The sequence below is a fragment of the Streptomyces sp. NPDC006711 genome (genome assembly GCF_042869775.1).
Taxonomy (GTDB): domain Bacteria; phylum Actinomycetota; class Actinomycetes; order Streptomycetales; family Streptomycetaceae; genus Streptomyces.
In genome coordinates this window covers 1-56,756 of the sequence record NZ_JBIAGO010000026.1, presented here as the reverse complement: position 1 = coordinate 56,756, position 56,756 = coordinate 1, and the positions used below count along the sequence as shown (strand labels likewise).

The following is a 56,756-nucleotide window of genomic DNA, read 5'->3' as shown; positions in this document are numbered from 1 at the left end:
GGTGTCGGGCCGTCTCCGTGTCGACCTCGCCCAGTACCGCGAGCTGGAGGCGTTCGCCGCCTTCGGTTCCGACCTGGACGCGGCTTCCAAGGCCTCCCTCGAGCGCGGCAAGCGCATGGTGGAGCTCCTGAAGCAGCCGCAGTACTCGCCGTTCCCGGTCGAGGAGCAGGTCGTCTCCATCTGGGCCGGCACCACCGGCAAGATGGACGACGTGCCGGTCGAGGACATCCGCCGCTTCGAGGCCGAGCTGCTGGAGTACCTGCGCCGCGAGCGCAAGGAACTCCTCACCTCGATCGCCGAGGGCGCGAAGATGTCGGACGACACCCTTCAGTCCGTGGCCGACGCCATCGCCGGCTTCAAGCGGCAGTTCGAGACCTCGGACGGCAAGCTCCTGGGCGACGACGTGCCGGTCAGCACCAGCAAGTGACGACGACGGAAGGGACCTGACTCATGGGAGCGCAGCTCCGGGTCTACAAGCGTCGCATCCGATCCGTCACCGCGACCAAGAAGATCACCAAGGCGATGGAGATGATCGCCGCCTCGCGCATCGTCAAGGCGCAGCGCCAGGTGGCGGCCTCCACGCCGTACGCGACCGAGCTCACCCGTGCGGTGACCGCGGTGGCGACCGGTTCCACCACCAACCACCCGCTCACCACCGAGGCCGAGGCCCCGACCCGCGCCGCGGTCCTGCTCATCACGAGCGACCGCGGTCTGGCCGGCGGCTACTCCTCCAACGCCATCAAGGCCGCGGAGAGGCTGTCGGAGCGGCTGCGCGGCGAGGGCAAGGAGGTCGACACGTACATCGTCGGCCGCAAGGGTGTCGCCTACTACGGCTTCCGTGAGCGCAAGGTCTCACAGTCGTGGACCGGCTTCACCGACAGCCCGACCTACGCGGACGCCAAGCAGGTGGCCGCGCCGCTGATCGAGGCCATCCAGACGGAGACGGCCGAGGGCGGCGCGGACGAACTGCACATCGTCTTCACGGAGTTCGTGTCGATGATGACGCAGACGCCGGTCGACAACCGGATGCTGCCTTTGTCGCTGGAGAAGGCTCAGGACGAGACGAGCACGAAGGACCACATCCTTCCGCTCTTCGACTTCGAGCCGTCGGCGGAGGACGTCCTCGACGCCCTGCTGCCGCGCTACGTCGAAAGCCGCATCTACAACGCGCTGCTTCAGTCGGCCGCTTCCGAGCACGCCGCCCGCCGCCGTGCGATGAAGTCGGCCACCGACAACGCCGGAGAGCTCATCAAGAGCCTGTCCCGGCTTGCCAACGCGGCCCGCCAGGCCGAAATCACCCAGGAAATCAGCGAGATCGTCGGTGGCTCCAGTGCGCTGGCCGACGCGACCGCGGGGAGTGACAAGTAATGACGACCACTGTTGAGACGGCCGTTGCCACGGGCCGCGTCGCCCGGGTCATCGGCCCGGTCGTCGACGTGGAGTTCCCCGTCGACGCGATGCCGGAGATCTACAACGCGCTGCACGTCCAGGTGGCCGACCCGGCCGAGGACGGCAAGCTCAAGACGCTGACGCTCGAGGTCGCCCAGCACCTCGGTGACGGCATCGTCCGCGCGATCTCGATGCAGCCCACCGACGGTCTGGTCCGCCAGGCCCCGGTGATCGACACGGGCAACGGCATCACGGTGCCGGTCGGCGACTTCACCAAGGGCAAGGTGTTCAACACCCTCGGCGAGGTGCTGAACAAGCCCGAGGAGAACGCCAACATCGGCGAGCGCTGGCCGATCCACCGCAAGGCGCCCAACTTCGACCAGCTCGAGTCCAAGACCGAGATGTTCGAGACCGGCGTCAAGGTCATCGACCTTCTCACCCCGTACGTCAAGGGTGGAAAGATCGGCCTGTTCGGTGGTGCCGGTGTCGGCAAGACCGTCCTCATCCAGGAAATGATCTACCGCGTGGCCAACAACCACGACGGTGTGTCGGTGTTCGCCGGTGTCGGCGAGCGCACCCGTGAGGGCAACGACCTCATCGAGGAGATGCAGGACTCGGGCGTCATCGACAAGACCGCCCTGGTCTTCGGTCAGATGGACGAGCCGCCGGGCACGCGTCTGCGCGTCGCCCTTGCCGGTCTGACGATGGCGGAGTACTTCCGTGACGTCCAGAAGCAGGACGTCCTCTTCTTCATCGACAACATCTTCCGGTACACCCAGGCGGGTTCCGAGGTGTCGACCCTGCTCGGCCGCATGCCCTCCGCGGTGGGCTACCAGCCGAACCTGGCCGACGAGATGGGTCTCCTCCAGGAGCGCATCACCTCGACCCGCGGTCACTCGATCACCTCGATGCAGGCGATCTACGTCCCCGCGGACGACCTGACCGACCCGGCCCCGGCCACCACGTTCGCCCACCTGGACGCGACGACGGTTCTCTCCCGTCCGATCTCCGAGAAGGGCATCTACCCGGCCGTGGACCCGCTGGACTCCACGTCCCGCATCCTGGACCCGCGCTACATCGCGCAGGAGCACTACGACGCCGCCATGCGCGTCAAGACGATCCTTCAGAAGTACAAGGACCTCCAGGACATCATCGCCATCCTCGGCATCGACGAGCTCGGCGAAGAGGACAAGCTGGTCGTGCACCGCGCCCGCCGCGTGGAGCGCTTCCTGTCGCAGAACACGCACGTCGCCAAGCAGTTCACCGGCGTCGACGGTTCGGACGTCCCGCTGGAGGAGTCGATCGTCGCGTTCAACCAGATCTGCGACGGCGAGTACGACCACTTCCCCGAGCAGGCGTTCTTCATGTGCGGTGGCCTGGAAGACCTCAAGGCCAACGCCAAGGAGCTGGGCGTCTCCTGACGCTCCGGCCACGAAGAGGGGCGGGCGCGTCCCGCCCCTCTCCGTATCGCCACCCAAGAACTGACTAGAATCGACCCAACACCCGGCCGAACCGCCGGGTGGTGACCCGAGGAGCCAACCATGGCTGCTGAGCTGCACGTCGAGCTCGTCGCCGCGGACCGCAGTGTCTGGTCCGGCGAGGCCACCCTGGTCGTCGCGCGCACCACGTCCGGCGACATCGGCGTCATGCCCGGTCACCAGCCGCTCCTTGGTGTGCTGGAGTCGGGCCCGGTGATGATCCGTACGAGCGAGGGCAGCACCGTCGTCGCGGCCGTGCACGGTGGATTCATCTCCTTCGCCGACAACAAGCTGTCGCTGCTCGCGGAGATCGCCGAGCTGGCGGACGAGATCGACGTCCAGCGCGCCGAGCGTGCGCTGGAGAGCGCGCAGTCGGAGTCGGACGCCGCCGCTGAGCGGCGTGCCGACGTACGACTGCGTGCGGTGGCGGTGCGCTAGCACTCCGCCGGAGATTTCCCTCAGCCGCGGCACGGTCCGGAACTTTCCGGAGCCGGTCGCGGCTGAGGCGATGCAGGCAGATTTTTCCGTTGCTGGATTACTGGTTGAGCGAGGAGGTCGGTGTAGATGACCCTCGCTCTGCTTGTGTGTGGTCTGGTCGTCGCGCTGGTACTGGTGGGACTCTTCGTCTTCGGTCTGCGCCGGCGGCTGATCCAGCGCTCGGGCGGGACCTTCGACTGCAGTCTGCGCTGGGGCCTTCCGGAGACGCCGGACACCAGCGGCAAGGGCTGGGTGTACGGGGTGGCCCGCTACAACGGTGACCGGATCGAGTGGTTCCGTGTGTTCTCCTACGCGCCTCGGCCGCGCCGCGTGCTGGAGCGGTCCGCCATCGATGTGGTCTCGCGCCGGCTGCCCGAGGGCGAGGAGGAGCTGGCGCTCCTGTCCGACGCGATCATTCTGGGCTGCACCCATCGGGGTACGCGGCTGGAGCTCGCGATGAGCGAGGACGCGCTGACGGGCTTCCTGGCCTGGCTGGAGGCCGCCCCGCCCGGCCAGCGCGTCAACGTGGCGTAGGCCCCGGTGCCCCCTGGGGCTCCATGCGGGTCGGCACCAGACACCCCCTAGGGGCGCGGGGAACTGCGCGAGAAGCGGGCACGGTCCGCACCGAACAGCGGGTTTCGGGGGCGCGGGGAACTGTGCGAATGGCCACGCACGGTCCGCAGACGAAAGCCTGACCCGGGGCGGGGGACGGGCCCGCTTTCCGGGTCAGGCAGGGTCGGGCAGGGGCCCGGGCTACTTGAGGCCGTTGTCGATCGCCGAGATCAACTCGCCATTCGACGTGTCGCCGCTGAACTCCCAGAAGAACGCGCCGCGAAGCCCCTGGTTCTTCACGTAACTCATCTTCCCGGTGATCGTCGACGGCGTGTCATAGCTCCACCAGTTCGACCCGCAGTGGGCGTAGGCCGTGCCCGCGATCGTGCCGGTCACGGGGCAGGAGGACTTGAGGACCTTGTAGTCCTCGATGCCCTGCTCGTACGTGCCGGGCGCAGGCCCCGTCGCCGTGCCGCCGGGCGCGTCCTGCGTGACACCCGTCCAGCCGCGTCCGTAGAAGCCGATGCCCAGGTTGAGCTTGCTCGCCGGGACGCCCTTGCCCAGGTACTTCTGGATCGCCGCGTCCGTGTTGAAGCCGGCGATCGGGATGCCGTTGTAGGAGGTGAGCGGGGAGTGCGGGGCGGTGGGGCCCTTGGCGTCCCACGCGCCGAAGAAGTCGTACGTCATCACGTTGTACCAGTCGACGTAGCTTGCCGCGCCCCCGTAGTCCGCCGCGTCCATCTTGCCGCCGGTGGAGCCGTCGGCGGTGACCGCCGCCGTGACCAGGGCCGAGCCGCCGAACTTGGCGCGCAGCGCCGCCAGCAGGTTCTTCAGGGCGGCGGGTCCGCTGGTGTCGCAGGACAGGCCGCAGGCGTTGGGGTACTCCCAGTCGATGTCGATGCCGTCGAAGACGTCGGCCCAGCGCGGGTCCTTGACCAGGGAGTAGCAGGAGTCGGCGAACGCCGCCGGGTTGGCGGCCGCCGCCCCGAAGCCGCCGGACCAGGTCCAGCCGCCGAAGGACCAGAGGATCTTGATGTTCGGGTACTTCTTCTTCAGCTCGCGCAGCTGGTTGATGTTGCCCGCGACCGGCTGGTCCCAGGTGTCGGCGGTGCCGTCCACGCTGGAGGAGGCGTCGTAGGTCTTCTGGTAGTCGGCGTAGGCGTCACCGATGGCGCACTGCCCGTTGGTGACGTTGCCGAACGCGTAGTTGATGTGGGTCAGCTTGCTCGCCGAGCCGGAGGTGACGATGTTCTTCACCTGGTAGTTGCGCTGGTAGATGCCCCAGTCGGTGAAGTAGCCGAGCCGCACCTTGTCACCGCTGGGCGCGGGCCCGCCGCCACCGCCGGTGGTCGTCACCGTCACCGTCCCCGAGGCGGGCCCGGTCTGGTCGGCGGTGTCGCGCGCGGTCACGCTGTAGGTGTACGTCGTGCCCTTGGTCAGGCCGGAGTCGGCGTACGAGGTGCCGGTGACGGTCGCTATCTTCGCCGAACCCCGGTAGACGTCGTAGTTCTTGACGCCCTTGTCGTCGGTGGCCGCCGACCAGGAGAGCGAGACCCCGGTGTCCGTGACGTTGCTCGCGGCCGGGGTGCCGGGGGCGGAGGGCGGGTTGTCGCCGGTCGGCGGCGTCGAACTCCCGTCACAGGAACCGCCGTTGAGCTTGCAGCCCGAGGGGGAACCCGAGCCCGCGCCGTTGAAGCCGAAGCTCAGGCTCGCCCCGGGGGCGAGGGTGCCGTTGTAGGACTTGTTCTTGGCGGTCCAGTGCGTTCCCGAGCTGGTGACGTCCGCGTCCCAGGCCGAGGTCACGGACGTGCCCGAGGGGTAGTCCCACTCCACGGTCCAGGAACTCAGGGCCGTGGAGCCGGTGTTCTTGATGGTCCAGGAGGCGCCGAACCCGCCGCCCCAGTCCGAGGTCTTGGCGTAGGTGGCGGTCGCGGATGTGGCGGCGTGGGCGGGGGAGGCGAGGCCGACGAGGGCGGCCACGGGGAGGGCGAGTGCGGTCAGGGCCGCTGCGGCTCTTGATCTGAAGCCCGTACGGATGCGACGTGCGGTACTCAAGGCTGCTCCCGAATGGTGCGACGGTGGTGGGGGTGGAACCCTGCTCCGTCCGGTGAGCGTGCCTGGGTGCGTCAGGGATGGCATGCTCACCACAGCAGTGTGCGGCGAGCGTAGAAAGGTCTGGACCAACCGTCAAGAGGTCCAGACCTCCGACACCCGCATCCGCCTCGGCCCGGCAATTGCCGTGTCGGGACGCCCACTTGAGCCCGGCCGCGCGTCTCCGGCCTGTCCGGGCGGCCGCTGACGTGGGGCTTCACCGAAGCCTTCACCGGGGCCTCCGCCCTGCCGGGACGGGCCGCGGTCAGCGCGTAAAACAGCCGAGGCGCACTCCGCGAACCGCTACGAGCGCTCCCCGGCGCACACAGCCGAGGACCGTACGCTGACCCGGCGATGGGCGGACGAGGTGAGCGGGACCAAGTGAGGGAGCGCGGATGAGCGGGACGGATCGGGCCGGTGACGTCCTGGTCGTGGACGACGACGCCGCCGTACGCCGCTCGCTCGACCGGGGGCTTCGGCTGCACGGGTTCCGCGTGCGCACCGCCGACGGCGGCCCCGCCGCCCTCGCCGCGATCGCCCGGCGCCCGCCCGACGTCCTTGTCCTGGATGTGTCCATGCCCGGCATGAGCGGCATCGAGGTGTGCGCAGCGCTGCGGCGGGACGGGCACGACCTGCCCGTCCTGATGCTCTCGGCGCTCGACGAGACCGCCGACCGGATCGCCGGGCTCCAGGCGGGCGGCGACGACTACCTGGTCAAACCCTTCGCCTTGCAGGAACTGGTGCTGCGCCTGCGCGCCCTGCTGCGCCGGCGGCCGCCCGCCGAGCACGACGTGGTCCGTGCCTTCGGCCTCGTCATCGACCCCTCGGCCCGCACCGCGCACCGCGACGGCCGTCCCCTCGACCTCACCCGGCGCGAGTACGCGCTGCTCGACGTGCTCGCGCGCAATGCCGGGATCGTCCTGACCCGCGACCAGCTGCTCGAACGGGTCTGGGGGTACGACGTCGACGTACGCACCGACGCCGTGGACACCTTCATCAGCTATCTGCGCCGCAAACTGGAGGCGGACGGCGCGCCCCGGCTCGTGCACACCGTGCGCGGTGTCGGCTTCGTCCTGCGGGAGCGGCCGTGAAGCTCTCCACCCGTATCGCGCTCGCCGTCGGCGTCACCGTTCCGCTCCTGGTGCTGGCCTGCGGCGGGCTGCTGCTCGCCCTCGTCGCCCGCGATCTGCGCCAGGCCGAGGACAGTCATCTGCGGGCCAGGGCCGCCGCCATCGCCCCGGACGCCCGGACGCTGCTGCGGGCCGCCGCCAACGGGCAGCCGAGCGCGGAGGAGAACCGCCAACGCAGGCTGTTCAACGCCGCGTTGGACGTGGGCGTACGTCTCACCGGCCCCGACGGCACCTTCAGCGGCGGCCCCCAGCCCGGCCCGGCGGTGACGCTGCCCGCGCCCGGCAAGGGACCGGTCACCGTGCGCGGCGGCGGCCGGAGCTGGCGGGCGTACGCACTGCCCGTCAAGGGGGCCCAGGTCTCCGCCACGCTGTGGGTGTTCGCGCCGGACACCGCGAGCCGCGCCCAGATCGCCCTGGTCCGGGGGCGCGTCGTCACCACCGCGCTGCTCGCCGCCCCGCTGTCGGCGTTGCTGGCCTGGGCGATCGCGAGCGGCGCGGCCCGTCCGCTGGGGCGGCTGCGCAAGGCGGCGGCCGGACTCGACCCGCGCGCCACCTCCGTACGCCTGGCCCACCGCCCGACCCGGATCGCCGAGGTCGACGACCTGGCCGCCACCCTCCAGACCGTCCTCGCCCGCTACGACGAACAGGCCGCCCGCACCGCCGAGGCCCTGGACACCGCCCGTTCCTTCTCGGCCGCCGCGTCGCACGAACTGCGCAACCCGCTGATGAGCATGGGCACCAACCTGGACGTCCTGGCCCACCCCGGCCTCGCGGACGCCGAGCGCGCCGAGGTCGTGGACGACCTGCGCCGCGAGCACGCGCGGCTGCTCGGCATGCTGGTGGCGCTGCGCGAGCTCGGGCGCGGGGACCTGGTCGAGGCCGACGCGTTCCGGGTGCTCGACGTCGCGGAGGTCGCCGACGCCGCGGTCGCCGAGGCCCGCAGGCGCGCCCCGGACGCCGTGATCACGCTGGCGGCGGGGCCTGCGCCGGTGCACGGCTGGGAGCCGGGGATCCGCATCCTGCTCGACAATCTGCTGGGCAACGCCCTCGCGCACGGCAGGGACGCGCTCGGCCGCGCCCATATCGCGGTCGCCGTCGCGGTGGCCGGGAGCGAGGTGCTGATCACCGTCGAGGACCGGGGGCCCGGCATCGCGCCGGCCGACCGCCAGGAGGTGTTCCGCCGCTTCCACCGGGGGCCCGGCAGCACCGGATCCGGGCTCGGGCTCACCCTCGTCGCCCAGCAGGCGGCGCTGCACCGGGGCCGCGTGGAGCTGGGCGCGGGGGCCGACGGCGCCGGGACCCGGTGCACGGTACGGCTGCCCCGCGAAGACCCGGGCCGGGCCGGGGAACTCCCGGGGCGGCGGGACTGGTTGACGCTCACCGCCGAGCGGTCACAGAGTTCCCACAAAGAGCCTTCCTAGGTTGTGGGGCGTACCGGTCCCCACCTTCTGGGAGGCAACAGCCATGAACAATCCCATCTCCAACCACCGCCGGATCGCGGCGGCCGCGCTCGCCGCGGCGGCGGTGCTGACCGTGACCGCGCCCAGCGCCTTCGCGGACTCGACGCCGTCGAAGGCGGCCACCGCGCCGGCGCCCACGACGGACGGCGCCAAGGGCATCTGCAAGCGGGCGCCCAAGGCGGACCAGCGCATCGAGCGCGCCCTGAACCGGCTCGACGGGGGCGCGACCACGGTGGGCTCGGTGGCGCGCATGCAGCAGCGGGAGGACAACGCGAAGAAGGAGGGGCACACCGCGATCGCGACCCTGCTCGACCACAAACTCGCCTACCGCAAAGGGTTGGTGACGACCCTTCAGCAGCGTCAGAAGGACCTCAAGGACGTGACGGCGTGGTGCCGGGCGAACAACAACGGGACGAAGTGATGCGGGGGCGGCGGGTGCGCTTCGGCTTGGCGGCGGTGGCTCTCACCGGTGTGCTCGCCGCGGGGTGCGGGCATGGGCATCCGGCATCCGGGGCGTCGTCCTCCGGGACGGAGCGGCAGATGGAGCGGAAGGTCAGCGACGCGGAGTCCGCGGCGGCGGCGGCAGACGCGGACACCACCGCAAACCAATAACCCCGCCCCCTGGGGCTCCGCCCCAGACCCCGTCCGGCCTGAACGGCCTCGTCCTCAATCGCCGGACAGGCTGAGGTATGCCGGGTGGGCCAGCACCAGCCCCGCCCAGGGGCGCGGGGAACTGCGCGAGGAGCGCCCACGGCCCGCAGCCGACGTCCCTGGGGCTCCGCCCCAGACCCCGTCCGGCCTGAACGGCCTCGTCCTCAATCGCCGGACGGGCTGAGGTATGCCGTGCGGACCAGCACCAGCCCCGCCCAGGGGCGCGGGGAACTACGCGAAGAGCGCCCACGGCCCGCAGCCGACGCCCCTGGGGCTCCGCCCCAGACCCCGGTCGCAGCACTGCCGAGCGGTCGAGGCTGGGTGGGCCGCCTCCAAGGAAGCGGCATTCGGCCGCGAAATAGCCGACAGTCTGCTGTCGAGGCACGCCCAGTTGATCCGTCGGGCCGGCGGCTGCGCAGGAGCAGGACGCGCTACTCGTGGATGGCAAGGCCGGCGCATCGCGGCATCCAACAGTCCACCGCAACGCGCTCGGCGCCCCTCGTAGTTCCGCGCCCCGCAGGAGGCGCGGAACTCGACGCCTACCGAACCTGTCTCTCAGTCCAGTTGGGGCAGGACGTGTGTGGCCAGGCCATACTCCCGGAAGATGTCCTCCAGCGCGAGAGCCATGGCATCGATGCCTCCGTTTCGCACAATCACCAGATCACGCACTTGGAAGTAGGCCCCCGAGAGGGATTCCCCTGTGGTGGACCAACGATCCATCAATGAGGTGATCCGCTCTACCGTCATGAGCGTAGCACTCCAACGCGTCCCATCCTTCGCCGTGATGATGGCGTCGACGTCAGCAATAGATCCTGGATCCTCATCCTCTGAAATCGAGAATTCCACCTTCAGCCCGAGAGTTCCGATCTCCCTCGTGGTGTCACTTCGCAAAAATCTTCTCCAATCGGGCGATTACCTTGGGCTCGTTACCCTTGTCGGCTTTTGCGACAATTTCCACCCCACCTTCAACCATGCGGAAGAAGAGCCGTCCTCCATTCTTTCCTCGCGAATATCTTACATCCTTGGTTGTAGTGAGGACTTTGTTGTACAGACCGGGCGCATCATTCCCCTTCGACAACTCCTCAAACAGATGGTCGAAGTCCCTCTGGGCGTCCATGTTGCGACCTGCCTTCCGAGCCTCCTTAGTAAGAACAGAGTCCTTACCGATGGAGGACTTCATGCAGATCTTTACTCCCGCCCGAGCAGCCGGTGCCGCCCGAAGGGGCGCCTTCTGCGCGGAGAACGACACTGCTCCACCGATGTCCGACGCGAGGTTGAGCAGGCATTGTGCAGGGGCCGCCCCCTTGCGCAGAAGTTCGAGGAGCTTACGAAGACGGTCGAGGGTGTGCTTGGCCTGACTCACGTCTTCAAAGAACTTGGCGATCCCGGAGCTGACTTTCCATACCGCTTTCCCTACGGCAGGAGCTTTGCCTACGACTGCGACCAGGCTCACCACGTTAACGAGTGACCATAGGCAGCTTTCAACATCCCCCGCACTGAGACAACGCCGAAAGTCCGGTACGCCGATGAGGCCGAGCAGGATTTCTCCGCCGTTCTGCTTGGCCCAGTCAATGACATCCAGGGACGCAAGAGCCTTGGCTGAACGGTAATCATCGACGCAGCTCTCTCCGCATTCCGCGCGGAGTAGGGACTCATCGCTTCCTGAAAGGTCTGGTCCGCTGTCCGGTGAACTTTCTTGAGCCAGGGCGGCCTGCTCGGCCTCAAGCTCTCTGCGGTCTTCTGCCTCTGCGTTGGTCGCAGCTGTTTCTGCTTCCGAAGCTGCACCCTCCGCATTTACGGCCGCGGTCTCAGCCGATGAGGCGTCTTTCTCCGCTTCAGCGGCTGCAGTTCGCGCGCCAGTAGCATCGGACTCGGCTGCGGTTGCTGCGGATCGGGCGCTGACGGCGTCACGTTCAGCTTCCGTTGCATCGCGGTCAGCTTGCGCGGCAGCCGAGGTGGCGTCTGCCGCAGCGAAGCCTGCGTACATCGCATCTGCACCAGCGTCAGCGTTGTACTTCTGGGCGTTGGCGTCGGATTTCTTGGCTGCCTCGGCTGCTTTGGCGGCTTCTCCCGCTGAAGCACGGGCAGCCGCAGAGGAAGTCAGAGCTCGCTGCGCGTCAACGGCTGCGTCAGCCGCAGCCTGTAGCGCGATTTTGGCGTCACCGTTCGCCTTGGCGGCCAGAGTCGCCGCGTCGGCAGATGCCTTTGAAGCTTCTCTGCTCTTGGCTTCCGCCGCTGATGCCTGCTGCTCAGCGAGCGGCTTGGCCGTCTGTCCGATCAAGACCGCGAAGGCCGCCGAGGTATCTGTTTCGCGATACGAGGATCCGAGGCCCACCGCCTCGTCAGCGGCCTTTGCAACAGTGATTGATGCATCTCGAGCGCCTAGAGCAGCTTGTGAGGCCGCGGAGGCAAAGCCTGCGGTCTTCGCGGACCATGCTGCGGTTTTGGCTGCTTCGGCCTTCGCGCCTTCCGCATCAGCATGTGCCTTGGCCGCTGCGGCCTGCGCCGCCTTCGCCTGAGTATCTGCTTTGTCGGCGTTCGCCTTTGCCGCCGCCGCCGCATCGACGGCCTCGCCCGCCGCAGCGTGTGCTGTCGCAGCAGCGGAGTTCGTGGTCTGGAACGCGGACCACGCCGCTTCCGCCGCGGCGTTCGAACGGAACGCCGCTGCTTCGGAACGGGTTGCGGCCGCCCGAGCGTTCTGAGCCGCCGTGGACGCCTCGTCGGCCGCCGTGCGGGCGCGCCCCGCTGCCGCAGTGGCCTCGTTGGCCGCCGTACGTGCCTCATTGGCGGCAGCACGGGTCTCAGTCGCAGCTGCGGTGCCTTCAGCTGCCGCCGCAGCGGCCTCCAGCGCGGCAGCCCTGGCTTCACTCGACTTTCGGTTTCGCTCGGCCGCCTGCGCCCTGTCCCGTGCTTCATACGCGCGTTGCTCGGCGTCAACCGCTTCAGACGCCCTGTCATTTGCCGTGCCGGCGGCAGCTTCGGCGAAGGTGCGCTGCCGGCCTGCTGCGTCGCGTTCGGTCTGGGCTCGCTGCTCGGCTGCGGAGGCCTTCTCGTGCTGGCTTGCCGCGGTGTCTCGTTCGCGCTCTGCGTTGGCCTTCTCGCTCTCCGCGATGCCGCGTTGCTTCTTGGCCTCAGCGGCACCGCTCTTCGCTGTCTGCTCAGCGGTTTCAGCGGTCGACTGAGCCCTCTTGGCCGTCACCGCATTGGCGGCGGCGTCCTTGGCCAGTTTCTCGGCGGAGTCCGCTGCTGCCTTGGCCTGGGCGCGGGCTTCCAGCGCTGCGGCCTTTCTGAACTCGGTGTTCATGGCGTGCGACTGCGTTTGAGCCAGGGCGTAGAGGGCCTGGCTGTCGGCCATGTTGGCCTGGATGGCCTTGGAGGCGGTCAGGACCGTGGCGGCGGCTGCCTGGGCGGCGGCGTAGTCCGCTTTGGCGATCTGTACGGAGGTCTGGGCGTACATGAGGGCACGACCGCGCGGGACGTTGTTCTGGTCGGCGATCGTCCAGGCCGCCGATTGGGCGGCAGTCGCCTGGTCTGCCGCTGTCTTGGCCCGTGCTACCGCGGCGTTCGCGTCCTTGACCAGCTGGGGGGCGCGGTCTCTGATCAGTGCCAACTGACGCGCCGCATTCTTCTGGGCGGTCAGAGAGGGCTTGTTCCAGGCATCGGGGTGGTCACGAAACCACTGCTGCCAGAAGAGGATCTGGTCGGCGAGCCAGGACTGGCGTATCGCTTCGATCATCAAGTCCGCTGTGGTGCGTGCCTCCTGGGAAGCAGCCGCCTCGGCGGTGACGATGTCCTTGCGCTGGGTGGTCTGAGAGGCGTATTCGGTCTCCCATTCACCATATGCTTGCATGACAGGCCCGTTCAGAGCGCTGTAATGGTCCACGGGGTTACGACTGTCGCAGGCCGACCAAGCCATCTTGAGGTTTTCGACCTCGGTCCGGAACTCAAGCGAGTCCGGCTCGGGCGCCTTCGTGGCAAAACCGCCAAAGCGCAGGAAGGTGGCGATGTCATTGGCCGAGTTGGCTTTGCCATCGGTTATCCCGAGGCCGCTGAACGCGCTGCCACCCGCCAAGTACTTGTATTCCGTGGCCCAGTAATCACCACCCGTATCGAAGGCGTCATAGACCTTCTTGGCCTGAGCGATGGACTCCGCACCGGGGTGCGGCGAGGGATCCGTCCATACGTTGCCAGGTATCTTCTTCCACCCCTCCAGCGTGAAACCGGCGATGTCATCGCCAATCCGCGGGGCGAAGTAGGGGCGTCCGCCATCAGCGTTGGCCCCGGCGTAGGGAACGTGGTCGTCTTCGAGCTGTTTCTGTCGTCGCTGGAACTCGGCACTGTATGCGTTGGCCGCGTTGAGGTCCTTTTGAGAGGCGTCGGAGTACTCCTTACTGGGGTATACGCCGCCATCTCCACGCAGTGCGGTTTCGATGCCGGCATCGGAACCGGCCAGGGTGGCGTTGGCGAAGACTTTGCGTTCCGGTCCGCCGTAGTGGACGGCCAGTCCCAGAGAGCAGCGGTCTTGCCGGGCTCTCTCCCCCAGGCTCATGCGCAGGGGGCGGGCGAACGGGTCGGGCGGGATGCCTCCAGGTTCGTCCGCCCGCGCGGGCATGGCGCCCATTAACCCCGCCAGGACGGCGGCAGCGGTTGCCAAAGCAGTGCCGCTCATTCCTCGTGCCAGGGCGGCGCGTTTGCCGCGTCGTGATCCGAACAGGGTTCTTCGTCGCATCGGTGCACTCCTCGAAGGTGCTGGCTGAGCCAATGAGGAGAAAGCGAACGGAATCCTGGCTGTCACAGTCGGACAAGGCGCGACAGGCGGCCGCCCTGCGTTATTTGCGTCAGAACCATGGATCGGTGAGCCTTCCCCCCGAAAGCTCACCGATCTTTACACGGCTCACACCTCTACGGAAGGGTAAAGCCAACGCAATCTAAAGCCCATGCTGTCGACGTCTGAAAGGCGCCACCCCATCGCGCGGAATACGCTTGCGCCCTGACGGGGAATCGCCAAACTGCCGGATCTACGACTTATATCGCGGGGTCGACGGAGAGAGTCCCCCGCGCCGCAACACCGCTGTGCTTTTGTGGCGAAGGTTTACCGCTCTCAATGCTTCGAAGAGTGCGATCTCATCTTCAGTAAATCGCCTTGTGCATGTTCCAGCCGGAGCCGAACTTGCTCTTGGTGTGGAAGGTCCCGGTGCCGTCGGCGTCGTAGCGCCACGAGATACCCGCGGCGTCCGTACCCACGAGGTCGGCGAGGCCGTCGCCGTTCATGTCGCCGGGGGCGGCGATCTTGTTGTAGATGTTCCAGCCGCCACCGATGTCGACGCGTGCGCCGAACCCGGCCTTCGCTGCGCCGGGGTAGAGCCACAGATGGCCGGTGGCGGGTTCCCGGGCGAGCAGGTCGGGCAGCCCGTCGCCGGTGACGTCACCGGCGCCGACGAGGATGTCGAAGGCGTTCCATCCGCCGCCGATGTCGGTGCGGGATCCGATGCCGTCGGCTCCGTTGCCGGGGTAGAAGTAGAGGTGCCCGGCAGAGTCTCGGGCCAACAGGTCGCCGTTGCCGTCGTTGTTGAGGTCTCCGATGCCTGCGAAGGCGGTCATGACGTTCCATCCGGCGCCGACGTCCTTACCGCTGATCTCGAGATGGCCGTCGGCGCGTACCAGGGTCAGGGTGGACCAGCGGGAGGTGTTGTTCATCGAGGAGGCGCTGGACAGCTTGTTCAGGGCGTAGCTGGTCATGTCGCCGTCGATGAGGAGCCGGTCGGCGAGGGAGCCGTCGCCCCGGGCGAGGTAGTAGTTGAGCGTGTTGGTGGTGTCCCAGCCGATGAGTTCGTTCTTGCCGAAGAAGGGGTTGCCGCCGGAGTTCACGAGGGTGGCGCCCCGCCAGCCGGTGCCGAGCTGGACGCGGGCCCCGAGACCGCCCTTGTCGTCGCCGGGGTACATCCACAGGGTTCCCGCGACGTCGCGGGCGATCAGGTCGACGTGCCCGGTGTTGTTGTCGAGGGTGAGGATCTGGTTGTAGTCGCCCCAGCCGCCACTGATTTTGACCATGGACTTCAGGGGGGCCGAGGCGTTGCCGGTGCCGGCGTAGAAGAACAGGTCGCCGGCCGGGGTGCGGGCTACGACGTCACCCAAGCCGTCACCGTTCATGTCTCCGGCGCCCACGACTTGATCGAAGATGTTCCAGCTCCAGCCGACCTGGATCCGGTTGGCGAACGGTGCCGCCAGGTTTCCGGTGCCTGCGAAGAGGTAGAGGTCGCCGTTGGGGGTGCGGGCCATCAGGTCGTTCTTGCCGTCGCCGGTCACGTCGCCCGGCACGAAGACCTTGTTGTAGATCTGCCAGCCTTTATCTGACCAATTCGGCTTGCCGTAGTTGTTCGACGGCACCAGCTTCAACGAGCCGTCCGGCCCCAGCACCAGCAGCTCGGGGTCTCCGTCACCGTCCAGATCACCGGGTTCGATGACGTCCTTCCACGTTCCCGACGGATCCGGAAGTGTGTACCCCGGCACATAAAGCTCGGCTTCGCCCGTCTTCCACCGCGCCAGATACAGCTGATCGTCCAGGCCACGCATCAGCAGATCGCTGACGCCGTCCTTGTCGGCGTCGAACCGCGGCGTGACCGCCCCTGCCGCACGCACACCAGCTGCCGGCGAAGAGCGGGGACCAGAGGGAAGCTTTAGGCCCGGCGCTGTCCAGCGCGGCTGCACAGGCTTGGCCAGAGCCGGCCGCTTCACCTGGCCATCCGCCGCGGCTGGCGCCGCCAACGCTCCCAGCCCAAACATCGCAACCGCCGCGCCCACCGCGAACCGGCGCAAAAGCGCACCATACCTACGCATCGCGAATCCCCCCACAGGAAACGAGGCACCCGGCGACATCACCAAAACGAGACGTCCACACACCGAGCGCCAACCGCACAGACCCGTGCCGCCGCAACGCCGCACACGAACCCTTCACGGAACACCCGCGAAACATACAGGTAGTTCACAGGATCTGGGAGATCGTTTCCGGCTCGCTGGCGAGAACGTAGCGCTCGACGGGTCTACCTTCTGTTTGTCCTTGCCGTGGGTGGTGCCGCCGGGGGCGGCCTCGACGGCGTCGTAGACCTGGCCGAACGAACTCCTTGAGGCCGTCGATCCTGACGACGGTCAGTTCCGCTCTACCCGGCGTGGTGCGCTGGGCCGCAGCAGACCTTCCCGGTCACAGCACTAGGTATGCCCATGCGGGCCGGCGCCGAGTAGTCAGGGGCGCGGGGAACGGCGCGCCCAGCCCCGCACGGTCCGCAGTCGAGCTCCCTGGGGCTCCGCCCCAGACCCCGTTCGCGCCTGAAGGGCGCTCGTCCTCAATCTCCCCCAAGGCCTTAAGGGCCAGGGGGGACCCCCATGACGGGCTGAGGTGGCCGATGCGGGCCAGCACGGACCCCGCCCAGGGGCGCGGGGAACTGCGCGAGGAGCGCCCACGGTCCGCACCCGAGCTCCCTGGGGCTCCGCCCCAGACCCCGTTCGCGCCTTAAGGGCGCTCGTCCTCAAACGCCGGACGGGCTGACTATGCCCGCGCGGGCCAGCACGGACCCCGTCAGGGGCGCGGGGAACGGCGCGAACGGGCGCGCGCGGCCCGCGATCCGTGTGGACCGGATGCCATCCCGCCAGGGGGCCGGGGAGCCACCCCCCGCACCCTCAACCCGGCCGCACTCGCCCCCAAATAGCGGCGTTACCGCTCTCCCCCCGGCACCCACAACACATCCCCCACCCCCACATTGGCCACGCGGGCCAGGATGAACAGGAGGTCGGAGAGGCGGTTCAGGTAGGTGGCGGTGAGGGGGTTCATCGCCTCGCCGTGGACCTCGAACGCCGCCCACGTCGAGCGCTCCGCCCGCCGCACCACCGTGCACGCCTGGTGCAGCAGCGCCGCCCCGGGCGTGCCGCCGGGCAGGATGAAGCTCCGCAGCTTCTCCAGGTCCTCCAGGAAGCGGTCGCAGTCCGCCTCCAGCTTGTCCACGTACGACTGCTCGACCCGCAGCGGCGGGTACTCGGGGTTCTCGACGACCGGCGTCGCGAGGTCCGCCCCGACGTCGAAGAGGTCGTTCTGGACCCGGACGAGCACCTTCACGACCTCCTCGGACAGCTGCCCGAGCGCGATGGCCGTGCCGATGACGGCGTTGGCCTCATTGGCGTCGGCGTACGCCGCGATCCGCAGATCGGTCTTGGCGGTCCGGCTCATGTCGCCCAGGGCCGTCGTGCCCTGGTCGCCGGTGCGGGTGTAGATGCGCGTCAGATTGACCATGCCGCCAGCGTAGTTACGCTCCGGCCGTCCGGAAGACCCGTGTGCCCACCGTCACGGCCGCCCCCGCGAACCCCGCCGCCACCAGGGCCCCGTACAGCATGGCCGGCGTGGCGTACGCGCCGAGATAGGCCGAGCGCACCGCGTCCACCAGATAGCGCAGCGGCGTGAAATGCGAGAGCACGTTCAGCCAGGCTGGCGCGAGCGTCATGGGCAGCATCAGACCGGAGAGCAGCATCGAGGGCATGGCGATGGCGTTGACCAACGGGCCGAACCCCTGGGGCGTGGGCACCTTCATGGCCAGCGCGCACGACAGCGAGGCCAGCGCCAGGGCCAGCAGGGCCACGAAGGCGAAGCCTATGAGGATGCCGGGGAGCGGGGCCCGCAGGCCCATCGCCAGGGCGGTCAGGACGAGCAAGCCCGCCTGGAAGACGAAGAGCGCGCAGTCCCGAAGGACCCGGCCGAGCAGCAGCGCAAGACGGGACACGGGCGTGACGCGCAGGCGCTCCACGACGCCCCAGCTGTTCTCGATGATGACCCCGAAACCCGTGAACGAGGCGCCGAACAGGGCGAGTTGGAGCAGCAGGCCGGGCACGAGCACCTGCCAGGAGCTGCCCCGGGAGCCCAGCGGCATGCCGGTCAGAAGCGGGCCGAAGAAGAGCAGGTAGAGCAGCGGCATCAGGACGCCGAAGAAGATCTGGAACTTGGAGCGCAGGGTCTGGCGGGCGTACCTGCCGAAGACCAGCGCGGTGTCACGCAGCAAAGGTGAGACGGTCATGGGGGAGTCCTAGACGGCTACGGGGGCGGTTTCCTGGGGGGTGGCGCTGCGCCCGGTGATGGCGAGGAAGGCGTCCTGGAGCGAGGCGGCCGCGCTTTTCGCGTACCGGGTCTTGAGGTGGGCCGGTGTGCCCTCGGCCGCGACCACGCCCCGGTCGACGACCACCAGGCGGTCGGCGAGCGCGTCGGCCTCGTCCAGGTAGTGGGTGGTGAGGAAGACGGTGGTGCCGTGCTCGGCGCGGATCCGCCGGACCAGGTCCCACAGGTCGGCGCGGCTGCCCGGGTCGAGCCCGGTGGTCGGCTCGTCGAGGAAGAGCACCTTGGGCCGGTGCGTCAGGCCCATCGCGATGTCCAGCCGCCGGCGCTGGCCGCCGGAGAGCGTGGACGTCTTGCGTTCCAGGAGGTCTTCGAGGCCGAGCTCCGCCGCCAATTCCCGCGCGCGCAGGGCGGCTTGGGGTTTGGTGAGCCGGTAGAGGCGGCCCTGGGTGACCAGCTCCTCGCGTACCGAGACGGTGGGGTCGAGGCCGCCGGACTGGGCCACGTATCCGCACGCCGCGCGCACCGCCGACGGCTCGCGCACCAGGTCGTACCCGGCCACGGTCGCGGCGCCGCCGGTCGGCGGGAGCAGCGTGGTGAGCATGCGCAGGGTCGTGGTCTTGCCCGCGCCGTTGGGCCCGAGGAAGCCCAGGATCTCGCCCTCGCGCACCGTCAGGTCGATGCCCCGCACCGCCTCGACAGGCCCGCCCCTGCCCTGGAAGGTCCGGGCGAGCCCGGCCGTGCTGATGATTGCCATGGCTCCAGAAAAACAGAGTCTCACCAATTTTGCAATGCCTCTAAGTTTTAAGGGGGTGCAGTGGTTCGTCTACGCTGGCGGCATGGCAGAAGGGCTCAGGGAGCGGAAGAAGCGCGAGACCAGGCAGCGGATCTCGGATCTGGCCACCGGGCTCTTCATCGAGCGCGGCTTCGAGGCGGTCACCATCGCCGAGATCGCCGACGTGGCCGACGTCTCGGTGAACACCGTCTACAACTACTTCCCCGCCAAGGAAGACCTGTTCTTCGACCGGAGCCACGGCGTCGTGGACCGGCTCTCGCGCTGGGTGCGCGGTCGGGACGAGGGGGAGTCGGCCGCCGCCGCCGTCCTGCGCGAGCTGCGCGCCGAGGTGGAGTCGGTGTCGCCCCGGGTCGGCCTGATGGAGGACTACAGCCGGTTCATGGCCGTCATCCACGACTCGCCCGCGCTCAAGGCCCGGTTGTGGGCGGTGGGCCAGGAAGTCCTGGAGAACCTGGACACCACCTTGCGCCAAGAGGTCCAAGCGCGCCCGGATGAGCCGCTGCCCTCACTGGTCGCCGGGCAGATCAGCTGGGTCCACCAGACGGCGATGGCGGCCATCGGCCGCGAGATGATGGCCGGCCGCGACCCGAGGGAGGTCTCCCGCGAGGTGCTGGTCCTGATCGACGAGATGGAGGGGCTGCTCGGGGACGGTGTGCTCAACTACGCCGTACGGGGCGCCCGCTGAGACCCACCTCACGCCGACTGGTGAACCGGTGTGTGATGTCCGTCATGAAAAAAGGCGTGGGCGGCTCGAAGAGCCTCGTAAAGGGGCGGCGGCCGGGAGGCGGGCGGGCGTGACGCGTATCTCTTCGCCCTCCCAGAAGGCCGCTCGGCCGATAGCCTCCGCCAAGAAGGCTTGGGTGGAAACCTGTTGGAGGGAAGTGTCGTGGCCAGGAAGCTCGCCGTCATCGGAGCCGGACTCATGGGGTCCGGTATCGCGCAGGTCTCTGCCCGGGCGGGCTGGGACGTCGTCCTGCGCGACGTCACCGACGAAGCCCTCACCCGGGGCACCGACGGCATCAAGGCCTCGTACGACAAGTTCGTGAGCAAGGGCAAGCTGGCCGCCGAGGACGCCGAGGCCGCGCTCGCCCGCATCACCACGACCACCGATCTGGACGCCGCCGCCGACGCCGATGTCGTCGTCGAGGCCGTCTTCGAGAAGCTTGAGGTCAAGCACGAGATCTTCCGCACGCTCGACAAGATCGTGCGCCCGGAGACCGTGCTCGCCTCCAACACCTCCGCCATCCCGATCACGAAGATCGCGGCCGCCACCGAGCACCCCGAGCGGGTCGTCGGCGTCCACTTCTTCTCGCCGGTGCCGATGATGCGGCTGTGCGAGCTGGTGCGCGGCTACAAGACGAGCGACGAAACGCTCGCCGCCGCCCGGGAGTTCGCCGAGTCGGTCGGCAAGACCTGCATCGTGGTCAACCGCGACGTGGCCGGCTTCGTCACCACCCGCCTCATCTCGGCGCTCGTCGTCGAGGCGGCCAAGCTGTACGAGTCGGGCGTGGCCAGCGCCGAGGACATCGACCTCGCCTGCAAGCTGGGCTTCGGCCACGCCATGGGCCCGCTCGCCACCGCCGACCTCACCGGCGTGGACATCCTCCTGCACGCCACCAGCAACATCTACACGGAGTCCCAGGACGAGAAGTTCGCCCCGCCGGAGCTGATGCGCCGGATGGTGGACGCCGGTGACATCGGCCGCAAGAGCGGGCAGGGCTTCTACAAGCACTGAACCGCCCGGCACCCCCCGACCTCACCCCATGGGGTGAATTAGGTATCGGTTCGCTCACGGGCGGCAACTTCCCTGCCCGTGCGGCAGTCAGTTGTTGAGTCGGTTGTCGTAAAAGCCAGAGCATCTGTCAGGAGCGCATATGCACATCAGGGGCGACCACGTCGAGCTGGTCGTCGGGGGCCGCCTCGACGTCCGCAGCGCGGCGGACGCCCGTACGGCCCTGCACTCGGCGGTCGACGACGGGGCCGGTGATCTCGTGCTCGACCTCACCGAACTCGACTCGTGGGACGCCACCGGGCTCGGCGTGATCATGGGCGCGCACCGCAGGGCCGGCCGGTGCGGCCGGCGTCTCGTGCTGCGCGGCGTGCCGCCCCAGATGCAGCGCCTCCTGGTCGCCACCCGGCTGCACCGCATCCTCGCGATCGAGGGCGGCATCGTGGCGGAGGCCCTGCCCCGCGTGTAGCCGGCCGCGAGCGCGAAGGCGGCTGCACGCGGCGCGCGAGCGCTCGTACGACCCGGATGCGTCGGGCGCGGGGGCCTATCCCCTTGCCGAAGACGGGCGTTGTCATGACAGGGGTGCGGTAAACGGACTCCGCGCGCAATCCTCACGAGACCATGACGTCCTGGACGGGGCGGCACCCCGGCCGTTCGGAGATACTGTCCCACGGTCTAGGGTTCGGCTTCCCGCCGATCGACGAACCCACACGGCGGGCATCGGACCAGAAGCGACAGCGAAGAGCGAAGTGCGTAAGGGCCGGAGGGGCATTCCTTACGCACCACGCATCTGGGGGGCTTTCACCATGGACCCGACGAGCCGGGGACCGGAAGAGTTCAACCGTGCCGACGACACGGCAGGCGTTGCGGGCGCACACGCGCAACCGGGCGCCGGGCCGCAGCGCCCGCCGCGCGACAAGGAGCCCGCCTCCGCCGAGTTCACCCCGCGCGCCGCCACCCAGGCCCGCACCGTCCAGCTCGTCGCCGGCGACTTCCTGCTGACCGTCAACCCGGTCGACGGCAGCGAGATCGAGAACTGCCCGCCCGGCGCGATACCCCGGCGCGCGCCCCGCCGCGCCGCCGCCGACCGGGCCGAGCACCAAAGAGCCGCCCTGCCGCCCCTGCCGCCGGGGCTCATGAGCCCCACGCCCGCCCTGCTCGAACGGGCCCAGGAGCGCGCCAGGCTCGTACGCCTCCTCGGCCGTGGCCGCTCCGTACGGCTCACCGGGGCCGCAGGCTCAGGCCGCAGCGCCCTGCTGGACGCCGTCGCCGCCGACTGCGCCGAGCTCGCCCCCGACGGCGTCGTACGCCTCTCGGGCCACCGGCGCGGCCCCACCGAGCTGCTGCGTGAGCTGTACGCCACGGTCTTCGACGCCCCCCTGCACCGGCTCGACCGTGCCACCCTGCTCGGCCGGGTCCGTGACATCGGCGCGGTCGTGGTGCTCGACGACCTGGAGTTCGGCGGGTCCACTCTCGAAGAACTGCTCCTTGCCACCCCCGAGTGCGCCTATCTGCTCGCCGCCACGCCCGATGTGCAGGCCCCGCACACCGAGTCGGGCGTCGAGGAGGTCCCGCTCGCGGGCCTCGGCCGCAACGCCTCGCTCGAACTCCTGGAGCAGGCCGTCGACCGGCCGCTCACCGACGAGGAGGCCAACTGGGCGGGCGACCTCTGGTTCGAGTCCCAGGGCCTGCCGCTGCGCTTCGTCCAGGCCGGCGCCCTGCTGCGCCGGCGCGACCGGCTGCGCGGCGAGCCCAACTCCCGTGACCCGTACGGCTTTCCGAAGGACGAGGCCGCCGAGGCGTCGGTGTTCACGGGCGAGGGCCGCGAGGTGCCGTTGCCCTCGCTCGGCGAAGGCGCCGCCCCCGCCGCCCTGCTCGCCTCCCGGCTGAGCGAGGCCGCGCGGGCCACCCTGCGCTTCGCCGTCGCGCTCGGTGGTGAGGTGCCGCACCAGGCGCACCTGCCGGCCCTCGTCGGCGACACCCACGCGGACGCCAGCCTCGGCGAACTCCTCGACAGCGGACTCCTCTCCCCGGCCGGCTCCCGCTACCGGCTCGCGGCGGGCGTCCTGACCCAGCTGGAGAACAGCGGTTACGCCGCGGACGCGGGCGAGCTCGCCCAGAGCGCCGCCCGGCACTACACCTGGTGGACCGGGCACCCTTCGGTCGCCCCCGAACGGGCCGCCATGGAGGCGGACGCGGTGCTCGCCGCGATGAGCGCGCTCGTGCCCGGCGACGAGCCGGGCCACCCCGCCGCCGCGGTCGAACTGGCCCGCACCGCCGCGCCCGTCTTCGCCGCGGGACTGCACTGGGGCGCGTGGGAGCGGGCCCTGAGGATCGGCTCCGAGGCGGCCCGTCTGACCGGCGAGGTCGCCGAAGAGGCGTACTTCCACCACGAATTGGGCGTCCTCGCGCTCTGCAACGGCGGGCTCGACCGGGCCCGCGCCGAGCTGGAGGCATCCATCGGGCTGCGCGGCGCGCTCTCCGACAAGCGCGGCACGGTCGCGGGCCGCCGGGCCCTCGCCCTGGTCGAGGACCGCTCCGGCGAGCCGCTGCCGGGCGGGCGCGCCCTCTTCGGACAGGAGCCGCCGCCGGCCCCTCCAGAGGGGCCCCGCACGCCGCACACGGACCCGTCGTCGGCGGTGGTGACCGCCCAACTCCCCAGCCACGCGGGCCCGCCCACCACCCGCAGGGACACCCCGGTCGGCGCCGCCATGCCCAAGGCGCGCCGCGCCCTGTTCGGCGGCGCCCGGCGCAACCTCGTCGCGGCCGGCGCGGGCGCGCTGCTCGCCGCGGTGCTCGGCACGGTGGTCACCCTCGGCGCGACCTCCAACAGCGGCGGCGACGGCCAGGGCGACGACGTCAAACAGCGGCAGTCCGCGAACGAGGACGGCGGCGGCGACGCGGACACGGGCACCGAAAGCCCGAGCACCGGCGCGAAGCCCGGCGACAACAAGGGGCACGGACCGGTGAGTCCGAGCAAGCCGGGCGCCACCCCAAGGCCCGGCACCTCGGGCCGGCCCGCCCCGGATACCAGCACGACCCCGAGCCACCCGGGCGCCACGGGCCGTCCGTCCCCCGGCGCGTCGACCCCGGGCCCGGGCAAGTCCTCGACCCCCGGCAGGCCCCCCGGCACCGGCACGGGGGCGCCCACGCACCCGACGCCCCCGGACCCGACACCCAACCCGACCAAGTCCGAGCCGCCGACCACCCCCTCGCCGCCGGCCTCCTCGTCGACGCCGGGCAGCGGGGGCACCAGTCCGCCGGGGGGCTCGAACTCCGCCCCTCCCACGTCCTTGGCGCCTGCCGGATCCACGCAGCCCTCGACGTAGGCCACGCACAGCCCGCGCGCGCGTCCGTACGCGTACGCACACGAGAAGGGGCCCGCGGCACTCCGCGGGCCCCTTCCGCCGTGCTCCGAACCGGGGCCGGGCCTGGGCCGGACAGGGGTCGGACCGGGCTCAGAACAGGCGGAGCTTGTCGTCCTCGATGCCGCGCAGGGCGTTGTAGTCCAGCACCACACAGCCGATGCCGCGGTCGGTGGCGAGCACGCGGGCCTGGGGCTTGATCTCCTGGGCCGCGAAGACGCCCTGGACGGGAGCGAGGTGCGGGTCCCGGTTGAGCAGTTCCAGATACCGGGTCAGCTGCTCGACGCCGTCGATCTCGCCGCGCCGCTTGATCTCGATCGCCACCGTCCGGCCGTCGCCGTCCCGGCACAGGATGTCCACCGGGCCGATGGCCGTCGGATACTCGCGGCGGATCAGGGTGTAGCCCTCGCCGAGGGTGTCGATGCGATCGGCGAGCAGTTCCTGGAGGTGTGCTTCCACGCCGTCCTTGATCAGGCCCGGGTCGACGCCCAGTTCGTGGGCGGAATCGTGAAGGATCTCCTCCATCGTGATGATGAGCTTCTCGCCCGCCTTGTTGACGACCGTCCAGACGCCTTCGTCGTCCCCGGTCCCCTCCTTGAGGGTGCAGGGCGGAGACATCCAGTTGAGAGGCTTGTAGGCCCGGTCGTCAGCGTGGATGGACACGCTGCCGTCCGCCTTCACCAGGATGAGACGGGGGGCGGAGGGGAGGTGGGCGGTGAGCCGGCCCGCGTAGTCGACGGAGCAGCGGGCGATGACGAGACGCATGGGGCGCAACGCTACTCGACTCCCCCCGTCGAACGCGATTCGCCCAGGAGTGCACTGTTCGTTATTGGCCGGTTATGTGCCAAGTACCTGCCATCGGCCCCGTATCGCGCCTACCGTGGACGCGGGAGGTTGTCGGCCGCGCACGCTGCGTTGTCGAAAGAGACGGCCGTCATGCTCCCTTTCCCTGCCCGTAAGGCCCCGCTCCCCGGGGTCGCGAGAGGAGAAACCATGTCGCTCGACGTCTCACCGGCCCTACTCGAACAGGCCGAGCGAGGCGAGGTCGACGAAGCCGCCTTCGTCGACTGCGTCCGGACCTCCCTGCCCTACGCGTGGGAGATGATCAGCTCTCTGGTGGCCCAGCTGAAGGTCGACGGCGGAGCGTTCGCCGACAACCAGACGCCACCGCCGGACGAGCAGGCGCGCGGCCAGCTGCTGCGCGCTCTTGCGAGTGACGCCATTCGCGGTGCGCTCCAGCGGCACTTCGGTGTCCGTCTGGCGTTCCAGAACTGCCACCGTGTCGCGGTGTTCCCTCTGGACCCCTCGTCCGATGAGCGGCTTGCCCGCTTCACCTCCATCAGGGGTCAGCTGCTCAACCAGTCCCCGGAGCTTCGGGACTGCTGACGGGCTCGCCACCGCTCCGCGTCGCGGGAGGCACAACTGACGCGGGGCGGGGGCCGGTTGAGGGACCGCGCCGCTTGCCCCTGGTGTGCCTAGGCCAGCAGCGGCAGTACCTCCGAGCCGAGCCTGCGGACGTTCTCCTCGGTGGCGGCCAGGTCGCCCGAGCCCTCGACGAGGAGGGCGAAGCGGGTGATGCCCGTGCGTTCCGATGTGGCGGCCAGCCGGTCGGCGGCCAGCCGGGGGGTGCCCACCGGGTGGATGCCGCAGAGGAATTCGGTGTACGCGACCGGGTCGCGCATCGCGCGCCGGCGGCCGTCCACCGTCACATGGGCGTCAAGCCCCTGCTTCAGCCATCCCGGCATCGACTTGAGCACCGTCTCGGCGGCCCCGGCACCCCGGTCGCCGATCTGCGCGACGCCCGCCGACACATGGCCCGCCGCCGCGACCCGCTCCGGCGCGTGACCGGCCGCGAGCGCTTCCCCGCGCCACAGCGCGACCATCTCCGCCTTCTCCTCGTCGCCGCAGTGCATCCCGAGCAGCATCGGGAGCCCGCGCCGGGCGGCCAGCCGCACGCTCGTGGGGGAGGTGCAGGCCACGATCACCTCGGGGCAGGCGTCGTCGGGCCCGCCGTCCAAAATCTCGGCCGGCCGCGGCACCACCGCGACCTCCCGGAAGGCGAATCGTTCACCCTGGGCGCCGACGCGGGGCTCGCGCAACCAGCGCAGGAGCAGATCGAGCGATTCCGGAAACCCCTGCTCGTACGCGGGGAGTCCGGAGCCGAACACCTCCAGATCGACCCAGGGCCCGCCCCGCCCCACACCGAGCGAGAACCGTCCGCCGGAGGTGAGGTGCAACAGCGCGGCCTGCTCGCCGAGCGTCACCGGGTGGGACGTCGGCAGCACGCAGACCGCGGTGCCGACCCTGATCCGCCGGGTGCGCCCGAGCAGTAACGCCGCCAGCGTCACGGCGGACGGGCACACGCCGTACGGTACGAAGTGGTGCTCGGCCAGCCACACCGCGTCGAGCCCGGCCTCCTCGGCCACTTCGACGGACCGGACCGCCCGATGGAGCGTTTCTCCCTGCCCTTGGCCAGGGAACTGGGCTGCCAGTACAAAAGTGCCCACACGCATCGCCTTCTGCCTCCTTGCGGCCGACGCGGCTTCCCCCCTCTTACTGGCAAGAACGTCTGACAAGTGCCAAGGGCACGGCCAGGCGCCAACTTCTTGCGATTGTCCGCTAAAAGTCCCTCGAAAGGGTGACGGTCGCAGGTCCTCCCCGGACGGGTACCCGCACCGCGTGGGCCTAGGCTGGAGAGAAACGTCCGCCCGCCCCATGAGGTGTCCACGTGTCCCCGCGCCGCAACCGCCCCAAGGGCGGCGACAAGCCGTCCGAGTCCGAGAGCCGGGCGGCCACCGGTGACCGCTTCGGCCTCCAGGGCACCGAGTTCTGGCAGGGCGAGGAGTGGTCGGTGCGGCACGTGGCGGGCGCCAGCGCCGCCGGCAAGCGCTACCGCTGCCCGGGCTGCGACCAGGAGATCCCCTCCGGCGCGCCGCACCTGGTCGCCTGGCCCGAGTACGGGGGCGTGGACGAGCGCAGGCACTGGCACAAGGCCTGCTGGAACGCGAAGGACCGCCGCACCACGCGGGTGCAGCGGTCCAGGAACGCGCCCCGGTACTGAGAGCCGCCGGGGCCGGTGCCGAACGCGCCTATACGTCCCGCGTCTTGAGCGAGAGGTAGGCCCCGCCGAGCGCGACGGCGGTGATCCCGGTGATGATCCCCAGGGAGCCCCAGCCGCTCGGCCCCGAACTCGTGACGTAGCCGCCGTAGAAGGAGATCATCTGGCTGGGGATCGAGTAGGACATGAGGAAGTTCCGCACGTCGGTCAGCGAATCGGTGTACATGAACAGCGCCAGGACCATCGGGAGCAGCACCACCCCGATCATGATGGTGATCGACCCCGCCGAGTGCCGGATCACCGTGCCCACCGCGAGCGAGAGCAGCCCGAGCATCGCGACGTAGAGCCCGATGCCGACGGTGGCGCGCAGCCACTCATCGCCGGACGGCGTCGATCCGTACGGCACCATCGCGTTCTGGCAGACGGCCACGATCGTGGCGCCCGCCGTCACGATGGCGAACGCGATCAGGAAGAACACCACCGACTTCGCGGCCAGGATCCGCCCCCGGCTCGGGCAGGCCATGAACGTCGTACGGATCATCCCTGTGCCGTACTCCGAGGTGATCGTCAGCACGCCGAGCGTGATCACACACAGGGAGCCGAGCAGCACACCGTAGGCGCCGAGCACCAGGACCGAGGTGTCCTTGGTGTCGTGGCTCGTGGACCTGACGACGAAGCCGATGAGCAGGCCGAGGCCCAGCAGGAGCACGAGGAGGATGCCGAGCGTCCACAGGGTGGAGCGCACGGACCGGATCTTGGTCCACTCGGAGGCGAGCGCGTCGCGGAAGGTGGCGGGCCGCACGGCGATCGGGGAGGTGTACGTGCCGAGCGGTCCGCCCGGCCCCTGCGGGAGGGGCGGCTGCTGCTGGTGAGGGGTTGTCATCGGGTGTCCTCGGGCGTGGTCGGTGCGGCGTCGGCGGGGCCGGCGGGCTCCTGGGGGACCGGGGGAGCGGCCGGGAGCCCTGCGGCCTCCGGGAGCGGCGGCTGCGGCTCGGGCGCCCCGGTCGTCGGCCGCCGGGTGCCCGACGGGTCCGCGTACGGGTTCGGGCTGGGCGGCGGCGGGGCGTACCAGCCCCGCGTCGGCACCTCGGGGATCACCGGCGGCGGCGCGTACCCGGGCGGCGTCTCGGCCCGCAGGCCCGCCTTCTCGTCCGTGGTGGAGCGGTAGTCGACCGCGCTCTGCGTCAGCCGCATGTACGCCTCCTCCAGGGAGGCCTGGTGCGGCGAGAGCTCCCACAGGCGTACGTCCGCCTCGTGGGCCACCTCGCTGATGCGGGGCAGCGCGAGCCCGGCCACCCGCAGCGCGCCGTCCGGCTCGGGGAGCACCTGGCCGCCGGCCTCGGTCAGCGCGGCCGTCAGCTTCTCGCGCTGGGCGGGTTCGGCGGCGGGGGTGCGGACGCGCGCGAAGTCCGCGGAGTTGCGCGAGATGAACTCGGTGACGCTCAGGTCCGCGAGGAGCCGGCCCCGGCCGATCACGATGAGATGGTCGGCGGTCAGGGCCATCTCGCTCATGAGGTGCGAGGAGACGAACACGGTGCGGCCCTCGGCGGCGAGCCGCTTCATCAGGTTGCGCACCCACAGAATGCCCTCGGGGTCGAGGCCGTTGACCGGCTCGTCGAAGAGCAGCACCGCCGGGTCGCCGAGCAGGGCGGCGGCGATGCCCAGGCGCTGGCCCATGCCGAGCGAGAAGCCCTTCGAGCGCCGGGTGGCGACGTCCTGGAGCCCGACCACGCCGAGCACTTCGTCGACCCTGCGGGCCGGGATGCCGGAGAGCTGGGCGAGCGAGAGGAGGTGGTTGCGGGCGCTGCGGCCGCCGTGCACCGTCTTGGCGTCGAGCAGGGCGCCGACCTGGCGCGGGGCGTTGGGCAGGCGGTTGAAGGGGTGGCCCCCGATGGTGACGTGTCCCGCGCTCGGCTGGTCGAGGCCGAGGATCATGCGCATGGTCGTGGACTTCCCCGAGCCGTTGGGCCCGAGGAAGCCGGTGACCGCGCCCGGCCGCACCTCGAAGGAAAGGTTGTGCACGGCTGTCTTGGCGCCGTAGCGCTTCGTCAGGCCGACTGCCTCGATCATTCTCCAGCCCCATCGACGGTGTGGTCGTCGGGGCGGTGTCCGGCGCACGGCCGGCATGCCCCCGTATGAGTGAGGAGCTTATCCAGGCCTTGACGGTTCCGGCTCAGTCGTGATCGCCGGCCCCACGGTCACCGCGTGCCTCAGGCGTCCCGCTGCCTGAGGACCAGATAGCCCCCGGCCAGCGCCGCGATCACCCACAGCGCCATGATGCCGAGACCGGCCCAGGGCCCGTACGGCGCCGGGTCGCTGTTCATGGCGTCCGGGACCACCTGCATGATCTTCGAGCCGGCTCGGTCCGGGAAGTAGCGGGCGACGTCCTTGGCGCCCGGCACGGCGGACAGGATCTGCGAGACGAGGAAGAAGAACGGCATCAGGATGCCGAGCGAGAGCATGGAACTGCGCAGCATCGCGGCCACGCCCATCGAGAACAGCGCGATCAGCGCCATGTAGAGCCCGGCGCCGATGACCGCGCGCAGCACATGGGGCTCGCCGATCGTGGTCCTGTGCGGGCCGAGCAGCGCCTGGCCGAGGAAGAAGGTCAGGAAGCTGGTCACCAGGCCCACCACGAGTGCCAGCGCGGTGGCCACCGTGACCTTGGAGAAGAGGAAGGTGGCGCGCCGGGGTACGGCGGCGAGCGAGGAACGGATCATGCCCGAGCTGTACTCGGTGCCGACGACCAGGACGCCGAAGACGACCATCGCCAGCTGGCCGAGGATCATTCCGGAGAAGCTGATGAGCGTCGGGTCGAAGGTCAGCCGCTCGGCGGGCTTGAGGTCGTCGAACTGCGTCCGCATCAGGGCGCAGAGCGCCGCGCCGATCGCGACCGTGGCGATCAGGGCGCTGGCCAGCGTCCAGATGGTGGAGGAGACCGTACGGATCTTGGTCCACTCGGACTTGAGCACCGCGGCTACCGCTGCCATGGCTCAGACCCCCTTGCCCTGGTCGGTCGCGCCCCAGCGCGGCGTCGGCTGCCCCGCGCCCCAGTCGGGCGGCGCCACGGGCGGCCCGCCCGGTGTGGTGGCGCCGTGCGCGTGGTACTCCACGGAACCCGCCGTCATCTGCATGAACGCCTCTTCGAGCGAGGCCTGCTGGCCGGACAGTTCGTGCAGGACGAGCTGGTGGCGGGCGGCCAGTTCACCCAGTGCCTCGATCCTGCCGTTGTCGACTTCCACGGCGCCGTCGCCGGTCTGGACGAAGGCGATGCCGGCCTCGCCGAGCACGTCCAGAAGCCGTTCCCACTGCGGCGAACGCAGCCGTACGAAACTCCGCGAGTTCTGCCGGATGAAATCGGCCATCGATGTATCGGCGAGCAGTCGGCCCTGCCCGATAACGATCAAGTGATCCGCCGTGAGCGCCATTTCGCTCATCAGGTGGGACGAAACGAAGATCGTCCGTCCCTCACTCGCGAGTTGCTTCATCAGATTGCGGATCCAGTGAATTCCCTCGGGGTCCAGACCATTGACGGGTTCGTCGAACATCAGGATCTCGGGGTCGCCGAGCAGCGCGGAGGCGATTCCCAGGCGCTGGCCCATGCCGAGCGAGAACCCCTTCGCCTTCTTCTTCGCCACCGCCGTCAGACCCACCGTGTCCAGGACCTCCAAGACCCGAGACGCCGGGATCCGGTTGGACTGGGCCAGGCACAGCAGATTGTTGTAGGCGGTGCGGCCGCCGTGCATCGCCTTGGCGTCGAGCAGCGCCCCGATGTACTTCAGCGGCTCGGCCAGCTCGCGATAGTGCTTGCCGTCGATGCGTACGGTGCCGCTGGTCGGGTTGTCCAGATCGAGCAGCATGCGCATGGTCGTCGACTTGCCGGCTCCGTTGGGCCCCAGGAAGCCGGTCACCACACCCGGTCTGACCTGGAAGGAGAGCTGGTCGACCGCGACCTTGCGGCCGTAGCGCTTGGTAAGGCCCTCAAGCTCGATCATGCGGCCACGCTAGACGTCGACAAAGCCCCCCGCCACTGGAATGGCAGGGGGCTTCACGTTTTTTTCGCGGCCCACGGGGGAAGGTCCGCGAACTAGCGGGACTGCTGCGCCGGAACGCCGCGCGAGACGGGCTCGTCGTCGACCGGGGAACCGGCGGCGGCCACGGCCGCGCCGGTCAGCGTCGCCAGCATCTCGCGGACGTTGGTGAGCTGCGCGTTGATCGAGTCGCGGCGGTTGGTGAGCGCCGCGAGCTCCCGCTCGGATTCCGAACGGATGCGGTCCGCCTTGGCGTTGGCGTCGGCCACGATGTCCTCGGCCTGGCGCTGCGCCGTCTCCACCGTCTGGCGCGCCCGGCGCTCCGCGTCCGTACGCAGCTTCTCGGCCTCCAGGCGCAGCTGCTCCGCGCGGTGCTCGATCTCCGCGAGACGCTTCTCGGCCTTGGCCTGACGCGACGCCAGGTCGCGCTCGGACTGCTCGCGGCGCTTGGCCAGGTTGGTCTCGAAGTCCGCGGCGGCCTGGGCGGCCTTGGCGCGGGTCTCCTCGAAGAGAGCGTCCGCCTCCTCGCGCTTGGACTGCGCGTCCTTCTGCGCCTCGGAACGGAGCTGAGAGGCGTCACCCTTCGCCTTCTCGACGATCCGTACGCCCTCGTCCTCGGCCTTCGCCTTGCGCTCGGAGGCGAACGACTCGGCGTCGTTGCGCACCTGCTGGGCGGCGGACTCCGCCAGTTCGCGGTGCTGCTCGGCGGCCCGGCGGGCCTCCTCGCGCAGGTCCTTGGCCTCTTCCTCGGCGAGCCGCAGGATCTTTTCGACCCGCGCGCCGAGTCCCGCGTACGACGGCTCCGCGTCGTTCACCTGGGCCTGGGCGTTCTGCGTTTCGAGGTGAAGCTCCTCGATGCGCTTTTCCAGAGAAGTGATCCGTGCCAGAGCGCTGTCACGGTCGGCGACGAGCTTGGTAATGCGGTCATCCACCTGACCGCGGTCGTAACCGCGCCGCACGAGCTCGAAGCCGAAGGGGGAGGAAGTGTCGCTCATGGGGTTCCTGTCGAATGAGACCGGTGAGGTGATAAGGGAATCCTAGGGGCCCAAGCGGCGTGTCATCGAGCGGATGCCCGTTTGATCTGGAGAATGTCCAGCCTTTTGAGTGGCTAGCCCTCGGAGGACTTGCCACTCGAACGTGTTGCTCCGGCCGCCGCACCAGCCTTGACACCTGCGGAGGAACCGCCGCCCGACCCGGATTTGCCGCCCCCGGCCGGCGCCTCGAAGGATTCCAACGCCTCAAGTACGTCCTGGACACGGGAGATCTCGGCGTTGATGTCCTGCCGGCGCCGCACCAGCACGTCCAGTTCGCGCTTGCCCTCCTCCACCGTGCGGCGCGCCTCGGCCTCGGCCTCGTCGCGCAGCGCGGTCGCCTCGCGGATCAGCTCGGCCTTCTTGGTCTCGGCCTCCTTGAGCAGCGCCTCCGCCTTCTTCACCGCGGCGATACGGACCTTGCCCGCCTCGGTGTTGGCGTCCGACACCAGCGCCTTGGCCTTGGCCTCCGCCTCGGCGGCCTGCTCGGTCGCCGCCTTCACCAGCTTGTCGACGCGCTCGCCCGCCGTCCTCATCTGCTCGGCGCTCTCGCGGCGGGCCCGGTCGTGCAGCTCCTCGATCTCCGCCTCGGTGCGCGCCCGCGCCTCCTCGGTGCGCTCCCTTATGGCGGTGGCGTCCTGACGGGCACCCGCCAGCAGCTCGTCCGCGTCCGTACGGGCCTTCTCCACCAGCGTGTTGCCCTCCACGGTGGACTCCGCGACGATCCGCTCCGCCTCCTTGCGGGCCGCGCCGACCATCGTGTCGGCCTGCTCCTCGGCCTCGGTTGCGGCGCGCAGCGCCTCCTCCCGCGCCTTGTTGATGAGCTGGTCGGCCTGCTCGGCGGCGTCGGCGCGGCGCTTGGCGGCGGCCGTGCGTGCCTCGTCGAGCAGCCGGTCCGCCTCCTCGCGCGCCTCGGTACGCGTCTTCTCCGCGGCCTCGTCCGCGCGGGCACGGTTCTTCTCGGCCTCGGCCCGGATGCGCTCGGCGGCCTGCTGGGCCGAACCCACCGTCTCCGCGGCCTCCGCGCGCAGCCGCTCGGCCTCGCCGCTCGCCTCCGCGATGAGCTGGTCGGCCTGCGTGGCCGCGTCCGAGCGCCGCTTGTCGGCGGCCCGGCGTGCCTCGTCGAGCAGCCGCTCGGCCTCGGCACGGGCTTCGCTTATGGTCTGCTCCGCCTCGGCGTTGGCCGCGCCGAGCGTGGAACCGGCGTCGGCGCGCGCCTCGGTGGTGACCAACTCGGCATACGCGTTCGCCTCGTTGGTGGTGCGCTCGGCGTCCGCGTGCGCCTTGCTCGTGACGCGCTCGGCCTCCTCGCGGGCGGCCGTCGTGACCGCGTCGGCCTCGGCGATCGCGGCGGCGGTGACCCGCTCGGCCTCCTCGCGCGCCTCGGCGCGCAGCGCGTCGGCCTCGGCCTGGCCCTCCACGCGGACCTGCTGGGCCTCGCCGACCAGACGCTCCGCCTCGGCGGTGGACTCCGCGGCGAGCCGCTCCGCCTCCGCCGTCGCCTCGGTGACCAGACGGTCGGCCTGGCTCGCGGCGTCGGAGCGGATCCGGTTGGCGTCCTCGCGGGCCTCGGCCCGGGTGCGGGCCGCGTCCTGCTCGGAGGAGGCCAGCGCGTCGGAGGCCTCCGTCCGCATGCGCTGCGCGTACTCGGCGGCGTCCGAACGGGCCTTCTGCGCCTCGGCCATGGCGTCCGCGACGGTCCGCTCGGCCAGCGCCTTGGCGGCCTCGGACTCCTCCTGGGCCCGGGCCCTGACCCGGCTCGCGTCCTCGCCCGCGCGCTCGCGCTCGGCGTGCGCGTCGGCGCGGACCCGGTCCGCCTCCTCCTGCGCCTCACTCGTGGTGCGCTCGGCCGCGTGCTCGGCGGCGCTGCGCAGCCCGGCGATCTCCTGCTCGGCCTCCTCGCGGAGCCCGGCCACGGAGTCCCGTACGTCCTTGGCGGTCTGCTCGGCCGTCGATACCAGCTCGGTGGCGCGCCGGTCGGCCTCCTCGCCGAGCCGCTGCGCCTCGGCCTGCGCCTCCTCCACCCGCTTGCGGGCGGAGGCAAGCAGCTCCTCGCTCTGCTCGCGGGCCTGGGCACGCTCCGAATCGGCCTCGGCGCGCGCCGAGCCCAGCGTCTCCTCGGCCTCGCGGCGGCGCCGTACGGCCTCCTCCTGCGCTGCGGCCAGTGCCTCCGCTGCCTCGGCGCCGACCCGCTCGGCGGCGGCCGCTGCCTCGGCGCGCATCCGGTCGGCGGCCTCCTGCGCCTCGTACTTCAGGCGCTCGGCCTCCGTCGCGGCCTCGGTGCGCAGCCGCACGGCCGCGTTCTCCGCCTCCGAACGCGCGGTCGAGGCGTCGGCGGCGGCCTCGGCGCGCAGCCGCTCGGCCTCCTGCTCGGCCTGCGCCTGGAGCGTACGGATCCGCTCGGCGGCCTCCGTGCGGATGCGCTCGGTCTCCTCCGCCGCCTCGCGCCGGATCCGCTCGCCCTCGGCGCGGGCGTCGGTGAGGGCCTGCTCGGCGGCGGCGTGGCGCTGCTCGGCCTCGGCGTGCAGCCGGGCCAGTTCCTCTGCGGCCTCGGCCTGACGGGCCGCTATCGCCCGCTCGGTCTCCTCGCGCAGGCGCGCGGCGCCCTCTTCGGCGTCCGCGGTGGTCCGCTCGGCCTGCTCCTCGGCCTCCGCGCGCATCCGCTCGGCCTCGGCGCGGGTGCGCTCCAGGGTCTCCTCGGCCTGCTTGCGCAGCGTGCCGGCCCGCTCGACGGCCTCATTGCGCACCCGCTCGGACTCGTTGCCCGCCGTCGTGCGCAGCTCCTCCGCGTCCGCCTTCGCCTTGGCCAGCAGCTCCTCGGCGGTCCTGGCCGCCTCCTCGATCTGCTGGATGGCCTCGCGCCGCGCCTCGCCCCTGATGCGCTCGCCCTCGGCGACCGCATCGGCGCGCAGCTGCTCGGCCTCGCCGCGCAGCCGACGCGCCTCCTCCTGGAGCTCGACCGTCTTGGCCCGGTACTCCTTGGTGTCGTCCTTGGCCGCGCCCTTGAGCTCGTCGGCCTGCTCGGCCGCCTCGCCGCGCAGCCGCTCGGCCTCGGCCTCCGCCTCCCGGCGGATCCGCTCGGCCTCCTCGGACGCCTTGCGGGTGGTCTCACGGGCGTCCTCGGACGCCTTGGTCAGTACCTCCTCGGCCGTGCGCGCCGCCTTGGCGAGCTGGGCCGCGGTGTCCTCGGCCGCGCTCGTGCGGGCCGACTCGGCGGCCTCGGTGCGCAGCCGCTCGGCCTCCGCCTTCGCGTCCGCGAGCGCCTGCTCGGCCTCCGCCTTGAGGGTCTCGGACTCCTTGGTGGCCTCCGCGACAAGACGCGCGATCTCGGTCTTCGCGGTCCTGGTGCGCTGCTCGTTGGCGGACTCGGCGCTCGCGACCTGCTTGGCCGCGGCCTCCTTCGCCTCGCTGACCGCGCGCTCGGCCTCGGCCCGCGCCTCGCGCAGCGCGGCCTCCGCCTCCTGCATCCGCTGCTCGGCGGCGCGGCTCAACTCGGCCGCATGCTGGCGTGCCTGGTCGGCCTCCGCGGTGGTGGTCGTACGCAACTGCTCGGCGTGCGCGGTGGCTTCCTGGGCCTGGGCGGAGGCGGCGGTCAACAGCCGCTCGGCGTCCTTGCGTGCGCGCAGCAGGGTGGCCTCGGCCTCCGCACGCGCCGACTCGGCCTCGGCGCCGAGGCGTTGACGGGCCTCCTCGGCGATCCGGGTGGCTTCCGCGCGGGCGGCGGCGAGGGACTGCTCGGCCTCCGCGCGCGACTCCTCCATGAGCCGGCGGGCCTGCGCCTCGGTACGGGCGCGCAGTTGCTCGGCCCACGCCACGTTCTCGTTGACGTGCGACTCGACGGTCGCGCGGCGCTCGGCCAGCTCCTGGTCGAGGCGCTGACGGCGGTTGACGGCCTCGGCGTGCAGCTCGGCCTGGAGGCGCGCCTGGTGCTCGGCGTGCTCCTGGAGGATGCGCTGGGTCTGGGCGCGGGCGTCACGCAGTTCGCGTTCGGCGTCGGTGCGCAACTGCTCGGCCTGCATCTGGGCGTTGCGCAGCAGCTGTTCGGCCTGGTAGCCGACGTTCGCCGTGTCGTAGGCGGGACGGGTCGCGAGATTGCGGCGCGCCTCGTGGAGCTTGGCGCGCAGCACTTCGACCTGGTAGCCGAGATCCTCGGCGTGCTGAACGGCCTTCTCCCGCTCGGTCTTCAGCCGCTCCATCTCGGCCTCGAACCGCGAGAGGTGGTCGTCAGGCCGGTGGCTCTGGCTCTCCTGGCGTTCGTAGCCCCGCACTGCGCGGTCCCATCCGTCCCCTGGTCGCGAACACTGCCCCAACGAGCACCGTCCGACCGCTCACGACGGACGGGGCCCCCGGTGATGGTGTCAGATCACAGCAGGGGCGTGGGTCCCAGGCCCCGACCCGACCCCGGCCCGGAACCGCCCACTGTACCGGGCCGAGTATCCGGAGGTCCGGCCTCCATCCGTGCGGGCTCAGTGGGCGGTGGTGTCCGTGCTGTCCTGGGGGGCGGACGTGACGAGTTCGGTGAGCACGCCGTGACAGTCCTTGGGGTGCAGGAAGGTGATCTGCGAGCCCATGGATCCGGTGCGCGGCCGGTCGTACAGGACCCGTACGCCCTTGTCCCGGATGGCCTCGGAGTCGGCGGTGACGTCCCCGGTGCCGAAGGCGATGTGGTGGACGCCCTCGCCGTTCTTGGCGAGCCACTTGCCGACCGCGGAGTCCTCGCGGGTCGGTTCGAGGAGCTGGAGGTAGGAGGCGCCGCCGTCGGACGTCTCGTTGATCTTGAGCATGGCCTCGCGCACGCCCTGTTCCTCGTTGACCTCGGTGTGGAACACCTCGAAGCCGTAGGTGGCACGGTAGAACTCGACGGTCTTGTCGAGGTCGAGACAGGCGATCCCGATGTGGTCGATTCGCGTCAGCATGGGTCCAGTGCAGCGCCCCCGGGGGCGGTTACGCAACGTGCGCGCGATCACACCGGCTGCCCGGTGACGTGGGCAGTACCGCTCAGTACATTCGCAGTGCACCTCCTGCCTGGGGGTATCGCCCCCCAGACCCCCTCTCGTTCACACCTCACCTCCCTAAGGGCCGTGCCTCATGTCTGGAACGACCGGTACCACCTCAGTGATCGTCGCGGGCGCCCGTACGCCCATGGGCCGCCTCCTCGGCTCCCTCAAGTCCTTCTCCGGCGCCGACCTCGGCGGCTTCGCCATCAAGGCGGCCCTGGACCGGGCCGGCATCGGCGGCGACCAGGTGCAGTACGTGATCATGGGGCAGGTGCTCACCGCGGGCGCCGGCCAGATCCCCGCGCGCCAGGCCGCGGTCAAGGCCGGCATCCCGATGAGCGTGCCCGCCCTCACCGTCAACAAGGTGTGCCTCTCGGGTCTGGACGCGATCGCGCTGGCCGACCAGCTGATCCGCGCCGGTGAGTTCGAGATCGTGGTGGCCGGCGGCCAGGAGTCCATGACCAACGCCCCGCACGTGCTGCCGGGGTCCCGTGAGGGCTTCAAGTACGGCGCGATCGAGATGCTGGACTCGATGGCGCACGACGGTCTGACCGACCCCTTCGACCACGTTCCGATGGGTGAGGCGACCGAGCGGCACAACGTCCACCTCGGCATCGCTCGCGCCGAGCAGGACGAGGTCGGCGCCGCCTCCCACCAGCGCGCCGCGGCCGCCCAGAAGAACGGCGTCTTCGAGGCCGAGATCACCCCCATCGAGATCCCGCAGCGCAAGGGCGACCCGGTCCTGTTCGCCAAGGACGAGGGCATCCGCGCGGACACGACCGTCGCCTCGCTCGCCAAGCTGCGCCCGGCCTTCGCCAAGGACGGCACCATCACGGCAGGCACCGCCTCGCAGATCTCCGACGGCGCGGCCGCGGTGGTCGTGATGTCCAAGGCCAAGGCCGAGGAGCTGGGCCTTGAGTGGATCGCCGAGATCGGCGCGCACGGCAATGTGGCGGGCCCCGACAGCTCGCTCCACTCGCAGCCCTCGAACGCGATCAAGCACGCGGTCGCCAAGGAGGGCATCACGGTCGGGGACCTCGACCTGATCGAGATCAACGAGGCCTTCGGCGCGGTCGCCGTGCAGTCAATGAAGGACCTCGGGGTGTCCCTGGAAAAGGTGAATGTCAACGGTGGCGCGATCGCGCTCGGCCACCCGATCGGCATGTCGGGCGCCCGCCTGGTGCTGCACCTCGCCCTCGAACTGAAGCGGCGCGGCGGCGGTGTGGGCGCGGCCGCGCTGTGCGGCGGCGGCGGCCAGGGCGACGCGCTGATCGTGCGCGTCCCGGGCAAGTAGTCACGGACGAGCGGTTCCCTGATCCCTGCGGTGCGTACGCGACTGAACGGAGCGGCAATGGTGGACGTCCCCCAACTGGTGGCCCAGGCGCGAGAGGGCAGGCCCCGGGCCGTCGCCCGGCTGATCTCGCTGGTCGAGGGGGCGTCCCCGCAGCTGCGCGAGGTGATGGCGGCGCTGGCCCCGCTCGCCGGCAACGCGTACGTGGTGGGCCTGACCGGATCGCCCGGTGTCGGCAAGTCGACGTCCACCTCGGCGCTGGTGACCGCCTACCGCAGGGCGGGCAAGCGGGTCGGCGTGCTCGCGGTCGACCCCTCGTCGCCCTTCTCCGGCGGCGCCCTGCTCGGTGACCGGGTCCGGATGTCCGACCACGCGTCCGACCCCGGCGTCTACATCCGCTCGATGGCCACCCGCGGCCATCTGGGCGGGCTGGCGTGGGCCGCGCCGCAGGCGATCCGGGTCCTGGACGCGGCGGGGTGCGAGGTGATCCTCGTCGAGACGGTGGGCGTCGGGCAGTCCGAGGTCGAGATCGCCTCGCAGGCCGACACCTCGGTGGTGCTGCTCGCGCCCGGCATGGGCGACGGCATCCAGGCGGCCAAGGCCGGCATCCTGGAGATCGGCGACGTGTACGTGGTCAACAAGGCGGACCGGGACGGCGCGGACGCCACCGCGCGCGAGCTCAACCACATGCTGGGCCTCGGCGAAGCGCGCGGCCCCGGCGACTGGCGCCCGCCCATTGTCAAGACGGTGGCGGCCCGCGCCGAGGGCGTCGATGAGGTCGTGGAGGCCCTGGAGAAGCACCACGCGTGGATGGCCGAGCACGGCGTCCTCGGTGAGCGCCGCAGGGCCCGCGCCGCCCGCGAGGTCGAGACCATCGCGGTCACCGCCCTGCGCGAGCGCATCGGATCCCTCCACGGCGACCGGCGTCTTGACGCGCTCGCCCAGCGCATCGTCGACGGCGAACTCGACCCGTACGCGGCCGCCGACGAACTCGTGGCGAGCCTCACCGAGACCGCCTGACCGCCTGGCCGCCCGACCGCCTGGCCCGCTCCCGCGACAGCCCCGGGCCCGCCGTCAACCGACCTGCGGGCACCGGGAGTTGGGGCCTGACGCAACCCGGAGCCGCCGGGATCAGATCTTGCCGCGATGCCCGCGCAGGTGCTCGGCGACCGGCGTCAGTGACTCGCGTAGATCCGCGAGCGCTTCGCCGGACAGCAGGTCGATGAAGTGGCGCCGCACGGACGCCACATGGTGCGGGGCGACCTTCTCCATGGTCTCGGCGCCCTGCTCGGTCAGGACGGCGAAGAGCCCGCGCCGGTCCGACTCGCAGTTCTCGCGCCGCACCAGGCCGGCGGTCTCCATGCGGGTGATCTGGTGCGAGAGACGGCTCTTGGACTGGAGGGTGGCGGCCGCGAGGTCGCTCATCCGCATCCGCTTGTCCGCCGACTCCGAGAGGTTCACCAGGATCTCGTAGTCGTTGTTGGTCAGGCCGAACGGCTGAAGGTCCTTCTCCATCTGGTACGTCAGCATCCTGTTGACGTCCAGATAGGTGCGCCAGGCGCACTGCTCGTCGTCGCTCAGCCAGTTCGTGGCCGTCTCGGTCTCCATATGTGGATTCTACCTAAGAAGTTGAATTCTGAACCAAGTATGGGTATGTGACGCCCGGCACCCGGCATCCGGGCACACGCGTCGGCGCGACCGTCGCCGCAGGGGCTCAGGCGTTCGACGTCACACTCCGCAGACTACCGCTCACAGGCCGAAGCGACGTTGCAGGTCCCCCAGCTGGCCGGGAAGGCGCGGTCCCGCCGCGCCCGGCCCGTGCCCGCCCTGGCCGCCACCGGGCACGCCCGGCTCCGCGTCGACCTGCCCGGTCGCCTGCTCCGCCATGAGCACTTCGGTGGACTGCAACAGCACCGTACCGGCCCCCACGAACTCGAATTGGTGCTCCTCGCCCGAGGTGCCGCCGAGCCCGGTCAGTGACCGGATTCCGCCCAGGACGCCGGTCATGTACCCGTGGTCGTAGTGGTGGCAGGGCGAGGGGCAGTCCGCCCAGCCGACCAGCGCCTGCGGGTCCACCCGGATCGGCGGCTCCATGAAGACGACGGGCCCGTTGGAGGCGGCCACGAACTTGCCGGTGCCGATCAGCGTCAGGAAACCGGGCACGATCGACTGCTTGAGCGCGAGCGAGGGCTGGTAGGCCAGGAGGTTGCCGGAGCGGATGGTCAGATTGCCGTCGTCCAGGTCGTAGCTGTTCACATCGAAGGCGCGGTCGGCGAGCAGCATCTTTCCGCTGCCGTCGGCCACCACCCAGTCGGCCGCGTGCAGCGGCGAGTGGAAGCTCGTGCGCAGCAGCCGGTCGAGCCGGCCGTGGCCGATGCCGTTGAACTCGATCCGCCCGTAGTAGGCGATCATCTTGCCTTTCTGGAGGAACCACTGGCTCGACTTGAGCTCCACGCAGAACGTGTACTTGTTGACGTTGTCGTCGCTGGGCAGCGAGTACGGGTCGAAGATCCCCGGGCCGTTCACAGCTTCTCCTCCGAGGCCTGCACGTACACCGCGCCCTGGCCGGACAGTTCGAGCTGGAAGGCCTCGCCGGAGCCCCGGCCCACCATGTCGCGCCAGCCGAGCGCGGTCGAGAGCTTGTTGCGTACGTCGCCGTGGTGGGCGACGTAGGCCTGTGGGTCCACGTGCACCGGACGCTGGGGGGTGATCGGCAGCTCGATCACGCCGCCGTGGGCCATCACGGCGACGGCCCCGTGGCCCTTGAGCGTGGTGGTGAACAGGCCCTGGCCGCTCACCTGGCCGCGCACCATGCCCATGACGCCGCCCTGCGAGCCCAGGAACATCGTGCCCTGCTGGAGGGTGCCGTCGAAGGCGAGCAGCCGGTCCGCCTCGACATACAGGGTGTCGCCCTGGAGGTTGATGACCTGGATGTGGTGGCCGCCGTGGCCGAACATCACCGTGCCACTGCCCTCGACCGTCATCAGGGGCGTCGCCTCGTTGGCCACCCGGCGGCCGATCATCGACATGAGGCCGCCCTGGCCGCCCTGGATGTTGGGCGTGAAGGACACCTCGCCCTTGTACGCGAGCATCGCGCCGCGCTGGCTGTACATCTTCTGGCCGGGCAGCACCGTCGCCTCGACCATCTTGGAGTTGATCTCGCGGAACGGCATCAGACGTCACCGCCGATCGTGTTGCGCTCGCTCGGCTGCACGTACACCAGGCCCTCGCCCTCGAACCGGATCTGGAAGGCCTCGCCCGAGCCCTCGCCCATGAAGGTGCGGAAGGTCACCCCGGACTGGAAGTGCTGGCGCAGGTTCCCCTGGTGCGCGATGTAGGCGCCCGGGTCGACGCAGAGCGGGTACTGGGCGCTGACCCGCAGCACCACGGCGGGCCCGTCCGACATGATCGCGGCCTGGCCGTGGCCCTCGATCGTCGTGGTGAACAGGCCGTTGCCCTGGCTCGCGCCGCGCAGGCCGGTGAAGGTGGTGCCGGTGCGAAGGCCCGCGTCGGTGGCGAGCAGATTGCTCGCCTCGACGTAGAGCGTGTCGCCCTGGAGGCTGACGAGGTTGATCTCGCTCGCGCGGTCGGCGAAGAAGCACGTGCCGTGCCCCTTCACCTCCATCACGGTCATCTGCTCGCCGGTGAGGCGGCGGGTCACCATGCCGCGCAGACCCTCACCGCCGCCGGTCATCTTCTTGAACGCCATCTGGCCGTCATAGGCGACCATCGAGCCGTTCTTCGCCTTCACGGCGTCGCCCGTCATGTCGACGGCGAGCACCTTGCTGCCCTGGAGTCGGAACATTGCCACGGCCCCGACGTTAGCGGGCCGGGGACCCGCCCCGACAGGGGCGGAGGGGCGATGTCAGAATGAGGGATGTTTGTGCACGCGTTCACAAACGATCACCGACCGGTGACAGCCCTCCCTTGATCACTGCCGTCCGCTTCCTCTCAGCGAAGGTGCCCTTCACGTGGACCTCAAGACAGCCTCCGCCCTGCACCGCCTCCGACTGATCTCGCTCCCGGAGGCCATCTCGTTCCCGATCCTGCTGGTCTGCTCCGTGCTCAAGCGCACCACGTCCTTCGACGGGGTGATGGTGATGGGCATGGTCCACGGCATCCTGTTCACCCTGTACGTGCTCTTCTGGCTCGACGCCTGGAACCGCACCAAGTGGTCCGCCAAGACCGGCATCCTCTACTTCGTGCTCGCCGTGCTGCCCTTCGGCGGGTTCTTCGCCGAGCGCAAGATCCGGCGTGAGCTGGACGACGCGGTGATCGCCACCCGCGCCCGCAAGGAAGGCGTGGTCAACGCGTGATCGTCGCCTTCTCCGTCAGCCCGCTCGGGGTCGGCGAGGACGTGGGGGAGTACGTGGCCGAGGCGGTGCGCGTCGTGCGCGAGTCCGGCCTGCCCAACCGCACGGATGCCATGTTCACCTCCATCGAGGGTGAGTGGGACGAGGTCATGGACGTCGTCAAGCGTGCCGTCGCGGCCGTCGAGGCCCGTTCGAACCGGGTCTCGCTCGTCCTGAAGGCGGACATCCGCCCCGGCGTCACCGACGGCCTGACCTCCAAGGTCGAGACGGTGGAGCGCCACCTGTCCGCCTGAGTAGGCGACCTCGCCCCCGCACCGCGCGAGACACCCCCGCCAGACACCCCTTAGAGCCCCCGGCCGCCCCGGCCGGGGGCTCTCGTGTGTGCGCACCTGGCCTACCGGAGCGGGCCCGGGGCGGCGAAAACGCGGTCCGCCGCAGAACCCCTCACTCGGAGTACTCCAGTCGACACGCCGGGCTTTCTCCACTTTTGTGGATGTATCACCCCAGTACGGAAACCCCGCTCGACGATCAGCTGGAGGGCACGTGCGCCCCGAGGGCTACGAATACGACACCCACAGCCGACTGGCAGGACCGCTCACGGAGCCGGGCGCCAAGCCCTACCGGGTGCAGTACCGCAGCCTGCTCTCCCGGGAGCCGCACCGCATACGCGCCGTCCTGCTGATGACCCTGGCGCCGATACTCACCGGCCTGCTGCTCGTCTACCTCGTGTGGCCCAGCCACTGGGTCGAGCGCGAGGGCGGCGACCGCTGGCTCGTGGCCCTCGACATCACGATGCTCGTCTCGATCGGTCTGATCGAGCTCTTCATGGTCACCAATGTCGCCTCCGTCGCCCACGCCACCCTGGTGGCCCGCGACCCCGTCCCCGTCACGCCCGAGGAGGGCACCCGGGTCGCCTTCCTCACCACGTACGTGCCGGGCAAGGAACCCATATCCATGGTGCGGGCCACCCTGGAGGCGGCCGTCCGGCTCACCCACACCGGGCCCCTGGACATCTGGCTCCTGGACGAGGGTGACGACGAACAGGCCAAGGCGCTCTGCGCGGAACTGGGCGTACGCCACTTCACCCGCAAGGGCGTCCCCGAGTGGAACCGCGCCAAGGGCGCCCACCGGGCCCGCACCAAACACGGCAATTACAACGCCTGGCTCGCCCAGCACGGCGGCCGCTACGACTTCTTCGCCTCCGTCGACACCGACCACGCCCCGCTCCCCAACTTCCTTGAGCGGATGATGGGTTACTTCCGCGACCCCGACGTCGCCTTCGTCGTGGGGCCGCAGGTCTACGGGAACTACGACTCGCCCGTCACCAAGGCCGCCGAGTCCCAGCAGTTCCTCTTCCACGCGCTGATCCAGCGGGCCGGCAACCGCTACCAGGCGCCCATGTTCGTCGGCACCAACAACGTGGTGCGCATCTCGGCGCTGCGCCAGATCGGCGGCCTGTACGACTCGATCACCGAGGACATGGCCACCGGCTTCGAACTGCACCGGCACAAGAACCCGAGCACCGGCCACCACTGGCGCTCCGTGTACACCCCGGACGTGCTGGCCGTCGGCGAGGGCCCGGCCTCCTGGACCGACTTCTTCACCCAGCAGATGCGCTGGTCGCGCGGCACCTACGAGACGCTGGTCAAGCAGTACTGGAAGGCGCCCCTCACCATGCCGCCCGGCCGGCTGCTCTCGTACACCCTCATGCTCGTCTACTACCCCATGACGGCCATCAACTGGCTTCTCGGCATTGTCAGTTGCGTCCTCTTCCTCTGGTTCGGCGCGTCCGGGACCGAGGTCACGGCCTCCGTCTGGCTGATGCTCTACAGCGACGCCGCCGCCCTCCAGATCGGCCTGTATCTGTGGAACCGGCGGCACAACGTCTCGCCGCACGAACCCGAGGGCTCCGGCGGACTCGCCGGCATGGGCATGTCGGCGCTCTCCGCGCCCATCTACCTCAAGTCGCTCGGCTCGGCCGTGCTGCGCACGCGCGGGCGGTTCGTCGTCACCCCCAAGGGCGGCCGCGCCAGCCCCGACCGGCTGTGGACGTTCCGGATCCACCTGTTCTGGGCGGGGGTCCTCGCCGCGTCCCTGATCGCCTCCGTCCACTACCGCCACACGCACGCCGCCATGCGCACCTGGGCCGTGCTCGCCCTGTGCATCGCGCTCGCGCCGGCCGCGATCTGGGCCTGGACGGCACGGCGCGAGCGAGCGGGGACCCGCGCGGCCGAGCCGGCCCCGCGACAGCAGCCCGGCGGCGAGAGCGAACCCGCCGTCGCCACGACGACCGGAGGGAACTGAGTCATGGCCTACCGGCCTTCGAAACGGATGAAGAAGACCCTGTTCGGCGGTGGCGCCGTCGTAATCCTGGCGGGTCTCAACGCGCCCGCCGCGCTGTCCTTCGCCACCGACCAGTACCACGCGTACCAGATCTCCCGACCCGGGTACATGCGGAAGTACGGCGCCTGGCACGACGCCGAGATCCCCAAGGAGTACCGCACCAACGCCATTCACGCGGCCCTCCTGCACACCGGCAAGGTGCTGATCATCGCGGGCTCCGGCAACAAGCAGGACCACTTCGACGCGGGCACCTTCGACACCGTGCTGTGGAACCCGAAGGACAACACCTTCAAGAAGATCCACACCCCCGAGGACTTCTTCTGCGGCGGCCACGCCCAGCTCCCGGACGGCAAGCTCTTGGTGGCCGGCGGCACCGCGCGCTACGAAGTCCTCGACGGCCAGGTGAAGCGGGCCGGCGGCGGCATGCGGGTCAAGAACGAGGACCCGAACAAGACCGTCACCCTCAAGAAGGGCACGAAGTTCCGCTCGCCCGCAGGCGTCGAGTACGTGTCGAAATTCGACGTCACGGTGCCCCGCGCCAAGCGCGAGTTCGAGGTCTCGTACTACGCGAGCGGGCAGATGAAGCCCTGGAAGACGAAGACCACCGCCGCCGAGGCGCGGGTCTTCGTGGAGGCGGTCGCCGAGGGCCCCCGGTCGGTCGCCACCGACCGCGCCCAGTACGAGGTCGAGGGCCTGACGGGCAAGGACGCCGACAACGTGTACGGGCTCGCCGAGAAGATCACCCTGGACAAGCAGGACTACCAGGGGATCAGAGCGGCCTACGAGTTCGACCCGAAGGCCGAGAAGTACGTGCCCGTCACCCCGATGCAGGAGGCCCGCTGGTACCCGACGCTCACCACGCTCAAGGACGGCCGGGTGCTCGCCGTCTCCGGGCTCGACGACGTGGGCGTCATCCTCGCGGGCAACAACGAGATCTACGACCCGAAGACCAAGAAGTGGTCCCCCGGCCCCTTCCGCTACTTCCCGACCTACCCCTCGCTCTTCCTGACCAAGGGCGGCAAGCTCTTCTACTCGGGCGCCAACTCCGGGTACGGGCCGGCCAACAAGGGCCGCGAGCCGGGTCTGTGGGACGTCGAGAAGAACACCTTCACCAAGATCGGAGGCCTGGACGCGGCCGACCAGCTGGAGACCGCGAGCTCCCTGCTGCTGCCGCCCGCGCAGGACCAGCGGTTCATGCTGCTCGGCGGCGGCGGCATCGGCGAGTCCAAGAAGGCCACCCCGCGCACCGCCGTGGTGGACCTGAACCAGGACAACCCCGTCTTCAAGTCGGGCCCTGAACTCCCGCAGGGAACACGGTACTTGAACAGCGTCCTGATGCCGGACGACTCCGTCTTCACCACCGGCGGCTCCTCCGACTACCGGGGCAGGGGCGGCTCCAACATCTTCCGCGCCCAGTTCTACGACCCCAAGGCGAACGCCTTCCGCGAGGCCGCGGACCCCACCATCGGCCGCAACTACCACTCCGAGGCGCTGCTGCTCCCGGACGGCCGGGTCGCCACCTTCGGCTCCGACTCGCTCTTCGGTGACAAGAACAACACCAAGCTCGGCAAGTTCGAGCAGCGCATGGAGATCTACACCCCGCCCTACCTCTACCGCGACAAGAACAAGCGTCCCGCGCTCGGCGACGGCCCCGAGTCGGTGGCGGCGGGCGGCAGGGCCACCTACCGCACCGACCACCCCGAACGCGTGGTCAAGGCCCGCCTGATGCGGCCGAGCGCGGTGACCCACACCACGGACGTGGAGCAGCGCTCGATCGAACTGGGCCTGACCAAGGACAAGGGCACGGTCACCGTGACCGTCCCCGAGGACCGGGCGCTGGTGCCGCCCGGCTGGTACATGGTCTTCGTGACCGACCAGGAGGGCACGCCGTCCGAGGCGAAGTGGCTCCGCGTGGACTGATGTCGTCCACGGGTTGTGGCCCGGCCTCAGAAGCGGGCGCGTTTGGCGAGCCCGAGTGCGTACTCCGGCCACCAGGTCCCGGCGGACGGGCCCCCGCGGCAGGGCCCGTCCGAGTCGCCCGGCCGTTTGATCCACAGATACGCGTCCACGAGCGGGTCACCCGTGCTGAGGGTCGGGGGAGCGCCGAGGGAGCGGCCGGGCGGGTTGCACCAGGCCTGGTCGCGGCCGTCGGACAGGGGTCCCTCGCCATTGCGGCTGGTGTCCATGACGAAGTGCTTGCCGCCGAGCTCCTGGGAGACCTTCGCCCCGTACGCCCGTACCGCCGCGTCGGTCTGGAAGTTGGAGACGTTCAGGGCGAAGCCGTCCGCCTTGTCGACGCCGGCCCGCCGCAGCGGCTCGACCAGGCTGGTGGGGTCGGGGATCCAGGACGGGTTCCCCGCGTCCAGATAGACCTTGGTGCGCGGGAGCTTCTTGAACGTCTCGATCGCCTCGTCCAGGAGCTGGTAGCGCTCGGCGTGGTGGTCGGGCGTGGTGCATCCGTCCACCATGTGGGCGATGGCGTCGGGTTCGAGGACGATCACGGCCGGGGCGTCCCCGACCGCCTCGGTGAACCGTTCGGTCCAGGCGCGGTAGCCCTCGGCGCCCTCCGCGCCGCCCGCCGAGTACTTGCCGCAGTCGCGGTGCGGGATGTCGTACGCCACGAAGAGCGCGGTCCGCTTCTCCTTGGCGGCCCCGGCGACGGCCTTGCGGATGCGCGGCACAGGGTCGTCCCCGGCGGGCCAGGTGGCGACCGGCCGCTCGGCGATCCGCCGCAGGGCTTGGGCGTCGGCGGTACGGCCCTGCCCCTGCCAGAGCTTGATCTGCCGCGCGGCGTCACTCTCGGGGTCCACCCAGAAGGGGGAACCGGGTGCGGGGGCGGGCGCGGCGTGCGAGCGGACGCGGGCCGGCGGGGCCTCGCCGGGTGCGGCACCGGACGAGCACCCGGTGAGGGCGGTGAGCAGCACGGCGGCGAGCGGGGCGACGGTCTTGAGGACGGCGGTGTGCGGGACGCGGTACCGGGACATCCGGCCACCTCGGGGTCGTGAGGGGAGGGCACGGGACCGGGCAATCCTGACATATGGGGCACTTGGGGCGAGGGAGCGCCATGCCGGGCGCCCGGGTACCGAACTCCGAGACGGAGCTGACCGGCATGTGACCAGTGGGTAAGGTCGACGCGTGCCCAAGCCGCTCAGCCTCCCCTTCGATCCCATCGCCCGCGCCGACGAACTCTGGCAGCAGCGCTGGGGCCCCGTGCCCTCGATGGGGGCGATCACCTCGATCATGCGGGCGCACCAGATCCTGCTCGCCGAGGTCGACGCGGTGGTGAAGCCGTACGGGCTGACCTTCGCGCGGTACGAGGCGCTGGTGCTGCTGACCTTCTCCAAGGAGGGGGAGCTGCCGATGTCCAAGATCGGCGAGCGGCTGATGGTGCACCCGACGTCGGTCACGAACACGGTGGACCGCCTGGTGCGATCGGGTCTGGTCGACAAGCGCCCCAATCCCAACGACGGCCGGGGCACGTTGGCGTCCATCACGGACAAGGGGCGCGAGGTGGTCGAGTCGGCCACGCGCGATCTGATGGCGATGGAGTTCGGGCTCGGCGTCTACGACGCGGAGGAGTGCGCGGAAATCTTCGCGATGCTGCGTCCCCTGCGGGTAGCAGCCAACGACTTCGAAGACTGACCCGCTCCCGGCCCGCGCCGGATGGCCAGGCATACCCACGCGGGCCAGCCCCGACCCCGTCGAGGGGCGCGGGGAACTGCGCGGCCAGCCACCCACGGCCCGCAGCCGGGACTCCTGGGGCTCCGCCCCAAACCCCGTTCGCGCCTGAAGGGCGCTCGTCCTCAATCTCCCCCAAGGCCTTAAGGGCCAGGGGGGACCCCCATGACGGGCTGAGGTATGCCGGGTGGGCCAGCACGAGTCCTGCCAGGGGCGCGGGGAACTGCGCGCCCAGCCACGCACGGTCCGCAGCCGGGTCCCCTGGGGCTCCGCCCTTGGGCGGTGCACCTGTAGCCGAGCCCGGTTCGGCCGGGACCAGGCCGAGTCGACGACCGCGACGTACGCGGGCGCGATGAGGCCGTTCCTGGCCTGGGGCGCCCGGTCGGGTCTCGACTGGCGGGAGTGTGCCGGTCGCGTCCAGCAGGTCTCGGCGCTCCGTCGACCTCGGGGGCCGGCACACCGAGCTGCGACCGCGGCGCCATGGACGCCCAGCCAGACGTTCATGATCGGCACGCGTCGTGGTACTTGTGCAGCCGGGGGGCGCGTATGGCAGGCAGCCCGACCAGGGTGTACTCAAAGGCGCGATGGTGGGGCGTCAGCGGGCGCCAGGGGGGCGGCGTCAGGGGGTAGTCGTCGCGCAGGACGCCGTCCGGCAGCACTCCCGTCGCGGGCATCGGTGAGGTCTCACCCGGATGGGCGAGGTACGCCCAGACCCCGCTGTCCAGCGGCACCACGGCCGCGTCATCGCCGGGTGGGCGCCAGGGTGTGCCGGTGAGGGGGTGGCGAGGGACGAGGAGGACGTCGGGACGGGGCCGGGGCGTGCGGATGCCCGGGCCGGCAAGACCCACGCTACGGGCATCCGGCCCGGCCGGCAGGTACCGGCCGACGGCGTGGCTGAGCAGTTCGGTGACGGGGCCGACGGGGAGGGTCACGGGGTGGTCCTCGGTGGCCACCACGAGGTGGGCCAGCGCGACCCCGACCGCCGCCTCCCAGCGGCGGCTCCACGACCCGTCGGGTTCGACGGGTGGGACACGGTGCTCGGCACGCTCCAGGTCGCCCCAGTCGGGAGGCGGCCCGGTGGGGAGCCCCGAGGGGCGGCGTACGACCGCGTCGGGCTCCAGCCATACCGACTGCCACAGTCCGCAGTCGTCCATGCGGGTCGCCACGGCCCGCCCGCACCCCTCGCAGGCCAGGTTGGGGCCGGCCCGGCCGTCCACACCCTGGCAGTAGCCCTCGCACTTGTCGGGTATCAGGGCCATGGACCGGGAGTCGCCGGGTGCGATGACGATCCTGTTCCGCGCGCCGAAGGAGACGGAGTACACCGGCGCGTACACGCCCTGCCGGGCAGCCGCGTCCTCTCCAACCTCCTCCCACAACCGCCACGGCGGTCCAGTGGGCCGAGGGTCGACGGCGTACGTCGCGGGCTCCATCAGCGGGGGATGAAGTTCCTCCCAGCCCCCGTGATGGGTGTGGACCGGGAGGGCCACTCGGGACACCGGCGCCGTCAGCTCCGTGCCGCACTCGGCACACGCGAACACGTCCAAACAAACTCCCCCTCGCCCCGATTCCCAGGGAATTGTGCCTCGCTTACGGTGAGCGGCCCAGGGGATTTTTCGGGGTAGAGCCGGCGGGTCCGCATCCGGCCCCCTGGGGCTCCCCCCCCAGCAGGGCGCCGACCGCCGGACGGGCCGGCCACGCCCATGCGGGCCAGTGCGGCGTGCTCAGGAGCGCGAGGAACTACGCGCCCAGCCATGCACGGCCCGCAGCCGGGCCCCCTGGGGCTCCGCCCCAGACCCCGTTCGGCCTGAACGGCCTCGTCCTGAATCGCCGGACAGGCTGAGGTATGCCGATGCGGGCCAGCACGAACCCTGCCAGGGGCGCGGGGAACTGCGCGGCCAGCCACGCACGGTCGGCAGCCGGGGTCCTTGGGGCTCCGCCCCGGCAGGGCGCCGGCCGCCGGACGGGCCGGCCATGCCGCGCGGGACCAGTGCAGCGTGCTCAGGGGCGCGGGGAACTGCGCGACCAGCCACCCACGGCCCGCACTCGGGGTCCCGGGGCTCCGCCCCGCAAGGTGTCCGAACGCCGGATGAGCCAAATATGCCCACGCAGGCCCGCACCGACTCCGCCAGGGGCGCGGGGAACTGCGCGACCGGCCAGGGTCGGGCGGGCCCGCGTCGAGGGGGTGACCGGCATGGCTCGCCGCAGGCGACCCGCGCGAAGATCGCCCCCCATGTCCGGTTACGCTCGACCGCATGAAAAAGAGCGTGCTGACCCGCTACCGCGTGATGGCGTACGTCACCGGCGTGCTGCTGGTCCTGCTGACCCTGGGCGTGATCGCCAAGTACATCCTCGACATGAACGGCGCCGCCGACTTCACGAAGATCATCGGCATCGCCCACGGCTGGCTGTACGTGATCTACCTCGTCTTCGCCTTCGACCTGGGCTCCAAGGCGAAGTGGCCGGTCGGCAAGCAGCTGTGGGTGCTGATCGCCGGCACGATCCCGACCGCCGCCTTCTTCGTGGAGCGCAAGGTCTCCAAGGAACTGGAGCCCAAGGTCGCGGACGCCGTCCCCGCCGGCGCCCGCGCCTGACGCCAAGGCCGGACGCGAAGCCGTCGTGGCAGCGATACCATCGTGGGTTCACATCGCACACCCATCGCCAGCTCAGCGAACGCGCTGATCACAAACGGGTGCTCCTATCAGGGGCACCCGTTCGGCATGGGGCTCTGTCTCACCTTGATCCGCCCGTGTGCCGCTTTTGGTTCGAGGTGTGGACCAGGCGTGGACCGCTGTGCACCTTCCATGGCAAGAGGAAGGGAATCGGGTAAACGATCAGTTGGGGCACGAGACCTCCTCCGGGGCGTCTTCCCAGGTGTGCTGCATGGCGTGGTCGGCGAACAGACAGCAGCCCTCACCGTCAGGACCCGAGGCGGCGACTGCGCAGTCCGGCAGTACGACAAGTTCCGCCTTCTCTGAACCGTGCCAGCGGAGCCACAGCGCGGTTCCGTACGCGGCGGCGTCGGTGAGGAGACCGAAGTGCTCACCCTCGCCGTGCGCGGACAGCTGGCACTGCACGGCCCTGTCGATGTACGGGGCGGCCGACTTCTCCCGCGCTTCCCGTGCCAGGTCGAGGGGCACCCCGCGCCAGTGCACGCACCGCATCACGACACCATCCGGAAGGACGCGACGGCGTTCCGGGCCTGCTGCGGGCACCGGGGGCAGACGCACGGCGGGTAGCGGCCCGGGTTCTCCGGGGCCACCGGGTTCTCGCCGACGCGTACCTCCGTGAGAGGCCCCCACGTCTGGCCGGAGTCGCGGGAGACCCGCAACGTCATCCGTACGTCGTTCTGTCCGTTCGCCATGGCCAGGAGCATCCCGATTCGCGGGACCGGTGAGAAAGGCCAAGCGGATTACCCAACTTGGGTAACCTCACCCTCAGTTGACCAAGCGCAGCGATCCGTAGTCCTCATGCCGGAGCGTGCCCGATGCCCGAGCCATCTCGCTCGAAGGAACTCCCGGTCAGCCTGCTCACGGACCCATTGATGATCGAGGCATGCCAGGTCAGAGACTTCGGCCGCATCTTTCAGCTGGTCAAGGCGCGAGCAGGCATCCATCCGTCGATGGTCGCGCGTCGCTGCGACCTGACCCCGAGCCGCGTGGGCGAGGTGATCGCCGGACGGCGGCAACTGCTGCACATGGACGTGATCGAACGGATCTCTGACGGGCTGCGCATCCCTGGACACATGCTCGGACTGGCCCGGCGCTCCTGGGAGACACCGCCCAGCCTGACGGTCGGGCCCCGCGCACCGGCCGAGGTGCCGACCTCAGCCGTCGAACCACTGGCCGCCGGACTACCGGGAGCGGACGTCGACAGCATCCTCGCCCTGGCGGCTGAGCGGGATCTCAGCGCCTCGACCCTGGACGCGCTGCATTCGTCGATCGCGGACTACTGGTGCCGGGATGACGAACATGGTGGCGAGACCTTACGGCCGGCGGTCGTCGGTCAGCTCCGCTACGTCGTCGATCTCCTCAAGGGACAGCGCCCCGCACCCATGCGGAACGGTCTGCACAGCATCGCGGCCGAACTGGCCAGGCTCACCGGGTGGACGTACTTCGACGCTCGCCAGTACCGCCAGGCACGCGCCTATTTCACCGAATCCCTCGGTCTGGCCAAGGCCGTCGACGACCGCCAGTTCATGGCCAACGTCCTCGCCTGCATGAGTCTCCAGGCCACCTATCAGGTCTAGGGGGTGTCTGGTGGACCATGGCCGGGGGCGCGGCGTCCGGCACGGCACCTCGCGGCGTTGCCGAATCGCCCCGATAGCTCCGCTATCGAGACGCTCCGGCGCCTTGCGATGCACCGCACCAGACGCCGCGCCCTGACCGACCCTGATCCACCAGACACCCCCTAGCCCGGCGACGCTCTCGCACTCGTCACGGCGGCCCAGGACCAGGCCCGAACGGCCGCGGGGACGACACCACGCGTGCTGGCCATGCTCGCGATGCGCGAAGCCTTTGCCCACGCCACCCTCGGCAACCACGGCGCGACCCACACCGCGATCTCGGAAGCGCACGACCACTTCGGACGGATCAGCACCGGTGATCGTGACCCGGCCTGGGTCGCCTACTTTGATGAGCCGAAGCTGATTGTGGACACCGGTATCGCGCACGGCCGCCTGGGTGAAGCCGCCCTCGCCGAACCCCTGATTGCGGACGCTCTGCGCCGAGAACACCAGACGAATCACCGAGGCCGCGCCTTCCACGCTTTCTGGCTCGCCCGCACCCAGCTCCAACGCGGCAAACTCGACGAGGCGTGCCACGCGGCCATGGACGCCCTGGCCCCGGCGGCAGCCGTCAGCTCGCAACGAGTCGCCGGCCACCTCCGGGAGTTCTACGAGCAGTTGGATCCCTTTCGCCGGGAACCGGCCGCGGTGGCGTTCGAGTCCCGGCTCCGGGAAGTGCTGCCCCATTCCCGGCAGGTCAGCGAAATGCCTCGTCCATGAGCACGTAGAGCAGCCCGACGAGGGAGCCACTGCTGACGATCTCGCGCCGGTCGATCATGCCCCGCACGTCTGCCAGCGGGATCCATTCGATCCGGTCCGACTCGTTCTTCTCGGTTGGCGGTCCCTCATACGTCGCCCCGTCGGCCCGGAAGATGTGGTGCTGGGAGTCGGTGATGCCGTTGGCCGGCTCGGCGTAGATCAGGGGCTTGATCGGGCCGGGGCGCCAACCGGTCTCCTCCAGCACCTCACGGGCTGCTGCTTCCGCCGGGCTCTCGCCCGCCTCGACCAACCCCATGGGCAGCTCCCACGCCCAGGCGTCCGTGATGAACCGGTGTCGCCACATCATCAGGACCTCGCGCCGCTCGTTGACGACGGCGGCCACGGCCAGGTGGCGGAGCTTGACGACGTGGTGCTCCCAGCGGTTTCCGTCCGGAGTCTCGACATCGGTGAGCCACAGGTTCACCCAGCTGTTCTCGTAGATCGGACGTTCCCCGTGGATCTTCCACTGCATCGCTGCGGCCCCTCTCGATCGGCCTCCAGCATCGCAGAGCAGTGGATGGGCGGGGCCAACTGGTTTCGCGCTTTCATGGAGCGGTTGTCCGACGGGTGAGCACCGGCCAGAACCGCTACGGCCAGCCGCGCCGAGCCTCCGGGCCAGGCCCCATCGGGGTGTAAGTGCCGGACATCGGGCACCCAGCCCAGGCCGGGGCACCCAGGCCGGCGCGCCAAGGCCTGACGCCGGCAGTCAGTCCGGGGGCAGAGCGGTAGGCCACAGCCCGAGCCACCGCCACGCGAGCAACGCGTGGCGGTCGGCCATCGACATTTACTAGGACGTCCAAGTAAATTTGAGCCATGGACGCTGACGCGATCGAGGAAGGCCGCCGCCGCTGGCAGGCCCGTTACGACAAGGCCCGCAAGCGCGACGCGGACTTCACCACACTCTCCGGGGACCCCGTCGACCCCGCGTACGGGCCCCGCTCCGGCGACACCTATGACGGGTTCGAACGGATCGGCTGGCCCGGCGAGTACCCCTTCACCCGCGGGCTGTACCCGACCGGTTACCGGGGCCGCACGTGGACGATCCGGCAGTTCGCCGGGTTCGGCAACGCCGAGCAGACCAATGAGCGCTACAAGATGATCCTGGCCGCGGGCGGCGGTGGCCTGAGCGTCGCCTTCGACATGCCCACGCTCATGGGCCGCGACTCCGACGACCCCCGCTCGCTCGGCGAGGTCGGCCACTGCGGCGTCGCCATCGACTCGGCCGCCGACATGGAGGTCCTGTTCCAGGACATCCCGCTCGGGGACGTCACCACCTCCATGACGATCAGCGGGCCCGCCGTCCCCGTCTTCTGCATGTACCTGGTCGCCGCCGAGCGCCAGGGCGTCGACCCGGGCGTCCTCAACGGCACGCTCCAGACGGACATCTTCAAGGAGTACATCGCGCAGAAGGAGTGGCTGTTCCAGCCCGAGCCGCATCTGCGCCTCATCGGCGACCTCATGGAGCACTGCGCGCGCGGCATCCCCGCGTACAAGCCGCTCTCGGTCTCCGGCTACCACATCCGCGAGGCGGGGGCGACGGCCGCGCAGGAGCTGGCGTACACCCTGGCCGACGGTTTCGGGTACGTCGAGCTCGGCCTCAGCCGCGGCCTGGACGTGGACGTCTTCGCCCCCGGCCTCTCCTTCTTCTTCGACGCGCACGTCGACTTCTTCGAGGAGATCGCCAAGTTCCGTGCCGCGCGCCGCATTTGGGCCCGCTGGATGAAGGAGGTGTACGGCGCGCAGTCCGACAAGGCGCAGTGGCTGCGCTTCCACACCCAGACGGCCGGGGTGTCGCTGACCGCGCAGCAGCCGTACAACAACGTCGTACGCACGGCGGTCGAGGCCCTAGCGGCGGTGCTCGGCGGTACGAACTCGCTGCACACCAACGCGCTGGACGAAACCCTCGCGCTGCCCAGCGAGCAGGCCGCGGAGATCGCGCTGCGCACGCAGCAGGTGCTGATGGAGGAGACCGGCGTCGCCAACGTGGCCGACCCGCTCGGCGGCTCCTGGTACATCGAACAGCTCACCGACCGCATCGAGGCGGACGCCGAGAAGATCTTCGACCAGATCAAGGAGCGGGGGACGCGGGCGCATCCCGACGGGCAGCACCCCATCGGCCCGATCACCTCGGGCATCCTGCGCGGCATCGAGGACGGGTGGTTCACCGGGGAGATCGCGGAGTCGGCCTTCCGCTACCAGCAGTCCCTGGAGAAGGGCGACAAGCGGGTGGTGGGCGTCAACTGCCATCACGGGTCGGTCACCGGTGACCTGGAGATCCTGCGGGTCAGCCACGAGGTGGAGCGTGAGCAGGTACGGGCGCTGGCGGAGCGCAAGTCGCACCGCGACGACGCGGCGGTCCGCGCGGCCCTGGACGCGATGCTTGCGGCGGCCCGTGACGGCTCGAACATGATCGCGCCGATGCTGGACGCGGTGCGGGCGGAGGCGACGCTGGGTGAGATCTGCGGGGTCCTGCGGGACGAGTGGGGCACCTACACCGAACCCCCCGGCTTCTGACCCGGCCCCCGTTCGCGCCCGTGGCCGCGTCAAAGGGGCGCCGCCCCGCCTGAGTCGCCTCAGCCCGTCCGGCGGTCGGCGTCCCACCGGGGCGGAGTCCCACGAGCCCCGGCTGCGGGCCGTGTGTGGCCGGTCGCGCAGTTCCCCGCGCCCCTGGGGGGGGTGTCTCTATGTCCTTCGTCAAGGACGTGGTGCCGGGTATGGGGCTGTTTGGGGTGGTTATGCGGCGATGGTGATGGCGGGGGTTCGG

The 56,756-nt window shown here is 70.4% G+C and carries 48 protein-coding genes and 2 pseudogenes (1 of these 50 running past the window's edge); 25 read left to right on the top strand and 25 right to left on the bottom strand.

Going from position 1 to position 56,756, the window contains the following annotated elements; genetic code table 11:
* From atpA to ACFYM2_RS32345, 5 genes are all read left to right on the top strand, one after another.
* Window positions 1–427: the 3' portion of a F0F1 ATP synthase subunit alpha gene (gene atpA, locus ACFYM2_RS32365; RefSeq protein WP_350232672.1), read on the top strand. 1,166 nt of this gene lie to the left of the window's left edge; 427 of the gene's 1,593 nt are visible here — the last part of the coding sequence; its start codon lies off the left edge, out of view; it ends in the stop codon at window positions 425–427.
* A 23-nt stretch (window positions 428–450) separates the two neighbouring features.
* Entirely contained in the window at window positions 451–1,368 is a 918-nt protein-coding gene (locus ACFYM2_RS32360; protein WP_359007500.1) for a F0F1 ATP synthase subunit gamma, read from the top strand.
* Window positions 1,368–2,810, top strand: coding sequence for a F0F1 ATP synthase subunit beta (atpD, locus tag ACFYM2_RS32355; protein WP_359007503.1), 1,443 nt, complete (start codon window positions 1,368–1,370; stop codon window positions 2,808–2,810). Before ACFYM2_RS32360 ends, atpD begins: the two co-directional genes overlap by 1 nt.
* Window positions 2,811–2,930: 120 nt before the next feature.
* Entirely contained in the window at window positions 2,931–3,305 is a 375-nt protein-coding gene (locus ACFYM2_RS32350) for a F0F1 ATP synthase subunit epsilon (RefSeq protein WP_359007506.1), read from the top strand.
* Between the two features lie 126 nt (window positions 3,306–3,431).
* On the top strand, window positions 3,432–3,878 hold the full coding sequence (locus ACFYM2_RS32345) for a DUF2550 domain-containing protein (RefSeq protein WP_114038179.1): 447 nt from the start codon (window positions 3,432–3,434) through the stop codon (window positions 3,876–3,878).
* Window positions 3,879–4,097: 219 nt separating this feature from the next.
* Here ACFYM2_RS32345 and ACFYM2_RS32340 read toward each other — a convergent pair whose 3' ends face one another.
* Window positions 4,098–5,951 carry a glycoside hydrolase family 18 chitinase gene (locus tag ACFYM2_RS32340; RefSeq protein ID WP_359007509.1) on the bottom strand — a complete coding sequence of 618 codons (1,854 nt, stop codon included), beginning with the start codon at window positions 5,949–5,951 and terminating at the stop codon, window positions 4,098–4,100.
* A gap of 431 nt (window positions 5,952–6,382) precedes the next feature.
* Between ACFYM2_RS32340 and ACFYM2_RS32335 the strand changes: the two genes are divergently transcribed.
* Genes ACFYM2_RS32335 through ACFYM2_RS32325 form a run of 3 tightly spaced genes read left to right on the top strand, consistent with a single transcriptional unit; the run spans window position 6,383 to window position 8,998 of the window.
* A complete protein-coding gene (locus tag ACFYM2_RS32335) occupies window positions 6,383–7,078 on the top strand; it encodes a response regulator transcription factor (RefSeq protein ID WP_388841122.1) in 696 nt (231 codons plus the stop codon).
* Window positions 7,075–8,538: a HAMP domain-containing sensor histidine kinase gene (locus tag ACFYM2_RS32330; protein ID WP_359007515.1), complete on the top strand. Its 1,464-nt coding sequence runs from the start codon at window positions 7,075–7,077 to the stop codon at window positions 8,536–8,538. The genes ACFYM2_RS32335 and ACFYM2_RS32330 overlap by 4 nt, the downstream gene beginning before the upstream one ends.
* 43 nt (window positions 8,539–8,581) lie before the next feature.
* Entirely contained in the window at window positions 8,582–8,998 is a 417-nt protein-coding gene (locus ACFYM2_RS32325; RefSeq protein ID WP_388841120.1) for a hypothetical protein, read from the top strand.
* A gap of 785 nt (window positions 8,999–9,783) precedes the next feature.
* Here the strand turns inward: ACFYM2_RS32325 and ACFYM2_RS32320 are convergent.
* The 6 genes from ACFYM2_RS32320 to ACFYM2_RS32295 form a co-directional block, all read right to left on the bottom strand.
* On the bottom strand, window positions 9,784–10,074 hold the full coding sequence (locus tag ACFYM2_RS32320; RefSeq protein WP_359007521.1) for a hypothetical protein: 291 nt from the start codon (window positions 10,072–10,074) through the stop codon (window positions 9,784–9,786).
* 34 nt (window positions 10,075–10,108) lie between these two features.
* Entirely contained in the window at window positions 10,109–13,957 is a 3,849-nt protein-coding gene (locus ACFYM2_RS32315; protein ID WP_388841118.1) for a hypothetical protein, read from the bottom strand.
* A gap of 401 nt (window positions 13,958–14,358) precedes the next feature.
* Complete coding sequence (locus ACFYM2_RS32310) at window positions 14,359–15,867, bottom strand: VCBS repeat-containing protein (protein ID WP_359007527.1); 1,509 nt, start codon at window positions 15,865–15,867, stop codon at window positions 14,359–14,361.
* 1,069 nt (window positions 15,868–16,936) lie between these two features.
* Window positions 16,937–17,509, bottom strand: a complete 573-nt coding sequence (locus ACFYM2_RS32305; RefSeq protein WP_388841115.1) for a cob(I)yrinic acid a,c-diamide adenosyltransferase — start codon at window positions 17,507–17,509, stop codon at window positions 16,937–16,939.
* Between the two features lie 13 nt (window positions 17,510–17,522).
* On the bottom strand, window positions 17,523–18,284 hold the full coding sequence (locus tag ACFYM2_RS32300; RefSeq protein WP_359008099.1) for an ABC transporter permease: 762 nt from the start codon (window positions 18,282–18,284) through the stop codon (window positions 17,523–17,525).
* A 9-nt stretch (window positions 18,285–18,293) separates the two neighbouring features.
* Window positions 18,294–19,076 carry an ATP-binding cassette domain-containing protein gene (locus ACFYM2_RS32295; protein WP_359008096.1) on the bottom strand — a complete coding sequence of 261 codons (783 nt, stop codon included), beginning with the start codon at window positions 19,074–19,076 and terminating at the stop codon, window positions 18,294–18,296.
* An 82-nt stretch (window positions 19,077–19,158) separates the two neighbouring features.
* Between ACFYM2_RS32295 and ACFYM2_RS32290 the strand changes: the two genes are divergently transcribed.
* From ACFYM2_RS32290 to ACFYM2_RS32275, 4 genes are all read left to right on the top strand, one after another.
* Window positions 19,159–19,800, top strand: a complete 642-nt coding sequence (locus tag ACFYM2_RS32290; RefSeq protein WP_359008093.1) for a TetR/AcrR family transcriptional regulator — start codon at window positions 19,159–19,161, stop codon at window positions 19,798–19,800.
* A gap of 201 nt (window positions 19,801–20,001) precedes the next feature.
* Window positions 20,002–20,850: a 3-hydroxyacyl-CoA dehydrogenase family protein gene (locus ACFYM2_RS32285; protein WP_388841110.1), complete on the top strand. Its 849-nt coding sequence runs from the start codon at window positions 20,002–20,004 to the stop codon at window positions 20,848–20,850.
* Window positions 20,851–20,989: 139 nt separating this feature from the next.
* Window positions 20,990–21,313, top strand: a complete 324-nt coding sequence (locus ACFYM2_RS32280; RefSeq protein ID WP_100577458.1) for an STAS domain-containing protein — start codon at window positions 20,990–20,992, stop codon at window positions 21,311–21,313.
* A gap of 337 nt (window positions 21,314–21,650) precedes the next feature.
* Window positions 21,651–24,173 (top strand): ATP-binding protein, encoded by a 2,523-nt coding sequence (locus tag ACFYM2_RS32275; protein ID WP_388841107.1) that lies wholly within the window; start codon window positions 21,651–21,653, stop codon window positions 24,171–24,173.
* A gap of 129 nt (window positions 24,174–24,302) precedes the next feature.
* Here the strand turns inward: ACFYM2_RS32275 and nucS are convergent, their stop codons facing one another.
* Window positions 24,303–24,974 (bottom strand): endonuclease NucS, encoded by a 672-nt coding sequence (gene nucS, locus ACFYM2_RS32270; RefSeq protein ID WP_350232692.1) that lies wholly within the window; start codon window positions 24,972–24,974, stop codon window positions 24,303–24,305.
* A gap of 228 nt (window positions 24,975–25,202) precedes the next feature.
* Here nucS and ACFYM2_RS32265 point away from each other — a divergent pair, with 228 nt between their 5' ends.
* Window positions 25,203–25,595 (top strand): SCO5389 family protein, encoded by a 393-nt coding sequence (locus tag ACFYM2_RS32265; protein WP_100577461.1) that lies wholly within the window; start codon window positions 25,203–25,205, stop codon window positions 25,593–25,595.
* Between the two features lie 89 nt (window positions 25,596–25,684).
* On the opposite strand, the gene ACFYM2_RS32260 is transcribed toward ACFYM2_RS32265, so the two are convergent.
* A complete protein-coding gene (locus ACFYM2_RS32260; RefSeq protein WP_359008085.1) occupies window positions 25,685–26,722 on the bottom strand; it encodes an LLM class flavin-dependent oxidoreductase in 1,038 nt (345 codons plus the stop codon).
* Window positions 26,723–26,937: 215 nt separating this feature from the next.
* Here ACFYM2_RS32260 and ACFYM2_RS32255 point away from each other — a divergent pair, with 215 nt between their 5' ends.
* Entirely contained in the window at window positions 26,938–27,270 is a 333-nt protein-coding gene (locus ACFYM2_RS32255; RefSeq protein WP_359008082.1) for an ATP/GTP-binding protein, read from the top strand.
* Between the two features lie 28 nt (window positions 27,271–27,298).
* Here ACFYM2_RS32255 and ACFYM2_RS32250 read toward each other — a convergent pair whose 3' ends face one another.
* The 7 genes from ACFYM2_RS32250 to mce all read right to left on the bottom strand — a co-directional run bounded on the left by ACFYM2_RS32250 (window position 27,299) and on the right by mce (window position 37,245).
* Entirely contained in the window at window positions 27,299–28,150 is an 852-nt protein-coding gene (locus ACFYM2_RS32250) for an ABC transporter permease subunit (RefSeq protein ID WP_388461832.1), read from the bottom strand.
* On the bottom strand, window positions 28,147–29,337 hold the full coding sequence (locus ACFYM2_RS32245) for an ATP-binding cassette domain-containing protein (protein WP_388841103.1): 1,191 nt from the start codon (window positions 29,335–29,337) through the stop codon (window positions 28,147–28,149). Before ACFYM2_RS32245 ends, ACFYM2_RS32250 begins: the two co-directional genes overlap by 4 nt.
* A 140-nt stretch (window positions 29,338–29,477) precedes the next feature.
* Entirely contained in the window at window positions 29,478–30,257 is a 780-nt protein-coding gene (locus ACFYM2_RS32240; protein ID WP_359008074.1) for an ABC transporter permease, read from the bottom strand.
* Window positions 30,258–30,260: 3 nt separating this feature from the next.
* A complete protein-coding gene (locus tag ACFYM2_RS32235) occupies window positions 30,261–31,262 on the bottom strand; it encodes an ATP-binding cassette domain-containing protein (RefSeq protein ID WP_359008071.1) in 1,002 nt (333 codons plus the stop codon).
* Between the two features lie 92 nt (window positions 31,263–31,354).
* Complete coding sequence (locus ACFYM2_RS32230; protein WP_114038199.1) at window positions 31,355–32,293, bottom strand: cellulose-binding protein; 939 nt, start codon at window positions 32,291–32,293, stop codon at window positions 31,355–31,357.
* Window positions 32,294–32,406: 113 nt separating this feature from the next.
* Window positions 32,407–36,597, bottom strand: coding sequence for a polarized growth protein Scy (gene scy / locus ACFYM2_RS32225; protein ID WP_388461835.1), 4,191 nt, complete (start codon window positions 36,595–36,597; stop codon window positions 32,407–32,409).
* Between the two features lie 198 nt (window positions 36,598–36,795).
* Complete coding sequence (gene mce / locus ACFYM2_RS32220) at window positions 36,796–37,245, bottom strand: methylmalonyl-CoA epimerase (protein ID WP_388841100.1); 450 nt, start codon at window positions 37,243–37,245, stop codon at window positions 36,796–36,798.
* Between the two features lie 172 nt (window positions 37,246–37,417).
* Between mce and ACFYM2_RS32215 the strand changes: the two genes are divergently transcribed.
* Window positions 37,418–38,620 (top strand): acetyl-CoA C-acetyltransferase, encoded by a 1,203-nt coding sequence (locus ACFYM2_RS32215; RefSeq protein ID WP_350232702.1) that lies wholly within the window; start codon window positions 37,418–37,420, stop codon window positions 38,618–38,620.
* 57 nt (window positions 38,621–38,677) lie between these two features.
* Window positions 38,678–39,637, top strand: a complete 960-nt coding sequence (gene meaB / locus ACFYM2_RS32210) for a methylmalonyl Co-A mutase-associated GTPase MeaB (protein ID WP_359008061.1) — start codon at window positions 38,678–38,680, stop codon at window positions 39,635–39,637.
* A 111-nt stretch (window positions 39,638–39,748) separates the two neighbouring features.
* On the opposite strand, the gene ACFYM2_RS32205 is transcribed toward meaB, so the two are convergent.
* The 4 genes from ACFYM2_RS32205 to ACFYM2_RS32190 all read right to left on the bottom strand — a co-directional run bounded on the left by ACFYM2_RS32205 (window position 39,749) and on the right by ACFYM2_RS32190 (window position 42,422).
* A complete protein-coding gene (locus ACFYM2_RS32205) occupies window positions 39,749–40,225 on the bottom strand; it encodes a MarR family transcriptional regulator (RefSeq protein ID WP_359008058.1) in 477 nt (158 codons plus the stop codon).
* A gap of 141 nt (window positions 40,226–40,366) precedes the next feature.
* Window positions 40,367–41,143 (bottom strand): AIM24 family protein, encoded by a 777-nt coding sequence (locus ACFYM2_RS32200; RefSeq protein WP_388841097.1) that lies wholly within the window; start codon window positions 41,141–41,143, stop codon window positions 40,367–40,369.
* Window positions 41,140–41,790: an AIM24 family protein gene (locus ACFYM2_RS32195; RefSeq protein WP_359008052.1), complete on the bottom strand. Its 651-nt coding sequence runs from the start codon at window positions 41,788–41,790 to the stop codon at window positions 41,140–41,142. The genes ACFYM2_RS32200 and ACFYM2_RS32195 overlap by 4 nt, the downstream gene beginning before the upstream one ends.
* Complete coding sequence (locus ACFYM2_RS32190) at window positions 41,790–42,422, bottom strand: AIM24 family protein (RefSeq protein ID WP_359008105.1); 633 nt, start codon at window positions 42,420–42,422, stop codon at window positions 41,790–41,792. Before ACFYM2_RS32190 ends, ACFYM2_RS32195 begins: the two co-directional genes overlap by 1 nt.
* 166 nt (window positions 42,423–42,588) lie before the next feature.
* On the opposite strand from ACFYM2_RS32190, the gene ACFYM2_RS32185 reads away from it, so the two are divergent.
* The 4 genes from ACFYM2_RS32185 (at window position 42,589) to ACFYM2_RS32170 (ending at window position 47,193) form a co-directional block, all read left to right on the top strand.
* Window positions 42,589–42,933, top strand: a complete 345-nt coding sequence (locus ACFYM2_RS32185) for a DUF3817 domain-containing protein (protein ID WP_359008049.1) — start codon at window positions 42,589–42,591, stop codon at window positions 42,931–42,933.
* Window positions 42,930–43,223 carry an MTH1187 family thiamine-binding protein gene (locus ACFYM2_RS32180; protein ID WP_053727030.1) on the top strand — a complete coding sequence of 98 codons (294 nt, stop codon included), beginning with the start codon at window positions 42,930–42,932 and terminating at the stop codon, window positions 43,221–43,223. Before ACFYM2_RS32185 ends, ACFYM2_RS32180 begins: the two co-directional genes overlap by 4 nt.
* Window positions 43,224–43,473: 250 nt before the next feature.
* Window positions 43,474–45,234 (top strand): glycosyltransferase family 2 protein, encoded by a 1,761-nt coding sequence (locus ACFYM2_RS32175; RefSeq protein WP_388461839.1) that lies wholly within the window; start codon window positions 43,474–43,476, stop codon window positions 45,232–45,234.
* Between the two features lie 3 nt (window positions 45,235–45,237).
* Complete coding sequence (locus ACFYM2_RS32170; RefSeq protein ID WP_388841094.1) at window positions 45,238–47,193, top strand: galactose oxidase-like domain-containing protein; 1,956 nt, start codon at window positions 45,238–45,240, stop codon at window positions 47,191–47,193.
* A gap of 26 nt (window positions 47,194–47,219) precedes the next feature.
* Here ACFYM2_RS32170 and ACFYM2_RS32165 read toward each other — a convergent pair whose 3' ends face one another.
* Window positions 47,220–48,257, bottom strand: a complete 1,038-nt coding sequence (locus ACFYM2_RS32165) for a glycoside hydrolase family 6 protein (protein ID WP_388841091.1) — start codon at window positions 48,255–48,257, stop codon at window positions 47,220–47,222.
* A gap of 151 nt (window positions 48,258–48,408) precedes the next feature.
* Between ACFYM2_RS32165 and ACFYM2_RS32160 the strand changes: the two genes are divergently transcribed.
* A complete protein-coding gene (locus ACFYM2_RS32160) occupies window positions 48,409–48,915 on the top strand; it encodes a MarR family winged helix-turn-helix transcriptional regulator (RefSeq protein ID WP_388461843.1) in 507 nt (168 codons plus the stop codon).
* A gap of 536 nt (window positions 48,916–49,451) precedes the next feature.
* On the opposite strand, the gene ACFYM2_RS32155 is transcribed toward ACFYM2_RS32160, so the two are convergent.
* Window positions 49,452–50,381, bottom strand: coding sequence for a hypothetical protein (locus ACFYM2_RS32155; protein ID WP_388841088.1), 930 nt, complete (start codon window positions 50,379–50,381; stop codon window positions 49,452–49,454).
* 822 nt (window positions 50,382–51,203) lie between these two features.
* Between ACFYM2_RS32155 and ACFYM2_RS32150 the strand changes: the two genes are divergently transcribed.
* Window positions 51,204–51,542, top strand: coding sequence for a DUF3817 domain-containing protein (locus ACFYM2_RS32150; RefSeq protein WP_350232713.1), 339 nt, complete (start codon window positions 51,204–51,206; stop codon window positions 51,540–51,542).
* 240 nt (window positions 51,543–51,782) lie between these two features.
* Here the strand turns inward: ACFYM2_RS32150 and ACFYM2_RS32145 are convergent, their stop codons facing one another.
* Window positions 51,783–52,112: a hypothetical protein gene (locus ACFYM2_RS32145; RefSeq protein ID WP_359009131.1), complete on the bottom strand. Its 330-nt coding sequence runs from the start codon at window positions 52,110–52,112 to the stop codon at window positions 51,783–51,785.
* Window positions 52,112–52,312 carry a hypothetical protein gene (locus ACFYM2_RS32140; protein WP_359009129.1) on the bottom strand — a complete coding sequence of 67 codons (201 nt, stop codon included), beginning with the start codon at window positions 52,310–52,312 and terminating at the stop codon, window positions 52,112–52,114. Before ACFYM2_RS32140 ends, ACFYM2_RS32145 begins: the two co-directional genes overlap by 1 nt.
* A 123-nt stretch (window positions 52,313–52,435) precedes the next feature.
* Between ACFYM2_RS32140 and ACFYM2_RS32135 the strand changes: the two are divergent.
* Window positions 52,436–53,191, top strand: a pseudogene (locus tag ACFYM2_RS32135) (hypothetical protein); the annotation flags it as partial.
* Window positions 53,192–53,356: 165 nt separating this feature from the next.
* Window positions 53,357–53,953: pseudogene (locus ACFYM2_RS32130) on the top strand (hypothetical protein); the annotation flags it as partial.
* On the opposite strand, the gene ACFYM2_RS32125 reads toward ACFYM2_RS32130, so the two are convergent.
* Window positions 53,931–54,464: an NUDIX hydrolase gene (locus ACFYM2_RS32125; protein WP_388841083.1), complete on the bottom strand. Its 534-nt coding sequence runs from the start codon at window positions 54,462–54,464 to the stop codon at window positions 53,931–53,933. The pseudogene ACFYM2_RS32130 and the gene ACFYM2_RS32125 overlap by 23 nt on opposite strands.
* A 341-nt stretch (window positions 54,465–54,805) precedes the next feature.
* Here ACFYM2_RS32125 and ACFYM2_RS32120 point away from each other — a divergent pair, with 341 nt between their 5' ends.
* Window positions 54,806–56,506 (top strand): methylmalonyl-CoA mutase family protein, encoded by a 1,701-nt coding sequence (locus tag ACFYM2_RS32120; RefSeq protein WP_358999173.1) that lies wholly within the window; start codon window positions 54,806–54,808, stop codon window positions 56,504–56,506.
* The last annotated feature ends 250 nt before the right edge of the window (window positions 56,507–56,756 follow it).

Excerpts from the sequence above, each read along its gene's own strand:
- ACFYM2_RS32360 (WP_359007500.1), top strand. The coding sequence starts at position 451 with ATGGGAGCGCAGCTCCGGGTCTACAAGCGTCGCATCCGATCCGTCACC.
- atpD (WP_359007503.1), top strand. The coding sequence starts at position 1,368 with ATGACGACCACTGTTGAGACGGCCGTTGCCACGGGCCGCGTCGCCCGG.
- ACFYM2_RS32350 (WP_359007506.1), top strand. The coding sequence starts at position 2,931 with ATGGCTGCTGAGCTGCACGTCGAGCTCGTCGCCGCGGACCGCAGTGTC.
- ACFYM2_RS32345 (WP_114038179.1), top strand. The coding sequence starts at position 3,432 with ATGACCCTCGCTCTGCTTGTGTGTGGTCTGGTCGTCGCGCTGGTACTG.
- ACFYM2_RS32335 (WP_388841122.1), top strand. The coding sequence starts at position 6,383 with ATGAGCGGGACGGATCGGGCCGGTGACGTCCTGGTCGTGGACGACGAC.
- ACFYM2_RS32325 (WP_388841120.1), top strand. The coding sequence starts at position 8,582 with ATGAACAATCCCATCTCCAACCACCGCCGGATCGCGGCGGCCGCGCTC.
- ACFYM2_RS32315 (WP_388841118.1), bottom strand. The coding sequence starts at position 13,957 with ATGCGACGAAGAACCCTGTTCGGATCACGACGCGGCAAACGCGCCGCC.
- ACFYM2_RS32305 (WP_388841115.1), bottom strand. The coding sequence starts at position 17,509 with ATGGTCAATCTGACGCGCATCTACACCCGCACCGGCGACCAGGGCACG.
- ACFYM2_RS32300 (WP_359008099.1), bottom strand. The coding sequence starts at position 18,284 with ATGACCGTCTCACCTTTGCTGCGTGACACCGCGCTGGTCTTCGGCAGG.
- ACFYM2_RS32295 (WP_359008096.1), bottom strand. The coding sequence starts at position 19,076 with ATGGCAATCATCAGCACGGCCGGGCTCGCCCGGACCTTCCAGGGCAGG.
- ACFYM2_RS32290 (WP_359008093.1), top strand. The coding sequence starts at position 19,159 with ATGGCAGAAGGGCTCAGGGAGCGGAAGAAGCGCGAGACCAGGCAGCGG.
- ACFYM2_RS32280 (WP_100577458.1), top strand. The coding sequence starts at position 20,990 with ATGCACATCAGGGGCGACCACGTCGAGCTGGTCGTCGGGGGCCGCCTC.
- ACFYM2_RS32275 (WP_388841107.1), top strand. The coding sequence starts at position 21,651 with ATGGACCCGACGAGCCGGGGACCGGAAGAGTTCAACCGTGCCGACGAC.
- nucS (WP_350232692.1), bottom strand. The coding sequence starts at position 24,974 with ATGCGTCTCGTCATCGCCCGCTGCTCCGTCGACTACGCGGGCCGGCTC.
- ACFYM2_RS32265 (WP_100577461.1), top strand. The coding sequence starts at position 25,203 with ATGTCGCTCGACGTCTCACCGGCCCTACTCGAACAGGCCGAGCGAGGC.
- ACFYM2_RS32260 (WP_359008085.1), bottom strand. The coding sequence starts at position 26,722 with ATGCGTGTGGGCACTTTTGTACTGGCAGCCCAGTTCCCTGGCCAAGGG.
- ACFYM2_RS32250 (WP_388461832.1), bottom strand. The coding sequence starts at position 28,150 with ATGACAACCCCTCACCAGCAGCAGCCGCCCCTCCCGCAGGGGCCGGGC.
- ACFYM2_RS32245 (WP_388841103.1), bottom strand. The coding sequence starts at position 29,337 with ATGATCGAGGCAGTCGGCCTGACGAAGCGCTACGGCGCCAAGACAGCC.
- ACFYM2_RS32240 (WP_359008074.1), bottom strand. The coding sequence starts at position 30,257 with ATGGCAGCGGTAGCCGCGGTGCTCAAGTCCGAGTGGACCAAGATCCGT.
- ACFYM2_RS32235 (WP_359008071.1), bottom strand. The coding sequence starts at position 31,262 with ATGATCGAGCTTGAGGGCCTTACCAAGCGCTACGGCCGCAAGGTCGCG.
- ACFYM2_RS32230 (WP_114038199.1), bottom strand. The coding sequence starts at position 32,293 with ATGAGCGACACTTCCTCCCCCTTCGGCTTCGAGCTCGTGCGGCGCGGT.
- mce (WP_388841100.1), bottom strand. The coding sequence starts at position 37,245 with ATGCTGACGCGAATCGACCACATCGGGATCGCCTGTCTCGACCTCGAC.
- ACFYM2_RS32215 (WP_350232702.1), top strand. The coding sequence starts at position 37,418 with ATGTCTGGAACGACCGGTACCACCTCAGTGATCGTCGCGGGCGCCCGT.
- meaB (WP_359008061.1), top strand. The coding sequence starts at position 38,678 with ATGGTGGACGTCCCCCAACTGGTGGCCCAGGCGCGAGAGGGCAGGCCC.
- ACFYM2_RS32205 (WP_359008058.1), bottom strand. The coding sequence starts at position 40,225 with ATGGAGACCGAGACGGCCACGAACTGGCTGAGCGACGACGAGCAGTGC.
- ACFYM2_RS32195 (WP_359008052.1), bottom strand. The coding sequence starts at position 41,790 with ATGCCGTTCCGCGAGATCAACTCCAAGATGGTCGAGGCGACGGTGCTG.
- ACFYM2_RS32190 (WP_359008105.1), bottom strand. The coding sequence starts at position 42,422 with ATGTTCCGACTCCAGGGCAGCAAGGTGCTCGCCGTCGACATGACGGGC.
- ACFYM2_RS32170 (WP_388841094.1), top strand. The coding sequence starts at position 45,238 with ATGGCCTACCGGCCTTCGAAACGGATGAAGAAGACCCTGTTCGGCGGT.
- ACFYM2_RS32165 (WP_388841091.1), bottom strand. The coding sequence starts at position 48,257 with ATGTCCCGGTACCGCGTCCCGCACACCGCCGTCCTCAAGACCGTCGCC.
- ACFYM2_RS32155 (WP_388841088.1), bottom strand. The coding sequence starts at position 50,381 with ATGGAGCCCGCGACGTACGCCGTCGACCCTCGGCCCACTGGACCGCCG.
- ACFYM2_RS32150 (WP_350232713.1), top strand. The coding sequence starts at position 51,204 with ATGAAAAAGAGCGTGCTGACCCGCTACCGCGTGATGGCGTACGTCACC.
- ACFYM2_RS32145 (WP_359009131.1), bottom strand. The coding sequence starts at position 52,112 with ATGCGGTGCGTGCACTGGCGCGGGGTGCCCCTCGACCTGGCACGGGAA.
- ACFYM2_RS32140 (WP_359009129.1), bottom strand. The coding sequence starts at position 52,312 with ATGGCGAACGGACAGAACGACGTACGGATGACGTTGCGGGTCTCCCGC.
- ACFYM2_RS32125 (WP_388841083.1), bottom strand. The coding sequence starts at position 54,464 with ATGCAGTGGAAGATCCACGGGGAACGTCCGATCTACGAGAACAGCTGG.
- ACFYM2_RS32120 (WP_358999173.1), top strand. The coding sequence starts at position 54,806 with ATGGACGCTGACGCGATCGAGGAAGGCCGCCGCCGCTGGCAGGCCCGT.